The organism is Kineococcus sp. TRM81007, from assembly GCF_022669155.1.
Lineage (GTDB): Bacteria > Actinomycetota > Actinomycetes > Actinomycetales > Kineococcaceae > Kineococcus.
In genome coordinates this window covers 1-57,671 of record NZ_JALBVB010000051.1, presented here as the reverse complement: position 1 = coordinate 57,671, position 57,671 = coordinate 1, and the positions used below count along the sequence as shown (strand labels likewise).

The following is a 57,671-nucleotide window of genomic DNA, read 5'->3' as shown; positions in this document are numbered from 1 at the left end:
GCGTAGCGGACGGCCCCGGCGAGCGCGGCGGGTTCGATGACGGTGCCCATGCCGTTGCGGGGACCGTCGGGCAGCACCTCGCCCTCGGGTCCGTGCAGCACGCGCTCGTAGTTCTGCACGCCGATGAAGTCGTCCTCGCGCGCTACGTGCAGCCAGTGGTCGTACACGGCGGTGCGCTTGGCGTCGCGGTGCGCCTCGCCGCCGGGCAGCGCGACCTCGTCGGCGATGGCGATGGAGATCCCGACGGGCAGGTCCGCGCGCTGCGCCTTGATCGCTGCGCGCGCGGCGCGGTGGGCGTGCGTCATCGCCTCCTGGAAGGCGTCCTGCGCGTCGGCCGGGATGACGTTGGAGGCGAAGTACCGGTCCGTACCCGCGGCGCGGGCCGCGGCGGCGAGCATGTCGCGCTTGAGCTGTTCGGCCTGCGGGGGCAGTTTCCCGCCGGCCTGCAGCAGCTGCTCCAGGTTGGGTTCGTTCAGGGTGACGCCGGCGGTGATCCGGTCGCCGAGGCGTGCGGTGACGCGTTCGCACTGCGCGGCGAACAGCTCGGCGGCGTCGTCGGCGAGCCAGGAGCCCGCTGCGGCGAACCAGTGCGGCGCGGTGAAGTGGTTGAAGGTGACCACGGGCGCCAGCCCGCGCTCGAGGCAGCCGTCGACGAGGCGTTCGTAGTGCTCCAGCGCCGAGCGGTCCACCTGCCCGCGCTGCGGTTCCACCCGCGCCCACTCGACCGAGAAGCGGTAGGCGTTCAAACCCATCCCGGCGACGATGTCGAGGTCCTGCGGCCAGCGCTGCAGGGTGCGGCAGGCCGGGCCGCTGGGTTCGGCGAACAGGGTGGGGGTGGTGTTCTCCAGGAACCACGTGTCGCTGTGGACGTTGTCCCCCTCGCCCTGGTGCCCGGCGGTGGCCACGCCCCACAGGAAGTCCTCGGGGAACGGGTGGTTCATGTCGTTGCTCTCCTTCTGGGGGTGCCGGGTCGTGCGGTGCGATGGTGCCGCACCGGTGCGAGGGGCCGGCCCAGTGGGGACCGGACCCCTCGCCGGTCGTCAGCGGGCGCCGCGGATGAACTGGATGAGCAGGCCGCCGACGATCGCGCACAGGGCGCCGGCGATGAAGAGGGCGGAGTAGTTCTGCCCGTCCCCGATCGCCAGCAGTGCCGGCGCTGCGGCAGCGACGAGCGTGACCGGCAGGTTGTCGGCCACCTTGATGAGCGCCAGGTCCTTGGCCGGGTTCTCCGGGTCGGGCAGCACCTGCGTGGCCAGAGCGAGTTCGACGGCGAAGTAGACGCCCTGGCCGAGGGCGATGACGGCGCAGCCGACGAGGTAGGCGGGGAAGCTCGTCGCCACCGAGGCCACGACGAGTCCGGCGGCCAGGACGAGCGCGGCGACCAGGATGAACGGCCGGCGCACGCCCAGTCGGTCGCTGAGCTTGCCGATCGCCGGTGCGACCAGCAGCGAGAGCCCGCAGTTCACGACCACCGTCAGCAGGATCGCCCCGCCGAGCTGCGCCGGTTCGAGGTGGAGGTGCTGCAGGAGGTAGAGCGCCTGGAAGCCGTTGAGCGCCGCGACACCGCAGAAGACGAGCAGGCGGCTGGTGAAGACGAGCGCGAAGTCGGGGAACCGCAGCGGGTTGACCCAGAAGATCCCGACGACCTCACCCAACCGCAGCGGCGTGCGCGCCTGCGTGGAGCGCTGCTCGCGCAGGACGGCGGCCAGCGCCAGCATGGCGACGACGGCCAGGGCCGTGGGGATCCCGACGATCGGGCGCAGGTCCGCCCCGAACGGCTGCGCCACCGCCATGCCCAGCAGGGCGCCCATGGCGGTGGACAGGCTGAGGAACGCGGCGGCGGGGCCTCGGCGCTCGGCCGGCAACCGGTCAGCCAGCAGCGCCGTGGTCGTCACGCCGGCGGCGATGAACCCGAGAGTGATGAGCAGGTGCGCCAGCACGAACACCGGCACGTTCGGCGCCGTGACGAGCAGCGTGCTGCCCAAGGCGAACGAGGCCGCGCCGGCGACGAGGTAGGGGCGGCGCCGGCCGAAGCGGGAGCGGGAGCGGTCGCTCAGCGCGCCCACGGTCGGCAGGGCGACGAGCGTGAAGATGCCGGCGATCCCGCTGGACAGGGAGATGATCGTCGCCGCGCCGGCGGCGTCGAGCTCGGTGGCCTTGAGCGTCAGCGTGAGCAGGGCGGCCGACATCTGGGCCGCACCCGCGCCGACCGCGGCGAGCACGAGCAGCGGGACGAAGCCGCGCGGCAGCGGGGTGGCCGGCGCCGCGTCGAGGGGCGGTGCGTCCAGCGGCCGGGAGCCGGGAGCGCGCGACGCCGAGGTGGGGTCGGAGGAGAGGGTCATCGGGCTTCCTTGCCGGGCGGGGCCGCCTCGCGGCGGCCGGTGTCGACGTTGACGCCCCGTCTCAGGGGGTGGCGAGGACGCTAGAGGCAAAACCTGAAGGGGTCAATGTTTTCGTCGTGATCCTGCTAGCTTGGCCGCATGGCAGGACCTCGCGGCGAGTACCGCAAGAGCGCCGAGCGCCGCAGCCAGATCCTCGAGGCCGCGTTCGCCGTGTTCGCACGCAGCGGCTACACCGGCAGCTCCGTCAACGAGATCGCCCGCGCGGTGGGCATGACCCAGACCGGTGTCCTGCACCACTTCTCCGGCGGCAAGATGGCCCTGCTGCAGGCGGTCCTCCAGCAGCGCGACGTGCGCGCCGAGCTGCTGCTGGCAGGCCGGCACGGCCGGGACTTCCTCGCCGGGCTCGTCGAGATCTCCCGGCTCCAGGCCGGCCAGCGCGGCGTCGTGCAGCTCTACACGCTCCTGGCGGCGGAGGCGACCGACCCCGAGCACCCCGCCCGCGCGTACTTCACCGAGCGCTTCCGGCACATCGCCGACGCCGTGACCACGGCCTTCGCCGAGGAGGCCGCGGCGGGCGGGCTGCGCGAGGGCGTCGACCCGCGCCGCGCCGCGCTGAGCACGCTGGCCACGACGGAGGGCCTGGAGCTGCTGTGGCTCGACGGGCTCGACGTCGACATGGCCGAGGACATCCGCTGCCACATCAGCGGCTTCCTCCGCACCCCTCTCGTGGTCCCCGGCCCGGCGCCGTCGCCGGCGGGACCCGCCCCGTCGACAGCAGGAGCGTCATGAGCACCACCGAGCGGGCCGTCGTCCGGCCCGTCACCGTCGAGCACCACCGCGAGCCCCTCGGGATCGGGCAGGACCGCCCGCGCCTGTCCTGGGTCGTCGACACCGACGAGGCCGGCTGGGCCCAGCGCGCCCACGAGGTCGAGGTGAGCGACCCGGACCGCCCGGGCGAGCCGCTGCGCACCGGGCGCGTCGACGGGGCCGAGCAGGTGCTCGTCGCCTGGCCCGCCGCACCGCTGGGCAGCCGCGAGCGCCGCTCGGTGCGCGTTCGCGTGTGGGGGGAGGCGGAGCAGCCCTCGGCGTGGAGCGCGCCGACCGTGCTGGAGACCGGGCTGCTGGAGGCGGGCCTGTGGAGCGCGCGGATGGTGGCTCCCGCGCTGCCTCCGGCGGGTGAGGGCGGCGAACCCGCCGCGCTGCTGCGCGGCGAGGTGCACGTGCCCGGCGGCGTGGTGCGCGCCCGCCTGCGCGCCAGCGCCCACGGCGTCATGACGCTGCACCTCAACGGCGCCCCCGTGGGCGAGGACGTGCTGCACCCGGGCTGGACGAGCTACGCCACCCGGCTGCGCTACCGCACCTGGGACGTCACCGACCTGCTCCGCGAGGGCCGCAACGCGCTGGGCGTGCACCTGGCCGACGGCTGGTGGCGCGGCTACCTCGGCTTCGCCGGTCTGCGCGACGTCTACGGCGCGACGACGGCGGCCCTGGTCCAGCTCGAGGTCGAACACGCCGACGGCACCCGCACGGTCGTCGGCACCGACGCCTCGTGGCGCTCCACGCTCGGGCCCGTCACGCGCGCGGACCTCTACGCGGGCGAGACCTTCGACGCGCGGCGGCGTCTGGAGGGCTGGGACGCCCCCGGTTTCGACGACACCGGCTGGGACGCGGTGACGGTCGAGCCCTTCGACACCTCCACGCTCGTCGCCCCCGACGGACCGCCCGTGCGGCGGCAGGGGAGCGTTCGCCCCGTGGAGATCACCACCTCGCCCTCGGGGCGCACCCTCGTCGACTTCGGCCAGAACCTCGTCGGGCGCCTGCGCCTGCACGTGCCGGCCGGCGAACCCGGACTGGTCGTGACCCTGCGCCACGCCGAGGTGCTCGAGCACGGGGAGCTCGGCGTGCGCCCGCTGCGCGCGGCGCGGGCGACCGACGAGCTCGTCCTGGACGGGCGGGCGTTCACCTGGGAACCGGAGTTCACCTTCCACGGCTTCCGCTACGCCGAGGTGGACGGCTGGCCGGGCGAGCTCACGGCGGAGCACCTCGAGGCCGTCGTCGTGCACACGGACCTGCGCCGCACCGGCGAGTTCGAGACCTCCGACCCGCTGCTGAACCGCCTGCACGAGAACGTGGTGTGGGGCATGCGCGGGAACTTCCTCGACGTGCCCACCGACTGCCCGCAGCGCGACGAGCGCCTCGGCTGGACCGGCGACCTGCAGGTCTTCGCCCCGACGGCGGCCTACCTGTACGACACCACCGGAATGCTCACCGGCTGGCTCGCGGACCTCGCCGCCGACCAGCACCCCGACGGCAACGTCCCGGTCTACGTGCCGTGGGCCGACGTCGACCCGAACCTGCCCCCGCTGGGCGCCGAGGCCGGGTGGGGCGACGCCGCCACCGTGGTGCCCTGGACGCTGTACGAACGCTCCGGCGACGCCGGTGTCCTGCGCCGTCAGTGGGTTTCCATGACCGCCTGGGTCGACGCGTTCGCCGCCCGGGCCGGGGACGCGCTGGACTTCGCCAGCGGCGGTTTCTCCTTCGGCGACTGGCTGGACGCGGCCGCCCCCGACGACCAGCCGTGGGCCGCGCGCCTGCCGTGGCAGGCCGTCGCGACGGCCTACCTGGCCCGCTCGGCCCGGATCGTGCGCGACGCCGCGGGCGTGCTGGGCGAGGACGAGGCCCGGCAGCGCTACGGCGAGCTCGCCGAGCGCGTCGCCGAGCGGTTCCGCACCGAGTACGTCACCCCCAGCGGCCGGGCCGCCTTCCCCTCCCAGACCGCGTACGCGCTCGGGCTGGCCTTCGGCCTGCTGCGGCCCGAGCAGCGCGAACGCGCCGGGGAGCTGCTCGCCGAGCAGGTGGCCACCGACGGGTACCACGTCGGCTCGGGTTTCCTCGGCACGCCCCTGGTGTGCGACGCCCTGGCCGACACCGGCCACGGCGCCACCGCGTGGCGCCTGCTGCTGCAGACGGAGTGCCCGTCGTGGCTGTACGCGGTGACGATGGGCGCCACCACGATCTGGGAGCGCTGGAACTCCATGCTCCCGGACGGCTCCATCAACCCCGGCACCATGACGTCGTTCAACCACTACGCCTTCGGCGCCGTCGCGGACTTCCTGCACCGGCGCGTCGGGGGCCTGGCGCCCGCGGCGCCGGGGTACCGGCGCCTGCGGATCGCGCCGCTGCCGCACCCGGCGCTGACCCGGGCGCGCACCGCGCACGAGACCCCCTACGGGCGGGCCGCGGTGTCGTGGACGCTCGAGGGGGAGGCGTTCGCCCTGCAGGTCGTGGTCCCGCCGTCGACGGAGGCCGACGTGCACCTGCCGGACGGCTCCGACCCGATCACCGTGGCCGCCGGCGTGCACCGCTTCACCTGCACGGTGACGCAGGGCGTCCCCGCTCAGGCGCCCGCCGCCTTCACCGGAGCCTGACGACACCGGTGCCGCGGCGCGAGCCGCGGGATGCACCGCTCACCCGCACGAGAGGGAGATCACGTGCCGAAGACGCTCACCGTCGCCCGGCGCTCACGGGTCGTCGTCGACAACGACTGGGCGGGTGACCCCGACGGTCTCGTGGCGCTGGCCCACCACCTGCTCTCACCGGGCAACGTGGTCGAGGCCGTCACGAGCTCGCTGCTGTCCCCGCTGTTCGGCCCCCCGGCCGGCGGCAGCGCGCGGGGGGCGGCCCTGGCCGCGGAACTCGTCGACGTCGTGGGTGGCCCGGCCCCCGCCGTCCACGCGGGCTCCGACGAGCCCTTCGACCCGGCCAGGCCGCCGTCGGAGGCGGCGACGGCCATCGTCCGGGCGGCCCGCCGGCAGGACCCGCTGCCGCTGGTCGTCGTCTGCGCCGGGCCGCTGACCAACGTCGCCGAGGCCCTGCACCACGACCCGCGGATCGCCGAGCGGATGACGCTGTCCTGGGTCGGCGGCTCGTCCACGGGCCGCCCGGAGTACAACCGGGACACCGACGAGGCGGCTGCCGCGCACGTCCTCGGCGTGCCCGGGTTGCGCCGCTGGCAGTTCCCGCTGGAGACCTACCGCACCTGCGCGTGGAGCGTCGCGCAGCTCGAGGACGTGCTCGACGGCTGCGGGCCGCTGGGCGCCTGGCTGTGGCGCCGGTTCGTCGAGCTGCCGCTGCCGGACGGTTTCGAGGTCGACGCCGTGTGGCCCCTCGGCGACAGCTGCCCGCTCGTCGGGACGGCGCTGTCGCCGGAGTCCAGCACGTGGCTCGACGAGCCGGACGGGACGCGGACCTGCACCCGGCTCGACGGGCAGCTGGTCTTCGGCGACATGGTGGCGCTGTTCCGCGGGCACGCTCGCCGCGCGGCCCCGGCTCGTCCGCACTGACCGCTGCGGTTCACCCGGCCGAGCGGTCGCGGTGCTCGGAGCGGGTGAGCGGCGCGGTGCCGTCGCCGGCGCGCACGCCCAGGACCCGCCCGCTGGAGGTGGCGGCACCCCGCCGGGGAGGTGGCGCCCGTCGAGGCGGGACGACCGTGCTGCCCCCACGCCGGTGGGCGGTGCCGCAGCCCCCGCCGGATACCCTGGACCCGTGACGCCGGACGCGCCCGAGACCACCCAGACCGCCCCCGCCGAGGTGGCCGCCGAGCGCGCCCACCGCCCGGTGCTGGTCGTCGACTACGGCGCCCAGTACGCCCAGCTCATCGCCCGGCGCGTGCGCGAGGCCGACGCCTACTCCGAGATCGTGCCCAGCACGACGCCGGTGGCGGAGATCCTCGCCAAGGACCCGGCCGCGGTGATCCTCTCCGGCGGCCCGTCCAGCGTGTACGCCGAGGACGCCCCGCAGGTCGACCCGGCGCTGTTCGAGGCCGGCGTGCCGGTCCTCGGCATCTGCTACGGGTTCCAGGCGATGGCCAAGGCGCTCGGCGGCGAGGTCGAGCGCACCGGCCGCCGCGAGTACGGCGGCACGGTGGCGCAGCTGACCGACCCGGCCGCCTCCACGCTGCTGCACGACCAGCCCGCCGAGCAGTCGGTGTGGATGTCCCACGGCGACAGCGTCGCCCGCGCCCCCGAGGGTTTCCGCGTCGTCGCCTCCTCCGCCGACACCCCGGTCGCGGCGTTCGAGGACGACGAGCGCCGCCTGTACGGCGTGCAGTGGCACCCGGAGGTCAAGCACTCCACCCACGGGCAGGACGTGCTGGTGAACTTCCTGCGCGAGGGCGCGCGCGTCCCGGCGGACTGGACGACCGGCAACGTCATCGACGAGCAGGTCGCCCGCATCCGCGCCCAGGTCGGCGACGGCAAGGTGATCTGCGGCCTGTCCGGCGGCGTGGACTCCGCCGTGGCGGCTGCCCTGGTGCAGCGCGCGGTGGGCGATCAGCTCACCTGCGTGTTCGTCGACCACGGCCTGCTGCGCGCCGGGGAGGCCGAGCAGGTCGAGCAGGACTTCGTCGCCGTCACCGGTGTGAAGCTGCACGTGGTGGACGCCGCGCAGCGCTTCGCCGACGCCCTCGCCGGGATCACCGACCCCGAGGCCAAGCGCAAGACCATCGGCCGCGAGTTCATCCGCGTGTTCGAGCAGGCCGCCTCCGACGTCATCGCCGCCGAGGGCGGCAGCGGCGAGGTGCGGTTCCTCGTGCAGGGCACCCTCTACCCGGACGTCGTGGAGTCCGGCGGCGGCACCGGCGCGGCCACCATCAAGAGCCACCACAACGTCGGCGGCCTGCCCGAGGACATGAAGTTCGAGCTGGTCGAGCCGCTGCGCGCCCTGTTCAAGGACGAGGTCCGCGCGGTCGGCGAGCAGCTCGGCCTGCCCGAGGCGATGGTGTGGCGCCAGCCGTTCCCCGGCCCCGGCCTGGGCATCCGCATCGTCGGCGAGGTCACCCCGCAGCGGCTGGAGACGCTGCGGGCGGCGGACGCCATCGCCCGCGAGGAGCTGACCGCCGCCGGCCTGGACCGCGAGATCTGGCAGTGCCCGGTGGTGCTGCTGGCCGACGTTCGCTCCGTGGGCGTGCAGGGCGACGGCCGCACCTACGGGCACCCCGTCGTGCTGCGGCCGGTGAGCTCCGAGGACGCCATGACGGCGGACTGGACCCGCCTGCCGTACGAGGTGCTGGCGCGCATCTCCACCCGCATCACCAACGAGGTGCCCGAGGTGAACCGCGTGGTGCTGGACGTGACGAGCAAGCCGCCGGGCACGATCGAGTGGGAGTGAGCTCTCCCTGAGCGACGGCGAGGGCCGGGCACCCNCCCTCGCCGTCTCCCGGGTCCCGTCCCCTGCCTCCCCTCCGCCGGGGGTGCCGGTGGCCGGGTGGACACCACCTTCCTAGGAGGCCTAGGATTCTTCCTAGTAGCCCTAGGGAGAGGAGGGGGCGGTGTCCCCGAGGGCCGGCATCACCGCGGCGCGGCTCGTGGAGGCCGCGGCGGACCTGGCGGACGAGGTGGGGCTGGACAAGGTCACCGTCTCCGCCCTGGCCCGCCGGTTCGGCGTCGCCGACGCGAGCCTGTACTCGCACGTGCGCAGCGCCGCCGACCTGCGCCAGCGCGTCTCGGTGCAGGCCGCGGCGGAGTTCTCCGAGGCGCTGGCCGAAGCCATCGCCGGGGTCTCCGGCGCCGAGGCGCTGACCCGGTGCGCGCTGGCGTTCCGCCGCTACGTGCTCGAGCACCCCGGCCGCTACGCCGCCACGACGGTCCGGCTGCCACCGGAGGTCGCGGCCGCGAGCGAGGGTCACCGGCGGATCGTGCAGCTCAGCTACCGCCTGCTGGAGGGGTACGCCCTGCCGCCCGATGCGCTGACCGACGCCGTCCGCTTCTCCCGCAGCGCCCTGCACGGCTTCGTCACCCTGGAGGCGGCCGGGGGCTTCGGCTCCGAGGGGGACCGGGAGGCGTCCTGGCTGGCCACGCTGCGCGGCGTGGACCGCGCCCTGGCGTCCTGGCCGCGCGAGGACGCGCCGGGCGCCTGACGCGATCGCGGCCGGTGCGACCGCTGACGACGGACGATCGAGGAGCGGGCCGCGGGCCCGCGGAGGAGGAACCGTGACCGACGAGGTGACCGGGGTGGGCGTGCGCCCGCTGGTGCTCACCGACGACGTGGTGCGCCGCGCCCTGCGCAACTGCAGCAAGGGGGAGGCGTCGCGGCTGAACGTCCCCGCCTGGGTGCGCGAGACGGACACCGCCACCGCGCCCGTGGTGGGCTGGCGCGACCCCAAGGCGCCCGAGCGGGGCTGCCTGCTCGTCCTCGCGAGAGGTGAGGCTCGCGGGCTGCTGCTGCGCGCGCCCAGCAGCGGGGGAGCGCGCGCCGCCGCGATGTGCGACCTGTGCCGCACCACGCGCTCCGCCGGGGACGTGGCGCTGTTCGCCGCCCCCCGCGCCGGGGCCGCCGGCCGCCGCGGCGACACCGTCGGCGTGTACGCCTGCGCCGACCTGGCGTGCGCGCGGTGCGTCGAGGTCGAGAAGGGCACCTCGGCGGTGCGCCCCGACCCCGGCCGCACCGTGGAGGAGCGCCGCGCCGACCTGGCGCGGCGCGCGGGCGCCTTCGTGGACTCGGTGCTCGGCGCGTGACCCCGGTGCCGCGCGGGGGCGGCCCGGCTGCACCCGGCCCCGCCGCGGTGCAGCGCCGCCCCGCCGCCCCGCGACCGCGCCGGGTCGAGCCCTTCGTCCTCGCCGTCCTCGCAGCCATAGCGGTCGCCGCCCTGCTGCCGGCCGGTGGTGCCGTCGCGACGGGCCTGTCGCGGGGCACGACGGCCGGCGTGGCCCTGTTGTTCTTCGTCTACGGCGTCCGCACCGAACCGGCCGAGGCGCTGCGCGGTCTGCGGGACTGGCGGCTGCAGGGGACCATCGCCACCGCCACCTACGTGCTCTTCCCGCTGCTGGGGCTGCTGCTGGCGCTGGCGACCGGGTGGTTCCTCGACGACGGCCTCGTCGCCGGGTTGCTGTTCCTCGCGGCTCTGCCGTCGACCGTGCAGTCGTGCGTGGTGTTCACCGCCGTGGCTGGCGGGAACGTGCCCGGCGCCGTCGTCAGCGCCACCACCTCCAACCTCGCCGGCATCGGGCTCACCCCGCTGCTGGCCGCGCTGCTGCTGGGCTCCTCCGGAGCCGGGCCGGACGCCGCCGCGCTCGGCAGGATCGTGCTGCAGCTGCTCGTGCCGTTCCTCGCGGGCCTCGCCGCCGGCAGGTTCCTCGGTGGGTGGGTCCGCCGGCACCGCCGGTCGCTGTCCCTCCTGGACCGGTGCGTGATCGTCGCCGTGGTCTACGCGGCGTTCAGCCGCGGCGTGCGGCAGGGCGTGTGGCAGCAGGTGCACCCGGCCGAGGTCGCCGTCGTGCTCGCCTGCGCGGCCGTGCTGCTCGCGGCGGTGCTCGCCGCGGCGTGGTGGGCGCCGCGGCTGTGGGGCGCCGCCCGCCCCGAGCGCGTCACGGCGATGTTCTGCGGATCGAACAAGTCGCTGGTCACCGGGCTGCCGATGGCCACCGTGCTGTTCGACCCGCACGTCGTGGGCCTCGTCGCCCTGCCGGTCATCCTCTACCACCCGCTGCAGATCACCGTGTGCTCCGCCCTCGCCGGCCGGATGGCTCCCGGGCGCCCGTGACGGGGACCCGGCGGGGGCCCGGCGCCCGAGTGGCGGCGGCCCCACCCGCCGTCCAGGGTTGTCGTGTGCAGGGACGCAAACGCGCCCGCCGGACGGGAGGGGACCGAGGTGGCCAGGGACCCGCAGGGGGGTGATGCGCGGCGCGTCGGGCGGTGGGTCCTCGACCTCGCCCTGCTCGTCGCGGTGGGCAGCGTCGTGGTGGTGCTGGTGTCCGGCAGGTGGGAGGAGGCGGTGCGCTTCGGCCTGGTGCTGGGCGCGATCGTCACGGCACGGCTGGCCGCCGTGCCGCCCACGTTCGCGGGGGCGTTCTCCGTGCTCCTGCTGCTGGCCATGTGGGCGTCCGTGCAGCACTGGTACCGCGCCATCTCCTGGTTCGACGTCGTCGTGCACTTCCTCACCCCCGGCAGCATCGCCGCCGTGGCCTACTACGTGCTCGTGCAGTGGCGCCTGCTGCCCGGGCCCCGCGAGCTGCCCACCCACCTGCGCTCGTGGGCGCCGGTGCTGTGGACGACGCTGACGGGAGTCACCATCGCCGTGGGCTGGGAGTTCTACGAGTGGACCGTGGAGCAGTTCAGCCCCCGGGGGATGCACGTCGGGTACACGGACACGGTGGTCGACCTGTTCGCCGGCACGTGCGGCTCCCTCGTGGCCGGGCTGCTGGTCCACGCGCACAGCCGCTCCCGCCGCGGGCTCGTGCTCCCCGGTGACGGCGAGCGGCGGACCTCGCCCGCCGGCCGTGCCTGAGGACACCGCCCCCACCGGCCCCGAGGCCGGTGCGTGAGCGCCGTGCGCCGGGGGAAGCCGTTCCTCCTCCTGGCCACCCGTGAGCACGACGGCGTCGCCGACGCCGAGCACGCCGCCGTGCTGCGCCACGGCGGGCTGCGCCCCGGGGAACTGGTGCGCGTCCGCCTGGAGCGCGGGCCGATGCCGGAGGTCGACCTCGACGACTTCTCCGGCGTCGTCGTCGGCGGTAGCCCGTTCTGCACCAGCGACCCCGAAGGGTCGAAGTCGGACGTGCAGCGCCGCGTCGAGCGGGAGCTGGCCACCCTCCTGGACCGGGTCGTCGCCGCGGACGCGCCGTTCCTCGGCGCCTGCTACGGCATCGGCACGCTCGGCGTGCACCGCGGCGGCGTGGTGGACCGCACGTACGGCGAGCCCATCGGCACGGCGCCCGTCACCCTCACCGCCGCGGGGCGCGCCGACCCCGTCCTCGGCGCGCTGCCGGACACGTTCGAGGCGTTCGTCGGGCACAAGGAGGCGCTGCGCGTGCCGCCGCCGCACGCGGTGGTGCTGGCCACCTCGCCCGCCTGCCCCGTGCAGGCGTTCCGCGTGGGGGAGAACCTCTACGCCACCCAGTTCCACCCCGAGCTGGACGTGGACGGGATCGTCCAGCGCGTGGGCGCCTACCGCGACTCCGGCTACTTCCCGCCGCACGAGCACGACGAGGTCGTCGCGCGCCTGCGGCGCTCGCGCGTGCAGGTCGCCTCCCGGGTCCTGCGCCGCTTCGTGGAGCGCTACCGGCGGTCCTAGAACGCCGCGGCCAGGCGGCGCACCGCCTCCCCGACGTGGGCGGTGGGCAGCCCCGCCACGCACAGGCGCAGGTGCGCGGTGTCCTGCTCGGAGACCACGTAGTGGCGACCCGGGCCCACCGCGACGCCCTCGACGAGGGCGCGTCGGGCCAGCTCCACGTCGTCGACGCCGCGCGGCAGCCGCACCCACAGGGAGAAACCACCGCGCGGTCGCGTCCAGGAGCACTCCGGCAGCTCCCGCGCCAGCGCCGAGCACGCGGCGTCCACCCGGGCCGAGAGCGCGGCGGCCAGCGCGCGCAGGTGCGCGCCCCACCCGGCACCCGTGACGAGCTCGACCGCGGTCTCCTGCAGCGGCCGGGAGACGAAGAGGTCGTCCACCACCCGCAGCGCCGAGATGCGCTGCGCCACCGGCCCCCTGGCCACCACGCACCCCACCCGCAGGCTCGGGGCGGCGGCCTTCGTCAGGGAGTTCACGGTGATGACGCGCCCGTCGGTGTCGTCGCGCAGCAGCGACGGCGGCGGCGTGGGGCCGTGACCCAGCCAACGCGCGTAGTCGTCCTCGACGACGAAGGCGCCCGCGGCGGCCGCGGCCTCCAGCACGGGGCGGCGCCGCTCGGCGGCCAGCACCGAGCCGTCCGGGTTGGCGTAGGTGGGCTGCACGTACAGCACCCGCGCCCCGGTCGTGGCGAACGCCCGCTCCAGCAGGTCCGGGCGCACGCCGTCGGCGTCGGAGGGCACCGGCACCGGCACCAGCCCCGCGCTGCGCAGCAGCGAGATGACCCCGGGGTAGCCGGGCACCGCGACGAGCACGGGGCTGCCCGCCGGCACCAGGGAGCGCAGCACCGTGGACAGCGCCCCCTGCCCGCCGGGCGTGACGAGCACGTCCTCGCGGTCGGCGCCCAGCTGCCCGGCGAACCAGGTGCGCAGCTCCGGCAGGCCCGCCGGTGGCGGCACCGACCACGCCTGCGGGCGGCGCGCGGCGCGGGCGCTGGCGGCGGCCAGCCGCGAGGTCGGCTGCAGCGCCACGTCCAGGTAGCCGCGGGCCATGTCCAGGACGTCCTCGGGCGGGGCGCTGAGGGCGGCGACGACCCCGCCGGCCTGCACGGGGGAGGCGCCGAGGGCGACCTGCTGCCAGCCGGTGTCCGCGGTGGTGGTGGCGGTGGGCCGGGCGACGAAGGTGCCCGCGCCGGGGCGGGTGACGACGGTGCCGTCGGCGACGAGCTGGTCGATGGCGCGCTGGACCGTGACGGGGCCCACGGCGAGCTCGGCGACGAGGGCCCGGCTGCTCGGCAACCGCGCCCCCGTGGGCAGGGCGCACGCCCGCTCGCGGAGCGTGGCGGTCACGCGTTCCACGCTGCTACCCGACTGCATGGTTGCGCACAATAGTGTTACCGACCGCGCGGGCCGCAGGGCGGGGCGCCGGCCCTCGTGCGCGCTACCGCCGCCCCGCCGCCGCTACCGCCCGCCGCCGCGCGCCGCCGGTCGCCGCCCGGCCCCGGCGGCCGCTGCCGGGCGGCGGGACGCCCGCCCGCGCCGCGTACCCTTCGGGGGTGGCCCACTCCCTCCGGACAGGCACCGGCGCGCGCCGCGCCGCCACCCAGGTGGTCGTGCTCACCGCCGTGGCGTGGCTGGTCGCGGCCGTCTGCGTCGTGCTGGGCCTGTGGCAGTGGAACCGGGGCAACGTGGTGATCAGCCAGGCCCCCGCGACGCTGCCCGTCGTGGACGTGGAGCAGGTCGTCTCCGCAGCCGCCGACGGCGGCTCCGCCGCGGCGGCGCTCTCCCGCGACGAGGTGGGCCGCCGCGTCGCGGTGAGCGGCACCGTCGACCCGGCGGTGGACCTGCTCGTGCCCGGCCGCGCCCTGGACGGCCGCGCCGGCTCCTGGGCGCTGAGCCTGGTCCGCCTCGGCGACGGCACCGGGGTGCCCCTGGTGCGTGGCTGGGTCCCCGAGGGCACCGCCGCCCCCGCCGCCCCCACCGGCCCCGTCGACCTCCTCGGCGTCGTGCAGCCCCCGGAGGTCTCCGACGTCGCCCCGTCCACCGCCGCGCTGCCGGAGGGGCAGACGTGGGTCGTCAGCGCCGCCGACCTCGTCAACCGCGTGGACTACCCCGTGGCCAGCGCCTACGTCACCGCCGCCGAGCCCGTCGCCGCGGCCGGTGCGGACGCCACCGCGCTGCGCGCCGTGCCGCCGGCCGACCCCGGTGAGTCGACCCGCCACCTGGACTGGCGCAACCTCGCCTACGCCGCGCAGTGGTGGGTGTTCGCCGGCTTCGCCCTCGTGCTGTGGCGCCGCGCTCTGCGCGACCTGCGCGCCGACCGGCGGGCCGCCCTCGCGGGCGACCCCGAGCGCGTCCTCGAGGGCGACCCCGCCGGTGCCGCCGGTGCCGCGCCCCGGCAGGATCGGTCCCCACAACCCGCCGACGGTCCGGGAGGACGAGACGTGAGCAGCACCCGATGAGCACCGAGCGCACCGCCCCGGCCCTGCAGGGCACCGGCCGGGTCCGCTCGGCCCTGACCCGCTACCGCGTCATGGCGTGGATCACGGGCATCGGCCTGCTCTTCGTCGTCGCCGGCATGGTGCAGGAGTACGCCCTGGACCGCGGCGACTCCATCACCCGCGTCATGGGCCCCGTGCACGGCCTGTTCTACGTGCTGCTGCTCATCACCACGTTCGACCTCGGCACCCGCGTGCGCTGGCCGTGGTCGCGGATGCTGCTCACCGCGCTCGCCGGCACCGTGCCCTTCCTGTCCTTCTACGCCGAGCGCAAGAACCACCGCGCCGTCGAGGAGCAGCTGGCGGGCCGCCCGGCGGCGAGCTGAGGAGCCCGTGACGACGACCGGCCCGGGCACCACCGGCGAGCGCCCCGCCCTGCAGCGCGTCGCCGTGCACGTCGCGCTCCGCTCCGGCGGCCGGCTGCTCGTGCGCGACGACCCGCCCGGGGCGGTCCTGCCGTGGGCGGTCCTCGCGCACGGCGAGACCCCCGTCGCCGGCGCGCAGCGGGCGCTCGCCGCCGCCGGTGCACCGCCCGCGCGGGTGGCCGGGCCGCTGGAGGTCCGCGACGACGTGCGCCGCGCCCTCGGTGAGGAGGTGCCGGGCCACCCCGGCGGTGTGGACCTGCACACCGTGCACGTGGTGCTGGGCGCGACCGCCGCCGGACCGGGCCGGGGCGGTGCGGCCGGCCCCGCCCGGTGGGTGCCGGACCCCGGCACCCACGCCCACCCCCTGGTGGCCGACGCGCGCGTGCGCGTGGAGCCCGCCGAGCTGCGCCGGCTCCAGGCCCCCGCCGACGGGTCGGTGCCCGTGGTGCGCCAGCGGCTGGCCGCCTACGCCGTGGTCGTCAGCCCCGCCGGGGAGATCCTGCTCACCCGCCTGTCGGCGCTCACCCCCAGCCCCGGGCGCTGGACGCTGCCGGGCGGCGGCGTCGACCACGGCGAGCACCCGCTGACGGCCGCCGTGCGCGAGGTCCACGAGGAGACCGGCATGGACGTGGAGGTCGACGGCCTGGCCGACATCGGTTCGGAGCACTTCACCGGCCGGTCCCCGCGCGGGGTGCTGGAGGACTTCCACGCCGTGCGGGTGCTGGTCACCGCGACCGCCCGCCAGGTGCGCGCCCCGCGCGTGCTCGACGTCGGCGGCAGCACCGACGCCGGCTCGTGGGTCCCGCTGGCCGAGGCCGAGCGGTGCGCCCTGGTGGGCGTCGCGCACCGCGGCGTGCAGATCGCGCTGCGGCAGCGGGAGAGCGGCCCCGGCGGCTGGGCGGCCGGCGGGGCCTGAGGCTCCCGGGGCACGACGCGGGGCACGTCCGGTCCCGGGACCGTTCCCAAGGGGACCCCGCGACTGGCAGACTCCGCGCGCCTGTCCCCCTCCGTGGAAGCGAGCTCATGAGCCGTCCCCTCGTTCGACTCGTCGGTCCTGCTGCCGGTCTCGTGGCGTTCACGGGTTCGCTGGGCGTGGTGTGCGCCGGTCTGGCCCCCGCGGCCCTGGCCGCGCCCACCGCGACCGCGACGCCCACCGCCACCGCGATGCCCACCGCGACCGCGACCGCCAGCGCGACGCCCACCGCCACCGCGACGGTCGTCGCCGAGGGGACCAGCGGGTTCCGCGAGATCCTGCCCGACCCCGCCCCGGGCCAGACGCAGATCCAGATCGGCGCGTTCAACGACCTGCACGGCCGCCTGGAGGCGCCCGACGAGACCGAGGACGGCGCCCCGATCGGCGGCGTCGCCCAGCTCGCCGGGGCGCTGGACGCGCTGCGCGCGCAGCAGCCGAACACCGTCGCGGTCTCGGTCGGCGACAACATCGGCGCCTCCACGTTCACCTCGTTCATCCAGCAGGACGAACCCACGCTCGAGGCCCTGAACGCGATGGGCGTGGCCGTCTCCGCCGTCGGCAACCACGAGTTCGACAAGGGCTACGCCGACCTGACCGACCGCGTCGGCGTGGACGGCGAGAGCGGGCTGGCCGGTTTCCCGCACCTGGGGGCGAACGTGCTGGAGGCAGACGGCAGCCCCGCGATGCCCGCGTTCGCCACCACCGACGTCGGCGGTGTGCGCGTCGGTTTCGTCGGCGTCGTCACGACGGCCACGCCGAGCCTCGTGGCGCCCGACGGCATCGCCGGGTTGCGGTTCACCGACCCCGTCGAGGCCGCCAACCGCGTCGCGGCGCAGCTGTCCGACGGCGACACCGCCAACGACGAGGCCGACGTCGTGGTGCTGCTGGCCCACGAGGGTTCCGAGGGCACGGACTGCGAGGAGGTGCGCGCCACCGGCCGCTTCGGCGAGCTCGTGCGGGGCGCCTCCGCGGAGATCGACGCGATCCTCTCCGGGCACACGCACCAGCTCTACGACTGCGAGTTCCCGGTGGGGGGGAAGCAGGCTGCCCGCCCGGTGCTGTCCGCCGAGTCCTACGGCACGGCCCTCGACCGCGTCGTCCTGAACGTCGACGACGCCACCGGAGAGGTCGTCGCCCAGGCCCACGAGGTCGTCCCCGTGCAGGGCTTCACGCCCGACGCCGAGGTGCAGGGCATCGTGGACGAGGCCGTCGCGTTCGCCGCGGAGGAGGGGGCGCGCCCGGTCGGCCGCATCACCGCCGACGTCACCCGCGCGTTCACCGGGGCCGAGGACGACCGCGGCACGCAGTCGCCGCTGGCGAACCTCATCGCCGACGCCCAGCTGCAGCAGACCCGCGGCGCGGGCGCGCAGATCGCGCTGATGAACCCCGGCGGCGTGCGGGACGACCTGGAGTTCACCGCCTCCGGTTCCGAGGGCGACGGGGTCGTCACCTACGCCGAGGCCGCCGCCGTGCAGCCGTTCGCGAACTCGGTGGTCACCCTCACCCTCACCGGGGCGCAGGTGCGCCAGGTGCTGGAGGAGCAGTGGCAGCCGGAGGGTTCCTCGCGGCCGTTCCTGGCCCTCGGCGTCTCCGACGGCTTCTTCTTCACCTACGACCCGGACGCGCCCGCCGGGCAGCACGTCACCTCGGTCACCCTGGACGGGCGGGAGCTGGACCCGGCGGCGACGTACCGGGTGACGGTGAACAGCTTCCTGGCCTCCGGCGGGGACAACTTCGCCACCCTCGCCGAGGGCACCGAGCGCACCGAGCTGGGCAGGACCGACCTGGAGGCGTTCACCGCCTACCTGGGTCTGCCGGAGAACCAGCCGCTGACCGCGGACCGGGAGCCGCGCTCGGCGGTGGCCGCGGCGGCCCCGAGCCCGGCGCCGACGACGTCGGCGCCCGTCCCGGCGCCGACCGCCGCGCCGACCGCCGCGCCCGCGCCCGCGCCGACCTCCTCGGCGTCCGCGGCACCGGTGCGCACCACGCGCCCCAGCAGCCGGCCCACCCGCACGGCGGTCACCGGCACCGGGCGCCTGGCGCGCACCGGCACCGAGGTCGCCCCGTACGTGGCCGGCGGGGCGGGGCTCGTCCTCGTGGGCGGGCTGCTGATCGGCGTGAGCCGGCGGCGGGGCGCCCGCGCCTGACGTCGCCCGTCCGACGGCTCGTCCGCCGCGGGGCCACCCGGGACCTCCCTGGGTGGCCCCGCGGCGCGGCGGGGCCCGCGCGGCGGCACCTCCCGGCGCGCCGATCGCGGTGCGAGGCCCCTAGCATCACTGCAGTGAGTGACCCCCTACGGAGGGTGACGGGCGAGGGTTCCCCGTCACCCCTGCCCGACCCCGACGGGGACGCCGCGACGCACGGCGGCAAGCGCGACACCCGGGTGGCCATCGAGGCGGCCCTGCTGCCGGCCGTCTTCGAGAGCCCGGCCCTGGCGGTGATCGCGCTGGACCGGCAGGGGCTCGTCACCGCGCTCACACCCCCGGCCGAGCGGCTGCTGGGCTACGTCGAGAGCGAGCTCGTCGGCGAGCCGCTGCACGAGCGGCTGCACCACCACCGCGCCGACGGCAGCCCCCTGACCCGGCGGGACTGCCCCGTCGTGGCCGCCCTGGAGGGGGCCCGGCCCGCGTGGGGCGACGGCGACGTCCTGGTCCGCAAGGACGGGTCCCTGCTCGTCGTCGACTGGGCCTTCGCCCCCGTGGTCCTGGCCCGCACCCTCACCGGCGGCGTCCTCACCTTCCACGACCCGCGCGACCGCACCGACAGGGCGTCCCGGGAGGGGGGGCGGCTGGCCGCCGCCGAGGCCGCCAACCTGCGCCTGACCCTGCTCGCCGACGTCTCCCGCTCCCTGGCCTCCGCCACCACGGGTCTGTCCGAGGCCCTCGGGGCCATCGCGCGCAGGGTCGTGCCGGCCCTCGCCGACTGGGCGGCGGTCGACCTGCTGGACGAGCGCGACGGGCACGCGAGACGGGTGGCGCTGGTGCACCGCGACCCGGACGCGGACCCGGAGCGGCTGGCCCGCCTGGGGCAGCTGCCGCCCCTGGCGCCCGAGGCGCGCGACCCGCTGGCGCAGGTCCTGCGGGGCGCGCCGCTGCAGCACGTCCAGGACGCCGCGGTCCTCGACGAGGAGGGGGCGGGCGTCGCGGGTGCCGCCTGGTCGCAGCGCACGGCGCTGGTGCGGGCCCTCGGTGCCGTCGAGGCGATCGTCGCGCCCCTGCGCGCCCGCGGCCGCGTGCTGGGCGCGCTGACGCTGGTGCGCACCGATCCCGCCCGGCCCTTCCAGCCGGAGGACGTCGCGTTCGCCGCCGACCTGGGGGAGCGGGCCGCCACGGCGGTCGACACGACCCGGCTGCTGGAGGGCGAGCAGCGCCGCGCCGAGCAGATGCAGCGCGCGCTGCTGCCCGAGCTGCCCGGGCGGATCGGTGAGCTGGAGCTGCACGGGCTGTACCAGCCGGCCGGTGACCGCGCCCAGGTCGGCGGCGACTGGTACGACGCGTTCCCGCTGCCCGACGACGGCGTCGCCCTCGTCCTCGGCGACGTCGCCGGCCACGACCTGCACGCGGCCACCCGCATGGGGGCGATCCGGCACAAGCTGCGCGCCCTCGCCGCGGACCGCCTGGACCGCCCCTCGGCGGTCCTCGCCCGGCTGGACCGGGTGCTGCAGCGCTTCGCGCCCAGCGACGTCGCCACCCTCGTCCTGGCGCACCTGCGGCCGGGCGGCGACGGCTGGGGCGTCGAGTGGTCCTGCGCCGGGCACCCCCCGCCCCTGCTGCTGGTGCCCGGTGCCGCCCCGCGCCTGCTCGACGTCGAGGCGGACCTGCCCCTCGGGGTCGCCGACCTGCCGCGCCACGACGTCCACGACGCGCTGCCGGCCGGGGCCACCGTGGTCTTCTACAGCGACGGGCTCGTCGAGCACCCCGGCGAGTCCCTCGCCGACGGCCTGCAGCGCCTGGTGGCCGCCGGTGCCGGGCTGGAGGACGCGTCCCTGCCGCAGCTGTGCCGGGACCTCCTGGAGCGGGTGCGTCCCGCGGGGAACGACGACGTCGCCGTCCTGGCGGTGCGCCCGGGGGCCGCCGGGACCGGCGCCCGCGCGGCCGGCGGCGGGGACCTGGTGCGGGTGCGGCTGCTCGGGGTGCCGCTGCGCCTGCGCGCGGAGCACCTCCGGTGCACCGAGGCGCTCCTGCGGGAGCTGGCGCTCGTGCGCATCGGTGCCCGGCACGAGACGTCGGCGACCCTCCCGCAGCGCCTGCTCGGCCTCGCGGCGGAGCTGCAGAGCACCTACGCACCCCTGCTGACGCAGCCCGTGGCCGACCTCGACGCCGCCACCGCGGCAGGGTGCGAGCACTGCGACGTCACCTACCGCGTGCCCGCCGGCGCCGCCGACTTCGCGCGCCGCGCGCTGGGTGCGCTGGAGGAGGCCGACGAGTTCTGCCGCGCCGAGCGGCACCTGCTCACCCTGCCCGCACCCCCGGGAGTGGTGGCCTACCGCCGCTGGCTGGTCGGCGAGTTCGTGCACCAGGTCAGCGGCGGCGAGCCCCGGCCGTGGCGGCCCCCGGAGCCGCAGCAGCCCGCCGCCGCGACCGTCGGGCGGGCCGGTGCGGACGGGCGCGCCCCGGCGGGCGGGGGACCGGTCGCGCCGGAGGGCGCCGGGTGGAGCGCGGTGGGTGAGCCGCTGCGGCTGGACCCCGAACCCGGTGCCGCCGCCGCCGCCCGGCGGCACGTGCGCCGGCTCCTGCGGGACGCCGGTGCCGGGGAGGTGGAGGAGGCCGCGGAGCTGGGGGTCTCCGAGCTGGTGACCAACGCGGTGCTGCACGCCCGCACCCCCGCCAGCGTGACGGTGCGCACCGCCCCCTCCGGGGCCGTGCGCGTCGAGGTCGCCGACGCGTCCGCCGCGGCCGTGCAGGAGCGCCGGTTCGGCCCGGAGGCCGCCACCGGGCGCGGGCTGCGGCTGGTCGCCTCGATCTCCACCGCGTGGGGCGTCGACCCGCTGCCCGCGGCAGCCGGACCGGGCAAGGTGGTCTGGTTCGAGCCGTCCGCGGACACGACGGCGGCAGCGGCGGCCGGGGACGCCGGTCAGTGGGGTGCGCAGGACTGGGCGGCCGGCCTGCTCTGAGGGGCACCCGGCGGGACGCGCCGAGGGCCACCCGGGATCCCGGGTGGCCCTCGGCTCACGACTGGTGGTCGCCCCGACGGTCGCCTCGCGGCGAACGGCCGCTCGTAGCGGCTGGATGTGAGGCCCGGGGACACGTACCGGGGCGACCTCCCTGTCCAAGCACGCCGGGTGCCCCGCGATTCCGGCCGCCCGGCGTGACGCCCGTCACGCCGGGGTGGTGCGTCAGGTGCGCTGCGCCTCGCGGTGCTCCAGCGCGGCGCCCTCCACGTCCAGCGCCGGCAGCCAGCGCAGCCAGCGCGGCAGCCACCACGCCGCGCGCCCCAGCAGCGCCAGCGCGGCCGGCACCAGCACCATCCGCACCACCACCGCGTCGGCGAGGATGCCGATCGCCAGCGCGAACGCGATCGGCTTGATCGTCGCGTCGCCCTCCGGCACGAAGCCCGCGAAGACCGCGAACATGATCGCCGCGGCGGCCACGACCACCGGCGCCGCCTGCCGGAAGCCGGTGCGCACCGCCGCCACCGGGTCGGCGCCGTGCGCGTGCGCCTCGTGCATCCGCGAGACGAGGAACACCTGGTAGTCCATCGCCAGGCCGAACAGGATGCCGACCACGATGATCGGCGCCAGGCTCAGCAGCGGCCCGGTGGCCTCGGCGTTGACGACGTCCTTCAGCCAGCCCCACTGGAACACCGCGACGGTCGCGCCCAGCGACGAGCCGATCGTCAGCAGGAAGCCCAGCACGCCCACCAGCGGCACCAGCAGCGAGCGGAACACCAGCACCAGCAGCAGCAGCGCCAGCCCCACCACGAGCACCAGGTACACCGGCAGCGCCTCGTCCAGGGTCTGCGAGACGTCCACGCCCACGGCGGTGTTGCCGGTGACGTACGCCTCGGTGCCCTCGGCGGCGTCGCGGGCCAGGCGCGCGCGGACGTCCGCCACCAGGTCGCGCGTGGCCTCGTCGTCCGGCCCTGTGGTGGGGATGACGGTGACGAGCGCGGCGGTGCCGTCGGCGTTGGGCTGCGCCGGCGTCGCCAGCGCCACGCCCGGCAGCTCGGCCACCTCCGCCTGCACCTGCTGGGCGCGCTCGTACGCGCCGGAGCCGTCGACGAGGACCAGCAGCGGCCCGGTCACGCCCGGGCCGAAGCGGTCGGACAGCAGCTGCGCGGCGCGCGCCTGGGTGCTGTCCTCCGGCGGCAGCTGGTTCAGGGTGGTGCGCAGCGAGAACACCGGCACCGCGACGACCGCCAGCGCCACGGCGGCCGCCAGCAGGCTCGGCCAGCGGTGCCGGGTGACGGTGCGCGCCCACCCGCTGAAGAACCCGCGGCCGTCGGCGTCGGGGGACGGCAGCGCGACGTGCTGGCCGCCCTCGTGCGCCAGCGCCCGGCGCGCCCGCCGGGACAGGGCGCGCGTGCCGATCAGCCCCAGGGCCGCCGGCACCAGGGTCAGGGCCACGAGCACCGCGACGACGACGGTCGCGGCGGCCGCCAGGCCCATCTCGGTGAGGAACGGGATGCCCGCCACCGACAGCCCGGCCAGGGCGATGACGACGGTCAGGCCGGCGGTGAGCACCGCGGAACCCGCGGTGCCCACGGCGATCGCGGCGGCCTCGGGCACGGGTCGGCCGTCCAGCAGCTCGTGCCGGAACCGCGTGACGATGAAGAGGGCGTAGTCGATGCCGACGGCGAGGCCGAGCATGACGGCGAGGATCGGGGTGGTGGACTGCAGGTCCACGAACCCGGTGAGCACGGTGATGCCCAGCACGCCGGTGCCCACCCCGACGAGCGCGGTGAGCAGGTTCATCCCGGCGGCCACGAGGGAGCCGTACGTGATGGCCAGCACCACCAGGGCGGCGACGACGCCGACCGCCTCGGCGGCACCGCCGACCTCGGAGACCTCCTGCGTGGCCTCGCCGGTGGCCTCCGCGGTCAGCCCCGCCGCGCGCGCGTCCTCCAGGACGCCCAGCAGCTCCTCGCGCTGGGCTTCGGTGATCTCCGGCGCCTGCACCCCGTAGGTGACGGTGCTGTAGACGGCGCGCTGGTCGGGGGAGACGGTGGGCGCGGCCGGGTCCAGCGGGTTCGTGGCGCTCGCCACGCCGTCCAGCTCCTGCAGCTGCGCGACGACCTGCGCGACCGCGGCGGCGTTCTCCGGCGCGGTGACGAGCTCGTCGCCGGGCGCCTGCAGCACCACCTGGGCGCTCGCCCCGGTGGAGCGGTCCCCGAAGCGGTCGTCGATCAGGCGCAGCGCGGTCGTGGACTCCTGGCCGGGGATCTCGAAGGTGTTCACGGTGGAGCCGGCGAGGGTGGCGGCGCCGACGCCGGTGCCGAGCAGGACGAGCACCCAGACGCCCAGGACGAGCAGGCGGTGGCGCACCGCCCCCAGTCCCAGGCGGTGCAGGAAGGTGGCCATGGGGGTGTTCTCCTCGGGTCTCAGGCGCCGGTGGGGGCGCCGGTGGGGGCGTCGGCGGGGTGGCCGAGGGCGCCGACGGCCGCGGCGACGAGCAGGGGCCGCACGACGTGGGCGGGCTGGTGCTCGCGGCAGGCGAGCGCGGCGGTGGCCAGGCCCCCCAGGCAGGTGGTCAGCCGCACCGCGCGCTCCGGGCCGGTGTCGGGCGGTGCGGCGAACGCCTCGAAGAGCACCGCCGCCAGCTCCTCGAGCTGGCAGGCCTGCTCCTGCGCCCCGCCGCTGACGGAGGACAGGGCCAGGGCCGTGAAGCCGGGCCGCGCCAGGGCGAGGTCGGCCAGGGCGGCGACGACGGCGCGGTCGCGGGCGGGGCCGGGCGGTGAGGCCGCGACGCCCCCGGCGAGGCGGCGCACGTGGTCGAGGGTCATGGCCAGCGCGGCGCCGGCCAGCGCCTCCTTGGTGGGGAAGCGGTGCAGCAGCCCCGTCTTGGAGTAGCCGGTGGCGTCGGCGACGCGCTGGACGGAGGTGTGCTCGACGCCGTGCCGCGCGAAGAGGGCGGCGGCGGCGTCGAGGATCTCCTCGTCGATCTGCTGGCGGGTGGGACGCGGCACTGGACCAGAGTAGACCAGGAACGACCAATCCGGTCGGTCAGGGACCGCGGTGGTCCTCCCTGGTCCGCGCGCGGGCCCGGGTGTCGGGGCGCGGGCCTACCCTGGGGCGCGATGAGCACCTTGTTCGACGACCTCCCCCTCGGCGGCCCGGGCGAGCCCGCGGCCCGCGCCGGTGCGCCCGCGGCCCGCCGGGAGCCCGGCGCGGTCGACCTGCTGGCCGGGCTGAACCCGCAGCAGCGCGAGGCCGTCGTGCACGCGGGCTCCCCGCTGCTCATCGTCGCCGGCGCCGGCTCCGGCAAGACGCGCGTCCTCACCCACCGCATCGCCCACCTGCTCGCCGAGCGCGGCGCCACGGCGGGGCAGGTCCTCGCGATCACCTTCACCAACAAGGCCGCCGCCGAGATGCGCGAGCGCGTCGCCGCCCTCGCCGGCGACGTCGTCGGGATGGGCGCGCGCAGCATGTGGGTGTCCACGTTCCACTCCGCCTGCGTGCGCATCCTGCGCCGCGAGGCGGCCACCCTGGGGATGCGCTCGTCGTTCTCCATCTACGACTCCGCCGACTCCCAGCGCCTGATGACCATGGTCGTGCGCGAGCTGGAGCTGGACCCGAAGAAGCACGCGCCCCGCGCGCTGAGCGCGATGGTCTCCAACCTCAAGAACGAGCTCGTCGACGAGGAGGAGTACGCCGAGCGCGCCGCGGCCGAGACCGCCACGCCCGCCGAGAAGGTCCTCGCCCAGGTGTACCGCTCGTACCAGCAGCGGCTGCGCCAGGCGCACGCGATGGACTTCGACGACCTCATCATGTCGACCGTCCACCTGCTGCAGGCGTTCCCCGACGTCGCCGAGCACTACCGCCGCCGCTTCCGGCACGTCCTCGTCGACGAGTACCAGGACACCAACCACGCCCAGTACGTGCTGGTGCGCGAGCTCGTCGGCGGCTCGGTCAGCGAGGCCGCCGCCCGCGGCGGGCACGCGCTGGCGGTCCCGCCGGCGGAGCTGACCGTCGTCGGCGACGCCGACCAGTCGATCTACGCCTTCCGCGGCGCCACCATCCGCAACATCACCGAGTTCGAGCAGGACTACCCGGACGCGCGCACCGTCCTGCTGGAGCAGAACTACCGCTCCACCCAGACGATCCTCACCGCCGCCAACCAGGTCATCGCCGTCAACACCGACCGCCGTGCGAAGAACCTGTGGACCGCCTCCGGCGCGGGGGAGCGGATCGTCGGCTACGTCGCCGACGACGAGCACGGCGAGGCGCAGTTCGTCGCCGACGAGGTCGACCGCCTGCACGACGAGGCGGGCGTGCGCTACGGCGACGTCGCGGTGTTCTACCGCACCAACGCGCAGTCCCGGGCGCTGGAGGAGGTGTTCATCCGCACCGGCCTGCCCTACAAGGTCGTCGGCGGCACCCGCTTCTACGAGCGCCGCGAGGTCAAGGACGCCGTCGCGTACCTGCGGCTGCTCGACAACCCCGACGACACGGTCAACCTGCGCCGCGTCCTCAACGTCCCCAAGCGCGGCATCGGCGAGCGCGCCGAGGCCACCCTGGCGGTGTTCGCCGAGCGCGAGCGCATCCCGTTCGGGCAGGCCCTGGAGCGCGCCGACGAAGCGGTGGGCCTGGTGGCCCGCTCCCTGAACGCCGTGAAGGGCTTCGCCCAGCTGGTGGCGGACCTGCGCACCCTGGCGGAGTCCGGCGCCTCCCCGGCCACCGTGCTGCAGGCGGTCCTGGAGCAGACCGGCTACCTCGCCGAGCTGCGCGCCAGCGGCGACCCGCAGGACGAGTCCCGCGTGGAGAACCTCGCCGAGCTCGTCGCGGTGGCCGAGGAGTTCTCCGACGCCGACCCCGACGGCACCCTCTCGGACTTCCTCGAGCGCGTCTCCCTCGTGGCCGACGCCGACCAGATCCCCGAGGAGGAGGACGGCGGCGGCGTGGTCACCCTCATGACCCTGCACACCGCCAAGGGCCTGGAGTTCCCCGTCGTCTTCCTCACCGGCATGGAGGACGGCACGTTCCCGCACCAGCGCTCCCTGGGCGACCCGGACCAGCTCGCCGAGGAGCGGCGCCTGGCGTACGTGGGGCTCACCCGCGCCCGCGAGCGCCTGTACCTGTCGCGCTCGGCGGTGCGCAGCGCGTGGGGCGCGCCCCAGCAGTACCCCGCCAGCCGCTTCCTCGACGACGTCCCGGCGGACCTGCTGGACTGGCGGCGCGGGGAGGCCGCGTTCGCGACGTCCGCCGCGTCCTCGTCCGCGCCGCGCCCGCCGTCGCGGCCGGTGGCGCGCTCGGCCGGCAGCCGGCCCGTCATCAGCCTCAGCCCCGGCGACCGCGTCACCCACGACACCTTCGGCCTGGGCACGGTGGTGCGGCTGGAGGGCGAGGGCGACAAGACCGTCGCGCACGTCGACTTCCGCGGCGAGGGCACCAAGCGCCTGCTGCTGCGGTACGCGCCGGTCGTCAAGCTCTGACGCGGCGTTCCGTGTGACGTTCTCGTCACACGGACGCGGCCCGGCGTTGCAGTCCTGTGACACCGCGCATGAGCACCCGGGACCCGGGGGTACCCGTGCCGTCATGGACAACGCCGGCACGGACACCGTCCCCGACCTCCGGAGCACCACCCGCGGCGAGCTGCTCGACGCGGCACGCGAGCGCGGCGTCCCCGTGGGTCCGCGGATGACGAAGCGGGAGCTGGCCGAGCGCCTCTCCGCCGAGGCCGACGCCCCGCGCACCGATACCCACCCGGACCACCAGCCCCGGATCGCCTCGCGGGTGGAGCCGTTCCGGCGGCTCGCGCGGGCCCGTGCGGACGGCGACATGGTGCTGCTGCCGCGCACGCTCACCGGCGACGACCGGCGCATCCACGTGCGCCAGACGCTCCGGGAGGACCACCAGGTCCGCATCGCCCGCGGCGACGAGGAGTCGCGGGCGAAGTTCGACAAGCTCGCCGGTTCGCTGTTCAGCTTCTTCCGCGGCACCAGCCTGCTGTTCTACCGGGACATGGCCGGTGAGGACGCGTGGATGCCGACGGTCCTGGCCACCGGGGACGTCCACCCCGACAACTTCGGCGTGCTCCCCAACCGCGACGAGGTCCCGGTCTTCGGCATCGACGACCACGACGAGGCGTTCTTCGCCCCGTTCACCTGGGACCTCAAGCGCGGCGCCACGGGTTTCGTCCTGGCCGCGGGCGAGCTGGGCGGCAAGGGCCGCGGCAAGCAGGAGGCCATCGCCCGGGCGTTCGTGCAGGGCTACGTCGAGGCGATCGGCTCCTACGCCACCGAGGAGGGCGAGCTCGACCACGAGCTGCGCCGCGACAACTCCCCGAAGCTCATCAAGGACCTCATCGACGACTCGCTGTCCGTCAGCCGCGCCGAGTGGCTGGCCGACGACTACCTCGGCGAGCAGCTCCGCGGCTTCAAGGCCAGCAAGAAGCTCGTGCCGGTCTCCAGCCGGCGCGAGGAGTTCCAGGGGGTCGTCGACCGGTACGTCGCCGCGAACGACCTCGACGTCCCGGCGCGCGCCGCGGGGATGCGGGTCAAGGACGTCGCCGAGCGCAAGGGGCAGGGCACCGCGTCCCTGGGCCTGACCCGCTACTACGTGCTGATCGAGGGGCCCGCGGGCGACGGCACCGACGACGTGGTGCTGGAGTTCAAGCAGGCCCGCCGCTCCTCCCTGGACGGGCTGGTGCCGCCGTCCGACTTCGACTCCACCGGCCACGGCGACCGGGTCGCGAACGCCCAGCGGGCCCAGCTGGTGCGCGGGGACGCCTTCTACGGCAGCGTCGAGCACGAGGGGCTGAGCCTGCTGGTGCGCGAGCGGTCCCCGCTGCGCCGTTCCCTCGACCTGGAGGACCTGTCCGGTTCGGAGTGGGTGCAGTACGCCCGCGTCTGCGGCGGCGTCGTGGCCCACGTCCACGCCCTCTCCGACGACGGCGGCGGGCTGGACCACGACGTGGAGCCGGCGATCACCGCCGCGATCGGGCCCGAGGAGCTGTTCACCGACGACGTCGTCCGGTTCGCCGTCGGCGCCGCCGAGCGCGCCCGCGCCGACCACGAGTCGTTCCGCGCCGACCACGCCCTCGGCGCGTTCCGGCGGGTGGACGTGGTCTACCGCTGAACAGCCGATCGCGCGCGGCTGAACGGGCGTCCGCGGGCGGCTGAACGCGGCGGCCGGGCCCCTGGTGCGCAGCGGCCGCGTGCCCCAGACTCGCTGCCGTCAGGCCACGGAACCTCGGGCCCACGACTACGGCAGGAGTTCAACCATGAGCGAGCTGCGCGCTGGACCGGTCGTCTCGGGACGGGTCTACGTCGTCGACGAGGTCGCGGGCCGGGTCCCGCGGGAGCTGGAGGACTTCACCGGGGAGGCGACCTTCCGCGTCTCCCACGGCCCGGACGTGCACGAGGTCGTCGGTGTCGGCCGCGTCCTGGACGGGGCGGTGCGCTTCCACGAGAAGTCCGGCGGCCCGGGGGGCAAGGACGTGCGGGTCTGGCGGGTGCGGCGCACCGACCGGGGTTTCGAGGCCGAGCACGCCGGGTGCTGACACCCCGGGCGAGGGCCGGGCGGGTGGCACCGCCCCCGTGAGCCTCAGGTGCCGGCCCGGTGGTGCCGATGCTGCGACCCGGCGGGTGCCGGAGCCCGTGCCCTCCGGGGGCCGGGCTGGGAGGTGGGCGAGGTGGGGACGCGCGGTGCGCGGGTGGCGCTCGTCGTCGACCGGGTGGAGGACTACGCCCTGCCGGTGATCCGGGGCGTGGAGTCCGTCCTCGCCCCGGCCGGGGCCTCGCTGCTGGTCCTCGTGCACCCCCGCCCGGCTGCGCAGGCGCGCTCCTGGGTGGAGCGGCTGCGCCGCGCGGGGAGCATCGACGGGCTCGTGGTCAGCACCGTGGCGGACCCCGCCACCGGGACCTCCGCCGTCGCCGGGCTGGTCGCGCAGGCCGGCGGGCTGCCCGTCGTCACGCTCGGCGGCGGCGTGCTCGGTGTGCCCGACGTCAGCTGCGACAACGCCGCCGGCACGGCGCTGGCCGTGGACCACCTGCTCGCCGCCGGCCGGCGGCACCCGCTGCTGGTGGCCGGTCCCGCGGACTCCGCCGACTCCCTCGAGCGGGAGGCCGCCTTCGCCGCGGCCGTCGCCCGGGCCGGGTTGCCCCCGGCGCCGGTCGTGCGCGCCGGTTTCCACCGCGAGACGGCCTACCGCCGCACCGCGCAGGCCCTGGGCTCGCTGGGCGCCGTCGACGCCGTCTTCGCCGCGAACGACGAGATGGCCCTGGGCGCCCTGGACGCGCTGGCCGCGGGCGGGCGGCGCGTGCCGGAGGACGTCGTGGTCGCCGGCTTCGACGACACCAGCGCCGCGGCCACCGCCGAGGTCCCGCTGACCAGCGTGGACCCGCACCTGGCGGAGCAGGGCGAGCTGGCCGCGCGGCTGGTGCTGGACCTGCTGCGCGGCGGGGACGTGCCGGCCCGGGTGCGCACGGGGTGCGAGCTGGTGGTGCGCGCCTCGACGGCCGGGCCCGAGGGCGCCGGGCCGCCCGGCACGGGCGCCGTCGTACCCGTGGAGCTGCTGCGGGACGTGCGCTCCGGGCTCCTGGTCACGCACCACCTGCTGGGCCTGAAGCACGGCCTGTCCTCCGTGGTGAGCGAGGACGACCTCGCGCGGGAGCTGACCGCGTACCTGCCCCGCGTCGCCGTGCGCCGCGCGCACCTGGCGACCGTGCGGGACGGCCGGGCGCGCCTCGTCTACAGCACGGGCACCCCGCCCGCCGGTGCCCCCACCGGTTCGTACCCCGTGGAGGAGCTGCTGCCGGGCGCGCGGCGCGGTGAGCTCGCCCACGGCACCCTCGTCGTGCAGGTCCTGGCGCCCGGCGGTCACGAGCGCGGCCTGCTGCTGCACGAGCAGGACCGCCTGGACCGCTACACGGCCGAGGCGCTGCACCAGGACCTCACCGCCGCCCTGCAGGCCCTGCAGCGCGCCCGCCGGGCCCGCGCGCACGCGGCGGAGCTGGAGCGCCTGGTCGCCGAGCGCACCGCGCAGCTGCAGGCGGAGGTGCACAGCCGGCGCCTCGCCCAGGAGGAGCTGACCCGGGCCAACGCCCGGCTGTCCGAGGCGCTGCTCGTCGACGGGCTCACCGGTGTGCGCAACCGCCCCGCCTTCGACGACGCCCTGCGGCGCGCGTGGCGCGAGCACGAGCGCACCGGGCAGCCGCTGAGCGTCCTGCTGTGCGACGTGGACCGCTTCAAGGCGTACAACGACACCGCCGGGCACCTCGCCGGCGACGCGTGCCTGCGCGCCGTGGCCGCCTGCATCGCCGACGCGGTGCGCCGCAGCGACGACGTGGTGGCGCGCTTCGGCGGGGAGGAGTTCGCCGTCGTCCTGCCCGCCGCCGACGCCGCGGCCGCCGAGCGCGTCGCCGCCCGGGTGCTGCGGCGCGTGCGGGCGGCGGCCCTGCCGCACCCCGGCTGCGGTCCGGGCGCCACCGTGTCCGTCAGCGTGGGGGTGGCCACGAGCGCGGCGGCCGCCGGCGCCGGTCCCGAGGACCTGCTGCGCACGGCGGACGGCGCCCTGTACCGGGCGAAGGACACCGGCCGCGACCGCCTCGTCCTGGCCGGCGTGCTGTCCTGAGCGGGCCGGCGCTCAGCGCCGCGCGCGCTCCCGGCGGCGTGCCCGCGCGTCCACCGCGGCGGCCGCCGCGAGCATCCCGGCGACGTCGAGGACGACCAGCAGGGGCGGAGCACCGGTCTCGGCGATCGCCTGCGCCAGCGCCCCGGTGAGCACCGCCGGCACCATCACCACCACGTTGTTGACGGCGTGCAGCACCACGGCCGCCTCCAGGCCGCCGGTGCGGTGCACCAGCCACGACGCCACCAGCGCGAACACCAGCCGGTCGGTGAACAGCCACGGGTCCTGGGGGCCGTGCGCGGCGCCGAACAGCACCGCCGAGACCACCGCGGCGAGCACCGCGCCCACCACCGGCCGCGCGCACCACGACCCCAGGGCCTGGCTCAGCCAGCCGCGGAAGAAGTACTCCTCGCCGGCCGCCTGCAGCGGCGTGGTCAGCAGCACCACCGCCAGCAGCGCGACCGCCCGACCCGCGGCGGGCGCGGTGCCGTCCCCGAACGCCGGGCGGCCCGCCAGGACCTCGGCCACCGCCATCGCCAGCGCCGCGACCACCGCGACGGCCAGCACCGGCGGCAGCACGCGCAGCGCCCACCGCCACCGCCAGCGGCCCGCCACCGACGACACCAGGCCGGCCGAGCGCCCGTGCCCGGCGCGCACCGCCAGCCACGCCAGCGGGACCCCCGCCGCCAGCACCAGGTTCGACAGCAGCAGGCCCCACCAGGTGCTGAACAGCGCCTCGTCCAGCGCGGCGCCGTCCAGGTCCGTGACGAGCCAGGCGACCCCGTAGCCGACACCGGTGAGCAGCACGAGCACCAGCAGGCCCCCGGCCACGACGGCCGCGCCCACCAGGGGGCGCCACCAGCGGTGCCGGGGCCCGCGCAGCGCTGCGGTGTACGGGACGGGGGACGGGGCCGTCCCCGGGGCGAGGGGAGTGTCGATCACACCCCGAGGCTGCCCGCCGGGCGCACCGCGCCGCGTCCGCCGCCCGGGGTGCTCCGACCGTCGACCGAGGTCGATGCCGCGGCGGCGGGGTGCGACGTGCGGTGGTCCCGCGGGAGGCGCCGGCCCTCCTAGCCTGGCGGGGTGAACGGGGTGAGCGGGGTGAGCGGGGTGAGCGGGGTGAGCGGGGTGGTCGACGGGACGGTCGGGAGCGGGCGTGCGGGCGGGGTGCTGCCCGGCGTCCCACCGGTGCCGCCACCGGTGCCGGTGACGGCGCCCGTGGAGCGGCCGGTGCCGGCGCGCCGTCGCCGCCGGCGCACCGCGCTGCGCCTCGCCGGCGACACCGTCGTGGTGCTGGCGTGCTGGGCGACGGGGATGGTCCTCCTCGGCGTGGAGCTCGACCAGGTCACCGGGCCGCGGGTGCGCGGCGACGCGGCCCTGGTCGCCGACGTCCTGCTCGGGGTGCCGGCCACGCTCGCCCTGTACGCGCGCCGGCGCGCACCGGTGGTCGTCGCGAGCGTCCTCGTGGCCGTCTCCGCGGTGTCCGTCGTCGCGGGCGTGCCCTCCCTGGTGGCGCTGTTCGGGGTCGCCGCGCGCCGTCGCTGGCCCGTGGTGGCGGCGGTGGCGGCCGGTGTCGTGCTGGCCGGGACGGTGTACGGGCTGCTGTGGCCGGAACCGGGTTTCCCCGCGTGGGCGGTCCCGCTGGCCGGGCTCGCCCTCGTCGTCCCGGTGGCCGGGTGGGGCACGTACGTGCGCACCCGCCACCAGCTCATGGCCTCGCTGCGCGACCAGGCCGAACGGGCCCGCGCCGAGCAGGAGATGCGGGTGCGCCAGGCCCGCGCCACCGAGCGGTCCCGCATCGCGCGCGAGATGCACGACGTCCTGGCGCACCGCCTGTCGCTGGTGAGCATGCACGCCGGGGCGCTGGAGTTCCGCCCCGACGCGGACCCCGCCGACGTCGCCCGCGCCGCCGGCGTCATCCGCACCGGCACCCACGAGGCGCTGGAGGACCTGCGCGACATCCTCGGCGTGCTGCGCGCCGAGGACGTCACCGGACCCGCCGGCGAGGAGGCGCGCGGTCGCCCGCAGCCCACCCTGGACGCCCTGCCGGAACTGGCCCGCGAGGCGCGGGAGGCCGGCGGGCGGGTGCGGCTGCGGGTGGACGTGCCCGCACGCGCGCAGGTGCCGGCCCTGGCCGGCCGCACCGCCTACCGCGTCGTGCAGGAGGGGCTGACGAACGCGCGCAAGCACGCCCCGGGCCGCGAGGTGCGCGTGCACGTCCAGGGGGCTCCCGGGCACGGCCTGGAGGTGGTCGTCGACGACGCGGCGAACGCGGCGGCGCCGCCCCCGGGCGGGACGGTGCCACCCGGCGCGGTGCCGGGAGCCGGGCTCGGCCTGGTGGGGCTGGCCGAGCGGGTGGCGCTGGCCGGCGGGGAGCTGGAGCACGGCCCGGCCGGCGACGGGTTCCGGTTGCGGGCGCGGCTGCCGTGGCCGGCGTGAGCGCCGCAGCCGGCGGGCCGCTGCGGGTGCTGCTCGTCGACGACGACCCGATGGTGCGCTCGGCGTTGCGGATGGTGCTCGGCGGCCCGGGCGACATCGCGGTCGTGGGGGAGGCCGCCGACGGGGAGGAGGCCGTCGCGGTGGCCGCGGCGACCGCACCGGACGTGGCGCTGGTGGACGTGCGGATGCCGCGCCGCGACGGCATCAGCGCCGCGCGGGAGATCACCGCCGCCGGCGGGACGCGCGTGGTCGTGCTGACGACGTTCGGGGAGGACGAGGCGGTGCTCGCGGCGCTGCGCGCCGGCGCGGACGGTTTCCTGCTCAAGGACACCCCGCCCGCGGAGATCGTCGCGGCCGTGCGGCGCGCCGCGGCCGGTGAACCCGTCCTCTCGCCCGACGTCGCGCGCCGCCTCATCGGGCGCGCCGTCGGCGGCGCCGGTTCCCGGGACGTCGTCCCGGGTGCGCCCGCAGGCGACGACGAGCGCCGCCGGCGGGCGCTGCGGTCGCTGTCGCGGCTGGGGGAGAAGGAGCGCGAGGTGGCCGTGGCCGTCGGCCGCGGCCTGCCGAACGCCGACATCGGGGAACTGCTGTCGATGCGCACCGCCACCGTGAAGGCGTACGTCTCGCGCGTCATGGCGCACCTGGAGGTGGACAACCGCGTGCAGGTGGCGATCGTCGTGCACGACGCCGGGCTGGTGTGAGGGGCGCCTCAGCCGGGCAGGTGCCCCCACAGCACGTCCAGCTCGCCCTCCACCTCCACCGCGCCCAGCGCCGCCGGCAGGAGCAACGTGCTCGCGCGCGGCAGTTCCCCGGTCCAGTCCCCGGCCCGGACCACGACCGGCGCGGGACCGACGTTCGTCAGCACCTGCGCGGTGGTGAACTCCCGGCGCACCCGCACCGGGTGCCCGCACCGCCAGCGGTGCAGCACGAAGTACGGGCCCTCGCAGCACACCGCGCGGCGCACGCCGTCGTCGTCGGCGGGCACGGTGGCGTCGGTGACGGTGGGCCGGGCGCCCAGGTGCGTCTCGCGCAGCAGCGCCTCCACGTTCTCGCGCCGCTGCTCGTCCGGGACGGGAGAGCCGTCGGCCATCTCGTACGGCATGGCGTGCTGCTGGGTGTCGGAGGTCTGCTCGATCTCGTGGATGAGCGTGTCCGGGCCGAAGGAGTGGATCGTGCCGCCGGGCACGTACACGGTGTCGCCGGCGGCGACGGGGATCCGCTCCAGCACGGTGTCGAACTCCTGCGCCAGCAGCGCCTCGCGCAGGCGCTCGACACCGACACCGGGACGCACCCCCACCAGGGCGGTGGCGCCGGGCCCGGCGGCCAGCACGTGCCACGCCTCCGTCTTGCCGTTCTCCTGACCCTCGAGCTCGCGGGCGGCGGCGTCGTCGGCGTGCACGTGCACCGGCAGCGCGGAGGCCCCGTCGATGAACTTCGTCAGGATCGGGAAGCGGCTGCCGGACCAGCCCGCCCCCACGAGCCCGGCCGGGTGCTCGCGCACCAGGTCCCGCAGGGGCGTGCCGGCCAGCGGGCCGTCGGCGACGACGCCGACCTCGCCGTCCACGTCGCTGACCTCCCACGTCTCGGCGACGCGGCCGTCGGGCAACCCGCTGCGCCCCAGCACCTCGACGATCGCGCGACCGCCGAACACGTGCTGCTTCACGGGGGTGCTCAGGCGCAGCGGGTACCACTCCACGGTTCAGGCCCCTCTCAGAGGATCGGCTTGCCGCCGGTCACCGCGATGCGGGCGCCGGAGACGTAGCTGGACTCGTCGGAGGCGAGCATCACGTACACCGGGGCCAGTTCCGCCGGCTGGGCGGCGCGGCCCATCGGCACCTGCTGGCCGAACTGCGCCACCTTCTCCTCCGGCATGGTGGCCGGGATCAGCGGCGTCCACACCGGTCCGGGGGCCACGGAGTTCGCGCGGATGCCGCGCTCGGCGAGCAGCTGCGCCAGCGAGGCGGTCATGTTCGCGATGGCGGCCTTCGTCGCCGCGTACGGCAGCAGCGTCGGGCTGGGGTTGTCGGAGTTCACCGAGCTGGACCCGATGATCGACGCTCCCTGCTGCATGTGCGGCAGCGCCGCCTTCGTCAGGTGGAAGAACGCGCTGAGGTTCGTGTGGATCGTGCGGTCCCACTCCTCGTCGGGGGTCTCCTCCAGCGAGTCGCGGTTCATCTGGAACGCGGCGTTGCTCACGAGGACGTCGATGCGGCCGAACTCCTCCACGGCCTTGGCGACGACCGCGCGGCAGTGCGCGGCCTCGGAGAGGTCGCCGGGCACCAGCACGGCCTTGCGGCCGGCCCGCTCCACCCAGTGCGCGGTCTCGCGGGCGTCCTCGTCCTCGTTCAGGTAGCTGATGAGGACGTCGGCGCCCTCGCGGGCGTAGGCGATCGCGACGGCGCGCCCGATGCCGGAGTCGCCGCCGGTGATGACGGCCTTCTTGCCCTCCAGGCGCCCGGTGCCCCGGTAGCTCTCCTCGCCGTGGTCGGGCTTCGGGTCCATCGCCCCGGTGGTGCCGGGGACGTCCTGCGACTGCTCAGGCTGCTGACCGGACTCCGTCACGGTTCCTCCTCCATCGTGCGACCTGCTGGGGCTCGCCCGGGTGGGGGTGCCACACGGGCCTGCTCTCCGCCTACCCGTTCGGCCGCTCCTCAACCGCACCGGCGCCCGGTGCGCCGGCCGGGGGACGCCCGGCGCGTCGATGGCGCGCCGGCGCCGGTGGCCGTAGCGTGAACGGTCAACAAGGGCCACCGCACGCGAAGGAGCACCCCGTGGTGTCCGTCCTCGACCGCCGGCGCAGCATCGCGCCCCCCGGTTTCAACCGCTGGCTCGTGCCGCCCGCCGCCCTGGCGGTGCACCTGTGCATCGGGCAGGTCTACGCCACCAGCGTCTACAAGAACGCTCTCGTGCAGCACTTCGGCGTCGGGAACACCGAGATCGGCGTGGTGTTCTCCATCGCCATCGTCATGCTCGGGTTGTCCGCCGCCGTCGCCGGCACCTGGGTGGACCGCAACGGCCCGCGCAAGGCCATGGCCACCTCCGCCCTGTTCTGGGTCACCGGTTTCCTCGTCGGTGCTCTCGGCATCGCCACCTCGCAGCTGTGGCTGCTGTACCTCGGGTACGGCGTCATCGGCGGCATCGGCCTGGGGATCGGGTACATCTCGCCGGTCTCCACGCTCATCAAGTGGTTCCCCGACCGCCCCGGCCTGGCCACCGGCATGGCCATCATGGGTTTCGGCGGTGGCGCGCTCGTGGCGAGCCCGCTGTCGACGCGGCTCCTGGGCGCCTACGACGACGCCTACGACCCCACCGTGGCCGGCAGCGTGCCCAGCGGTGAGGCCGTGGCGATGCTGTTCGTCACCTTCGCCGTCGTCTACGCCCTGTTCATGTCGTTCGGCGCCGCGACGGTGCGCGTGCCGCCCGACGGGTGGCGCCCGGCCGGCTTCGACCCCGCGGCGGTGCGTTCCCGCTCGCTCGTGACGACCGCGAGCGTCTCGGCCCGCAACGCCGTGCGCACCCCGCAGTTCTGGCTGCTGTGGGTGGTGCTGTTCTGCAACGTCACCGCCGGCATCGGCATCCTCGAGCAGGCCTCGCCGATGATCCAGGACTTCTTCCGCGGCGGCGGCGGGGCCTCCACCGTGGCGGTCGCCGCCGCGGGCGGTTTCGTCGGCCTGCTGTCCATGGCGAACATGGCCGGCCGCTTCGTGTGGTCGTCCACGTCCGACGTCATCGGTCGCAAGCCGATCTACACGGTGTACCTGGGCGTCGGGCTCGTGGCCTACGTGCTGCTGGCCCTGTTCGGGCAGACCAGCACGGCGCTGTTCGTGCTGCTGGCCGCGATCATCCTGTCGTTCTACGGCGGTGGTTTCGCGACGGTCCCGGCGTACCTGCGGGACCTGTTCGGCACCTTCCAGGTGGGAGCGATCCACGGCCGCCTGCTGACCGCGTGGTCGACGGCCGGTGTCGTCGGCCCCCTCATCGTCAACGGGTTCCTCGACGCGCAGGGCGAGCCGGGCACGCTGACGGCCGCCGCGTACCGCCCGGCGCTGCTGACGATGGTGGCCCTGCTGGCCGTCGGGTTCGTCGCGAACCTGCTGGTGCGGCCGGTGGCCGAGCGCTTCCACGAACCCGGGACGTCCGGCGCCGGCGCGCAGCCGCCGCAGGGCGGTCCCCGCGACGAGCAGCAGGAGAGGAGCGCCTCGTGAGCGCGAGCGAGGGCACGGGTGCGACGGCCGCCGACGGCGTCGGCGGAGGCGGTGGAGGCGGTGGTGGCTCCGGGGCGCGCGTGGCGGCCGCGTGGGCGCTGGTGGGTGTGCCGCTGGTCTACGGGGTGGTGGAGACGCTCATGCGCGCTTCCCGCCTGTTCAGCGGCTGATCGCCCCCGCGGTGGCCGGGACGTCCCGGCCACCGCGGGTCGCGGCCGTCAGCGGAACCGCTCGGGGTCCCCGGCGCCCTCACGCACCACCTCGGGTGCGCCCTCCGACAGGTCCACGACGGTGGTCGGGGTGGTTCCCACCTCGCCGGCGTCCACGACCGCGTCCACGACGTGGTCCAGCTCCTCCTTGATGCTCCACGAGTCCGTGGGCGGGTCCTCGTGGCCGGGCAGCAGCAGGGTGCTCGACAGCAGCGGCTCGCCCAGTTCGCGCAGCAGGGCCCGCACGAACGGGTGGTCGGGGATGCGCACGCCCACGGTCTTCTTGCTGGGGTGCGCGAACCGCTTCGGCACCTCCTTCGTGGCGGGCAGGATGAACGTGTACGGCGCCGGGGTGGCCGCCTTCACCGCCCGGAACGCCGTGTTGTCCAGGTGCACGAACTGCCCCAGCTGGGCGAAGTCCGAGCACACCAGCGTGAAGTGGTGGCGCTCGCCGAGGTGCCGGATCCGGCGGATGCGGTCCGCACCGGTGCGGCTGTCCAGCCGGCAGCCCAGCGCGTAGCAGGAGTCGGTGGGGTAGGCGACGAGGGCGTCGTCGCGCAGCATCGCCACCAGTTGCGCCACCGCCCGCGGTTGCGGGTCGCGCGGGTGCACCTCCACGAAGCGGGCCATGCCGGGGACGCTACGCCCACCCCGCCGTTCACCGCAGTTCGACGAGGGGGAACAGGACGGTGCGCCGCAGCCGGAACCCCAGCGCCCCGTACAGCCGCAGCGCACCCGCGTTGTCCGCCAGCGCGTGCAGGAACGGCGTCTCTCCGCGCGCGACGACGCCCGCCGCCACGGCCCGCACCAGCCGGCTCGCCAGGCCCCGCCCCCGCGCGGCGGGGTCGGTGCACACGGCGCTGATCTCCGTGAACCCCGGCGGCCGCATCCGCTCACCGGCCATCGCCACCAGCCGGCCGTCGTCGTCGCGCACGCCCAGGTAGGTGCCCAGCAGCGGGGTGCGGGGACCGAACGGGCCCGGCTGCGTGCGCTCCACCAGGTCCAGCACCTCCGGCACGTCCTGCTCGCCGAGCACGACGACCCCGGGGTCCGCGCCCGCGGCCGGGGCACCGGCCGCCGCGGGGGTCGCCACGAGCTGCACCCCCGGCAGTTCCCGCACCAGCCGCGCGCCCGCCGGCAGCGGTGCGTCCAGGACCGCCCCGTCCAGGCCCGGCAGCAGCACCTGCGCACCGGCACCGGCCACCTCGCGCAGCTGCTCCCACGCCCCCTCGTCGCGCGGGTCGGCCAGCGCGTGGAACGGCGAGACGTCCGGCGGGTAGCGCCGGGCCAGGTCACCCCCCTCGGCGAGGTGGCGGTGCGCGCCGGTCAGGGACGCCCAGACGGGCTCGTCGAGGGGGTGCTGCGTCACGCCGGCACGTTCCCACGCGGGCGCGCCGACCGCCGCGGCGACTACCTTGCCCCGTGTGCGCCACGACGCGGACGGGCACCTGAACGGCGGGGTCCTCGCCGACCTCGCCCCCGTCATGCTCTGGTCCACCGACGCCACCGGCGCGTGCACCTCCGTGAACCGGCGCGTCCTGGAGTTCTTCGGCTGCACCGAGCAGGACGTGCTCGGCGGCCGGTGGCGCTCGGTCCTGCACCCCGACGACGCCGGCGGCTACCTGCGCGAGTTCGAGGCCGCCACCGCCGAGGGGCGCGGCTTCCGCGCCCGCACCCGGGTGCTCCGCGCCGACGGCGAGCACCGGTGGATCGAGACGACCGCAGCCCCGCTGCGCACCGCCGACGGGCGCTTCGCCGGCCTGGCCGGCAGCAACCCCGACGTCACCGACGACCGCCGCCGCGTCGAGGCCGCCGCGTTCGCCGCCGAGCTCGGTGACGTGCTCGCCCGTGCCGACGACCCCGCCCAGGTCACCGCGGACGCCGGCCGGCACCTGGCCGCGCACCTGGCGCTGGCGCACCTGGTCCTCACCGTCACCGACGGCGGGGACGGCGGGGACGGCGGGGACGGCGGGGACGGCGGGGAGGGGCCCGAGGTCGTCTGGCGGCACGCCGGCGGCGGCCCGGCGGGGGAGGAGCGCGTCGCCGGCGTCGACGGCGGCGGGCGGCGGCTGTTCACCGTCGCCGCCGCCAAGCGGCCGGGCGCCGAGTGGCACGAGGAGGACGCCCGGCTCCTGCGCGAGGCCGCCCCGCGCCTCTACCTGCACCTGGTCCGCGCCCGCGAGGCGCAGGCGGTGCGCCGCGGCTACGACGAGGCCCGCGCGGTCGTGGCCCGCCTGCAGGCCGCGCTGCTGCCCGCCGCCCTGCCCGTGCTGCCGTGCGTGGACGTGGCCGCCCGGTACGCGGTGGCCGGGGCCGGGCAGGCCGCCGGCGGCGACTGGTTCGACGCCGTGGTCCTCGACGGCGGCCGCGTCGCGCTCGTCGTCGGCGACGTCGTCGGGCACGGCGTGCTCGCCAGCGCCGCCATGAGCCAGCTGCGGGCCGTCCTCGCCCAGCGCCTCGGCGCCGGAGCGGACCTGCCGGAGGCGCTCGCCGACCTCGACGCCGTCGCCCGCCGGCTGCCCGGGGCGGCGGCCGCCACCCTGTGCGCCGCGGTGCTCGACCCGGCCGGTGGCGAGCTGCGGTACGTCACCGCCGGGCACCCCGCCCCGGTCCTCGTGCGCGCCGACGGCACCGCCGGGCACCTGGAGCAGGCCGGTGGCGGCCCGCTCGCCGTCCCCGGTGAGCGGGCCGTGCGCACCGTGCGCACCGCGCGCCTGGCCCCGGGCGAGCACGTCCTGCTCTACACCGACGGGCTGGTGGAACGACCCGGCCGCTCCCGCGCCGCCGAGCGCGAACTGGTCGCGGACGCCGCCGGGCACGCGCTGCGCACCGCGCTCACCCGCGGGCCCGACGCGGCAGGCTCACCCGCCGACGCGGTGTGCCGGGCCCTCATCGCCCGGCTCGCCGGGCCCGGGGCCCGCGACGACGTCACCGTCCTCGTGGCCGCCCGGCGCACCCCGCCGGGACCGCTGGCGGTGGACCTGCCCGCGGAACCGCGCTCGCTGGCCGTGCTGCGCGCGCGGCTGCGGGCGTGGGCCGCGCCGCTGCACCTGCACCCCGCGGAGGCGCGCACCGTGGACCTGCTGGCGGGGGAGGCCGCGGCCAACGCCGTCGAGCACGCCCACGACGGGCGCGACGGGCGCCGCCGGGTGCGCGTCACCGCCGGGGTGGACGCCGCCGGGGTGCTGGGGCTGACCGTCGCCGACGACGGGCGCTGGCGGGAGCCCCAGGAGGAACCCGGCGACCGCGGCCGCGGCCTGGCCCTGCTGGGGGCGCTGGGCCGCCTGCGCGTGGAGCCCTCGGCCACCGGCACGGTCGTGTCCGTGGAGCGCACGCTGCAGCGCCCCGTGGAGGTGGACGTGCCCGGCCCCGCCGACACCGCCGGGACCGGCGCCGGGGCCGTGGAGGAACCGCCGTTCTCCGTGGAGCCGGCCGGCGGCCCCGCGCTGCGGGTGCGGGGCGCGGTGGACCTGGCCAGCGCCCCGGACCTCCTCGACGAGCTGCGCCGCGCCGTCCGGGGCGGTGCGGTCCGCCTCACCGTCGACCTGTCCGGCGTCACCCACCTCGCCAGCGCGGGGGTGCAGGCCCTGGCCGAGGCGGCGCGCGGCGCGGGGGGCTGGGACCGCCTGGACCTGCTGGCGCCGGCGGACGGCGCCGCGGCCGCGGTGCTGGACCTCGTGGAGGTGCCCCACCGCACGAGCTGAGCGGGCGGGCCGGGTCAGCGCCGCCCGCGCACCGCCGCCCGCTCGCGCAGGTCCACGCCCCCGGACGCACCCTCGGGCGCGTCCCCGGGCGCCCCTGGCGCCGCGCCCCCCGGCGCCAGCGCCGAGGTCAGGTCGGCGTGCAGGCTCAGCCGGCGCAGACCGGGGAAGTCCAGGACGTCGGTGCGCGCCCCGACCACCACCCGCAGCGGCGTGCCGGCGCGCTCGCAGCGGCGGTGGGCGCCCGTGAGCACCGAGACGCCCACCGACCCCAGGTAGCCGACGCCGGACAGGTCCACCACCACCGGCCGCGGGGCCCGGGCGTGCTCGACGGCGTCCACGACGGCCGCGGAGAACGCCGCCGCCGACGCCAGGTCGACGTCACCGCCGATCCGCACCACCGGCGTCCCCCCGGCGCTCGTGCGCGAGGCCACCACCCCCGGCTGCGGCCCACCGGCCTCCTCCGCCCCGGCGGGCGCGTCCCCGGCGGGCTCGGTGTCGCCGGCCTCGCGCGCGAAGGTCGTCTGCAGCACGTCGTCGAGGCGACCGCGCACGGTCGCCGGCAGGTCCGCGCCGGCCCGGCACAGCGCCGTGACGCGCTCGGCGAGGGCGGCCAGCTTCACGTTGCGGTGCTGAGAGCTCCACCGCAGCAGCTCGAACGCCTCGTCGGCGCCGATCCCGTACACGAGCATCAGCGCGCCCTTGGCCTGGTCGATCACCTGCCGCGACTCCAGCGCCGTGCGCAGGTGCACCGCGGTCACCTCGCTGACGTCCCGCAGCAGGGGGCCGGTCACGTCGGCGACCTGGCCGGCGAGGGCCCGCACCGGCCCGCCCGGCTCGACCGGCCCGCCCGTCACCGTCGCCCAGCGCCTGCCGCCCCGGCCGTCGTCGAAGGACACCAGCACGCCGAACGGGACGCCCTCGCGCGCGGCTGCGCCGACCTCGTCGCGCAGCCGCAGCGCGTCCCGCGGCTCGACGTGCTCGCACAGACGCGCGGTGGTGGTGACGTCCTCCTCCGGCGGCAGGTGCAGGACCTCGCGCGCGGCGGGGCAGAAGCGCCACAGGTCCCCGGCCACGTCGAGGGTGAAACCCCCCGCGGCCCCGTGGGTCGGCTGCTCGTGCGGCTGCGCCATGCGACCTCCAGCGTCCACCGGCCCCTCGGGGCCGTTCCCGCGCGGGTCCTGCTGGTTCGATCCCCGCCCGCGACCGGTCGTCCGCCCGGCCGGGCGCCCCCATGCTCGCACGCGGGCCGCCGGCGCGGCGAGGCCGAGCGCGCCGGCGGCGACGCCGGTCGCCGCGGGTGGTGTGATCCGCGTCATCCCCGCCGACGGGTCTCCCGCGGCGGGGGAGCACTAGGGTGCTGAACGCCCGGTGCCGGCCGACGCGGGCCCTGCGCGGGGCGCTCGTCGGCAGCGACACGACGAACTTCCGACGACGAAGACGAGGAAGAACTGGTGGACCTCTTCGAGTACCAGGCGCGCGACCTGTTCGCGGCGCACGGCGTACCCGTCCTGGACGGCAAGGTCGCGACGACGCCGGAGGAGGCGCAGGCCGCGGCCGAGAGCATGGGCGGCGGCACCGTGGTCGTCAAGGCGCAGGTGAAGACCGGTGGCCGCGGCAAGGCCGGCGGCGTCAAGCTGGCCCACTCCCCGGCCGAGGCCGCCGAGCGCGCCCGCGAGATCCTCGGCATGGACATCAAGGGCCACACCGTGCACCAGGTGATGATCGCCCAGGGCGCGAAGATCGCCGAGGAGTTCTACTTCTCCGTCCTGCTCGACCGCTCCAACCGCACCTACCTGGCGATGGCCAGCGTCGAGGGCGGCGTGGAGATCGAGCAGCTGGCCGTGGAGCGCCCCGAGGCGCTGGCCCGCGTGCCCGTGGACGCCCGCACCGGCATCGACGCCGCCAAGGCCGCCGAGATCGTGGAGAAGGCCGGCTTCGCGCCCGAGCTGCGCGAGGCCGTCGCCGACGTCGTGCAGAAGCTGTGGGGCGTGTTCACCGCCGAGGACGCCACCCTCGTCGAGGTCAACCCGCTGGTGCGCACCGAGGACGGGCAGGTCATCGCCCTGGACGGCAAGGTCACGCTCGACGAGAACGCCGACTTCCGCCACCCCGCCCACGCCGAGCTCGTCGACGCCGCCGCGGCCGACCCGCTGGAGGCCAAGGCGAAGGAGATGAACCTCAACTACGTCAAGCTCGACGGCGAGGTCGGGATCATCGGCAACGGCGCCGGGCTCGTCATGAGCACCCTGGACGTCGTCGCCTACGCCGGTGAGGGGTTCGGCGGGGTCAAGCCCGCGAACTTCCTCGACATCGGCGGCGGCGCCTCCGCGCAGGTCATGGCCAACGGCCTGGACGTCATCCTGGGCGACGCGCAGGTCAAGAGCGTGTTCGTCAACGTCTTCGGCGGCATCACCGCGTGCGACGAGGTCGCCAAGGGCATCGTGTCCGCGCTCGGCATCCTCGGCGACGAGGCCACCAAGCCGCTGGTCGTGCGCCTGGACGGCAACAACGTCGAGGAGGGCCGGCGCATCCTCGCCGAGGCGGACCACCCGCTGGTGACCGTCGTCGACACCATGGACGGCGCGGCCGCCAAGGCCGCCGAACTCGCGAGCACCGGAAAGGCCTGATCCGTGGCGATCTTCCTGAACTCCGACAGCAAGGTCCTCGTGCAGGGGATGACCGGCTCCGAGGGGCGCAAGCACACCCAGCGGATGCTCGCCTCCGGCACGAACGTCGTCGGCGGCGTCAACCCCAGCAAGGCCGGCCAGAGCGTCGACTTCACCGGCGCGGACGGCTCGCCCGTGCAGGTGCCCGTCTTCGGCACCGTCGCCGAGGCCCGCGAGGCCACCGGCGCCGACGTCAGCGTGATCTTCGTCCCGGCGAAGTTCACCAAGGCCGCCGCGGTGGAGGCCATCGAGGCCGAGACCCCCCTCGTGGTCGTCATCACCGAGGGCGTGCCGGTGCACGACAGCGCCGAGTTCTACGCGCTGGCCGCCGCCGGCGGCAAGACGCGCCTCATCGGCCCGAACTGCCCCGGCCTCATCAGCCCCGGCAAGTCGAACGTCGGCATCATCCCCGCCGACATCACCCCGCCCGGCCGCATCGGCCTCGTCTCCAAGTCCGGCACGCTGACGTACCAGATGATGTACGAGCTGCGCGACATCGGCTTCTCGTCCGCCGTGGGCATCGGCGGCGACCCCGTCATCGGCACCACGCACATCGACGCGCTCCAGGCGTTCCAGGACGACCCGGAGACCGACGTCATCGTGATGATCGGCGAGATCGGCGGCGACGCCGAGGAGCGCGCGGCCAAGTTCATCGAGGCCAACGTCACCAAGCCCGTCGTCGGCTACGTCGCCGGGTTCACCGCGCCCGAGGGCAAGACGATGGGCCACGCCGGCGCCATCGTGTCCGGCTCCGCCGGCACCGCGCAGGCCAAGCAGGAGGCCCTCGAGGCCGCCGGCGTCAAGGTCGGCAAGACGCCCAGCGAGACCGCGAAGCTGGCCCGGGAGATCTTCCAGAACCTGGGGAAGTGACCCCCGCGGCGCCCCGCGCCGCCTGATCGAGGGCCCCCGCCGGTCACCACCGGCGGGGGCCCTCGCGCGCACCGGGCGCGTCGTGGGCCGGTCGGCCGCCCGCCGGGGGAGCATGGGGACGATGTCCACGCTCGTCGACCGCCCCGCCGGTACCCCGCCGCCCCCCACCAGCCCCGCCGACCTGCTGCCGCTGCTCACCGCGGCCGTGCGCGCCGTGCTGACCCTGCTCCTGCCGGTCGCCGTGCTCACGCTCGTGGCGTGGCTCGGCGCGGTGCGCTCCACCTCCTCCCTGGCGGCCGTGGTGCGCGTCGGCGCCGACGTGTGGCTGCTCGGGCACGGCGCCCCCGTGGCCGTCGTCGGCGGCGCCCTCTCCGTCGCCCCGCTGGGCGTGACGCTGCTCGCCGTCGCCTCGGCGGCGCGGGCGGTGCGGATGTGGGTGCGCGACCAGGCCGACGCCGAGCGCGACGTGCCGTTCTGGCCCGGCGCGGCCGTGTTCGCCGGCGGCTACGGCGTCCTCGCGCTGCTGCTCGCCCTGGTCACCCGCAGCGGCGTGGCCGCCGCCGGCCCCCTGCACGCCCTCCTCGGCGGCCTCGCCGTCGGGGCGGTCGGCTTCGCCGTCGGGGCGCGCGCCCACCGGCCGGCCCTGCCGGCGCGGGTGCCGGCCGTCGTGGCCGCTGCGCTGCGCCCGGCGCTGGCGTGCACGGCGGCGCTGCTGGCCCTGGGCTCGCTGGTGGTGGCCGTCGCGCTCGTGCACGGCCGCGCCGACGTGCTGCTGCTGCACCGCTCGCTGGAACCCGGCTGGCTGGGCGGCACGCTGCTGACCCTGGCGCAGCTGCTGCTGCTGCCCACCCTGGCGGTGTGGGCGCTCGCCTGGGTCGCCGGCCCGGGCTTCGCCGTCGGCACCGCCACCTCCGTCGCGCCCGGCGGCACGACCCTGGAGACGCTGCCCGCGGTGCCCGTGCTCGGCGCCCTGCCCCCGCCGGGGGCCACCCCGGCCGCGACGTGGCTCGTGGTGGTGCTGCCGGTGCTCGCCGGGGCGGCCGCCGCGCTGCTGCTGCGGCGCCCGCGCACCGGCGCCGGGCCGGGGCGCCGCCTCGCCGTGGCCGGCGCGACCGGCGCGCTGACCGGCCTCGCCGTCGCGGTGCTCGCCGCCCTGGCGTCCGGGGCGCTGGGCCGTGACCGGATGAGCGAACTCGGCCCGGACCCGCTGCTGACGGGCCTGGCCGTGGCCGGGGAGGTCGCCGCCGGCGGCGCGCTCGCGGTGCTGCTGCAGCGCGCCTGGACCGCGCGGCGCGGCACCCGCGTCCCCGCGGACCTGCCCGCCGGTCTCGCCGCCCCCGCCGGCGGGTTCCTGAACCCCGCCGCCCAGCGGGGCGGCAGCGGCTCGCGGCGGCGCTCCGGCGAGAGCCCCCGCGAGGGCGCCGCCGGGGAGCCCACCGGGAACCCGGGCGGGAGCCCCGGCGACGAGCCCGGCACCGGGCGCCGGGGCCGCCGGAAGCGCTCCGAGCGCCGCTCCCGCCCCTGACCCCTCCCCGCCCCACCGGCCCGCGCGCGGGCCCCACCCACCGGTCCGCGCGCGGGCGGGCGTCCGGCCCGCACCGCCGCGACGGCTATCGTCTGCGCACGTGCCAGCGCGCGTCGTCGTCCTCGCCTCCGGATCCGGGTCCACCCTCCAGGCGCTCCTCGACGCCCGCGGGGACGCCTTCACCGTCGTCGCCGTCGGCTCCGACAAGCCCGGCGCCGCCGCGCTGGAGCGCGCCCGCACCGCCGGGGCCGCGACGTTCACCGTCCCGCCCGCCGAGCACCCCGACCGCGCCGCCTGGGACGAGGCGCTGGCCGCCGCCGTCGCCGCCCACGCACCGGACCTCGTGGTGCTCGCCGGGTTCATGCGCATCGTCGGCGCCCCGCTGCTGGACGCCTTCGGCGGCCGCCTCGTCAACACCCACCCCGCGCTGCTGCCGTCGTTCCCCGGCGCCCACGGCGTGCGCGACGCCCTCGCCCACGGCGTCAAGGTGACCGGCTGCACCGTGCACCTCGTCGACGCCGGCGTGGACACCGGCCCGATCCTCGACCAGGCCGCCGTGCGCGTCCTCGACGACGACGACGAGACGAGCCTGCACGAGCGCATCAAGGACGCCGAGCGGGCCCTGCTCGTCGACGTCGTCGCCCGGCTCGCCCGCGGCGAGCTGCCCACCACCCGCCCGAGCTGACCCGCCCCACCCCGAGAGGACGACCCGAGCCGATGGCCGAGAACCCGACCGCCGAGCGCCGCAGCGTGAAGCGCGCCCTCGTCAGCGTCTACGACAAGACGGGCCTGGAGGAGCTCGCCACCGGCCTGCACGCCGCCGGCGTGGCGATCGTCTCCACCGGCTCCACCGCCTCGCGCATCGCCGCCGCCGGCGTGCCGGTGACGCCCGTGGAGGAGCTGACCGGCTTCCCCGAGTGCCTGGACGGGCGGGTCAAGACGCTGCACCCGCGCGTGCACGCCGGGATCCTCGCCGACCGCCGCCTGCCCGAGCACGTGCGCCAGCTCGCCGACCTCGGGGTGGAACCGTTCGACCTCGTCGTGGTGAACCTCTACCCGTTCCGCCAGACCGTCGCCTCCGGCGCCGGGTTCGACGACGTCGTCGAGCAGATCGACATCGGCGGCCCCTCGATGGTGCGGGCCGCCGCGAAGAACCACCCCAGCGTCGCCGTCGTCACCGACCCCGCCCGCTACGGCGCGGTGCTCGAGGCCGTGAGCGCCGGCGGGTTCACGCTCACCCAGCGCCGCCGCCTGGCCGCGGAGGCGTTCGCCCACACCGCCTCCTACGACACCGCGGTCGCCGGCTGGTTCGCGCAGCAGACCCTGGACGAGGGCGACGAGGGCGACGAGGGCTGGCCCGCCGTCACCGGCACCGCGCTGGAGCGCACCTCGGTGCTGCGCTACGGCGAGAACCCGCACCAGCGCGCCGCCGTCTACGCCGACCCCGCCGCCCGCCCCGGCATCGCCCAGGCCGTCCAGCTGCACGGCAAGGCCATGTCCTACAACAACTACGTCGACGCCGACGCCGCCCTGCGCGCCGCGTTCGACTTCACCGCCCCGGCCGTGGCCGTCATCAAGCACGCCAACCCGTGCGGCATCGCCACCGGCACCGACGTGGCCGACGCCCACGCCAAGGCCCACGCGTGCGACCCGGTGTCCGCCTACGGCGGCGTCATCGCCGCCAACCGCGTCGTCACCGCCGCGATGGCGTCGCAGGTCGCCGACGTGTTCACCGAGGTCGTCGTCGCGCCCGGTTTCGAGCCGGAGGCCCTGGAGGTGCTGCAACGCAAGAAGAACGTGCGCCTGCTGCAGCTGCCCGAGGGGTACGCGCGCGCCGACGCCGAGGCCCGCCCCGTCTCCGGCGGTGTCCTCGTGCAGGACCTCGACCGCATCGACGCCGACGGCGACTCCCCGGCGGGCTGGGCGCTGGCCGCCGGCGAGGCCGCCGACGAGGCGACCCTGGCGGACCTGGAGTTCGCCTGGCGCGCGGTGCGCTCCGTGCGCTCCAACGCGATCCTGCTCGCGAAGGACGGCGCCTCCGTCGGCGTCGGCATGGGCCAGGTCAACCGGGTGGACTCGTGCCGGCTGGCCGTCGAGCGCGCCGGCGCGGAGCGCACCCGCGGCGCGGTGGCCGCCTCCGACGCGTTCTTCCCCTTCGCCGACGGCGCGCGGATCCTCCTCGACGCCGGGGTGCGCGCGATCGTGCAGCCGGGCGGTTCCATCCGCGACGAGGAGGTCGTCGCCGCCGCCCGCGAGGCCGGCGTGACGATGTACTTCACCGGCGCGCGCCACTTCGCGCACTGACGTCCACCCCGCCGCGGGTCCCGGTCGGTAGCGTGCGCCCCGTGCCGACCGGGACCCCAGGACACCCGCCCGCCCCCGGTGGTGCGGTGCTCGGCGCCCTCGTGGCCGGGGCGGGGCTGGCGCTGCTCCTCACCGTCGTCGCCGGGCCCGTCGCCGGTGGCCTGCTGCTCGGCGCCGACCTGGCGGTGGCCGCGGTCCTGCGGCTGGTGCTGCCCGTGCGGGTCGCCGGTGCGCTCGCGGTGCGCTCGCGGGCGGTGGACACCACCGTGCTGCTCGTGCTGGCGGCCGCGTGCACCGCGCTCACCTGGACGTTGCCGACCACTTGAGCGCGCCGCGCCCGCCGCAGTGCGAGGCGCCGTCTGGTAGAGCTGTCGGGCGTGCCCGCTCACCCGCCCCGGACCGCTGCGGCCCGGACCGACCAGGCCCCCGCCGACCCCGTCCGCGCAGCGCGCCGGCAGGCGCTGTCCGTGGGGGTGGCGACCGCCCTGTACGGCGTCAGCCTGGGGGCGCTGGCGGTCGCGAACGGCCTCAGCGTCCTGCAGGCGTGCGCCACGTCCCTGCTGATCTTCAGCGGGGGTTCGCAGTTCGCCCTCGTCGGCGTCCTCGGCGGCGGCGGCAGCGTGGCCGCCGCGGTGGCCGCCTCCTCGCTGCTGGGGGTGCGCAACGCCCTCTACGGGCTGCAGGTCGGCCCGTTCCTGCGGGTGCGCGGCGCGCGCCGGCTGCTCGCGGCACACCTGACCATCGACGAGTCCACCGCCGTCGGTGCGGCCCAGCCCACGGACACCGCCCGCCGCACCGGGTTCTGGGTGACCGGGGTGACGGTCTTCACCGGCTGGAACCTCGCCACCCTCGCGGGGGCGCTGCTCGGCGACGCGCTGGGCGACCCGCGCCGGTGGGGCCTGGACGCGGCCGCCGCGGCGGCGTTCCTGGCGCTGCTGTGGCCGCGGCTGCGCCAGCGGCAGGCGGCGGCCGTCGCGGTGGTGGCCGCCCTGGTGGCGCTGCTGCTCGTGCCGGTGGTGCCGGTGGGGCTGCCGGTCGTCGCCGCCGCCCTGGTGGCGGTCGTCGCCGGGTTACGCGGGGAGCGGTCCGGGGCTCCGGCCGGCGGGCGGGCCGACGAGCGGGCCGGCGAGGGGACGGGGGAGGGCGCGTGAGCACCTGGGTGGCGGTCCTGGTCGCCGGGGCGATCGCCTACGCGCTCAAGCTCGCCGGGCACCTCGTGCCGGCCCGCCTGCTGGAGCACCCCCGCGCCCGCCGCGCCGGCGCCCTGCTGCCGGCGGCCCTGCTGGCGGCGCTCGTCGTGGTGCAGACCGCCAGCGACGGCGACCGCCTCGCGGTGGACGCGCGGCTGGTGGGCCTGGGGGTCGCCGCGGTGGCGCTGGCGCTGCGGGCGCCCTTCCTCGTGGTGATCGTCGCCGCCGCCGCGTCGGCCGCGGGCGTGCGGGCCCTCACCGGCTGGGGGTGACGCGCGCGCGGTCGCAGGCCGGGCACGCCGGGGGCCTGGCGCGTACGGTGCTCCGGTGACCGCCCCCACCACCTGCGCCACCGCCGGGAGCACCGAGCTCGTCGTCCTGCTCAGCGAGGACGGCGTCCCGTGCGGCACCGCCCCCAAGGCGAGCGTGCACCACTCCGCCACGCCCCTGCACCTGGCGTTCTCCTGCTGGGTCGTGGACGGCGCCGGGCGCACCCTGCTGACCCGCCGCGCCGAGGTCAAGCGCACGTGGCCGGGGGTGTGGACGAACTCCTTCTGCGGCCACCCCGGCCCGGGGGAGGAGCCCGCCGACGCCGTGCACCGCCGCGCCGCCGACGAGCTGGGCACCTCGGTGGCGGGCGTGGAACCGGTGCTGCCGCGGTTCCGCTACCGCGCCGAGATGGCCGACGGCACGGTGGAGAACGAGGTGTGCCCGGTGTTCACCGCGCACCTGGCCGCCGACCTGGCGCCCGACCCCGCCGAGGTGGGGGACTGGCGCTGGGTCGACCTGGACGAGCTGCGCGCCGAGGTGCAGCGGGACCCGTCCCCGTTCAGCCCGTGGATGCTGCTGCAGCTCGCCCAGCTCCCCACCGCCCTGGGGTGACCCTCCTCCCCCCGACCCCCGGGCGGGAGCCCTCGCTTCCGTCCGGGGCCGGGGCCGGGGCCGGGGCCGGGGCCGGGGAGTCAGGGAGCGGGCAGCGGCAGCGGTGGGTTGAACGGCGTGACGACCTGCACCGACGACGGCCACGAGTGCGGGGCGCCGGGCAGCTCCCCGCGCGCCTGCAGCAGCGCGTGGCAGGCCCGGCGCAGGTCACCGGGCAGGTCGTGGTGCAGCACCACGTCCATCTCCCCGGTGCGCAGCAGGTGCTCGTGCTCGGGGTGCAGGTCGTGCCCGACGAACAACCGGCACGTGCGCCCCGCCGCCGCGAACGCCGCCCGCACGCCCGCCGAGCTGCCCGAGGCGTACATCGAGTAGACGGAGTCCACGCCCGGGTCCTCGCGCAGCGCCGCGCGCACCAGCTCCGCCAGCGGTGCCCCGCCGGTGGCCTCGCGCACGGCGGCCCGCGGGGAGTGCTCGGCCAGGGTGCGGCGGAACCCCTCGAACCGGGCGTCCTCCCCCTCGAACGTGGAGCGGCCCCGGGCCACCAGCACCGTGCCCCCGCCCGGTCCGCCCCAGCGGCCCACCAGGTAGGCCGCGGTCGCGCCGGCCGCCCGGTTGTCGATGCCCACGTAGGCGACGCGCGCGCTGCCCGGCAGGTCGGTGACCAGGGTGACCACCGGCACCCCGCGCTCGCGCAGGCGGTCCACCGCCGCGACCACGTCCGGGTGCTCCGGGGCCTTGAGCACCACGCCGTGCGAGCCGCGCCGCGTCGCGCGCAGCAGGCGCTGCGCGACCTGCACGGCGGGCGCCTCGTCGGAGAAGTCGAACCGGCAGCGCAGCACCGCCGGGCGCAGCACCGGCAGGGTGCGCTCCAGCGCCTCCCGCACCGCGGAGGTGAAGCGCTCCGGGGCGTCCACGACGACGTCCACGACGAAGGTGCGCCCCGTCAGACGCAGCTGGGTGCGCTGCCGCTCGAGGTCCGCGATCGCCCGGTGCACCTCGTCGACGGTGGTGGCGCGCACCCCCGGGCGGCCGTTGAGGACGCGGTCGACGGTGGTCTCCGACACCCCCGCCTGCCAGGCGATGTCGCGGACGCGGAAGGTGCGGGGCACGGCGCGAGGATGGTGGGGAAATGACGGATCGGCAAGGCCCGCGGCACCGGCGCGCGCCGTAGCGTCGCAGTCGTGGCCCTCACCGGCGAGAGGTCACCGGCCGCACCGGCCGTCGAGCCGAGGAGGTTCCCCGTGACCGCACCAACGACCCGCCGTCCCACCACCTGGCTGACCCGCGAGTACTGCGACCTGGACGAGTTCCGCCGCCTCGTCGAGGTCGGTACCGACCCGGACGAGGTCCCCCTGGCCGACCGCGTCGAGCACGGCGTGCCCGTCTACGGCGAGCGGTTGCGCGCCCACCTCGCCGGCGGCGGCGAGAGCGTCCGCCGCGAGGCGCAGGACGAGATCGCCCGCGTCCTCGCCGACGGCGCCGGCATCGCGGTGTTCGCGGGCGCGTTCGAGGACGCCGTGATCGACCGCGCCACCGCCGCCTACCAGCGGATGATCGACGAGCAGCACGCCTCCGGCGTCACCGGCGGCGACCACTTCGCCAAGCCCGGCGCGAACGACCGCGTGTGGGGTGCGCTGGAGAAGCTCGCCCGCCGGGACCCGGAGGTGTTCTGCGACTACTTCGCCACCGACGTCGTCGACCTCGTCTCCACGGCCTGGCTGGGCCCGCAGTACCAGGTCATCTCCGACCTCAACGTCGTCAACCCCGGCGGGACCGCGCAGACCCCGCACCGCGACTACCACCTGGGGTTCATGCCCCTTCAGACTGCTGAGCGGTTCCCCGCGCACGTGCACCGCCTCTCGCCGGTGATGACGCTGCAGGGCGCGGTGGCGCACGTGGACATGCCCGTGGAGTCCGGGCCGACGATGTACCTGCCGCACTCGCAGAAGTACGAACCCGGTTACCTCGCCGTGGTGCTGCCGGAGTTCCGCGCGTACTTCGACGAGCACTACGTGCAGCTGCCGCTGCGCAAGGGCGACGCGGTGTTCTTCAACCCGGCCCTGTTCCACTGCGCCGGTTCCAACGTGTCCGCGGACGTCAAGCGCATGGCGAACCTGCTGCAGGTCTCCTCCGCGTTCGGCCGCTCCCTGGAGGTCGTGGACCGCCTCGCGGTGTGCGAGGCGCTGTACCCGCAGCTGCGCGCCCGCCGCGCCGCGGGACTCCCCGACGTCGTGCTGGACAACGTGATCGCCGCCTCCGCCGAGGGGTACCCGTTCCCCACCGACCTGGACCTGGACCAGCCCGTCGGGCGGATCAACCCGCCCTCGCAGGCAGAGGTGCTGCGGGACTGCCTGCGCGAGGACGCCGACACCGCCGACGCCGTCGCGCGGCTGCGCGAGCACGCCGCCCGCCGCCGCGAGGCGCGCGCGTGACGCAGCACGTCCTGCGGGTGGGCGTGGCCGGTGCCGGGGTCATGGGCGCCGACCACGCCCGCACGCTGCACCGCTTCGTCAGCGGCGCCGTCGTCACGGCCGTCGCCGACCCCGACACCGCGCGCGCCGCCGCCGCGGCCGCCGACGCCGGGGGAGCACGCGTGCTCGCCGACCCGCTGGAGCTGGTCGGCGCCGCGGACGTGGACGCCGTCGTCATCGCCTCGCCCGACGCCACCCACCCCGCCCTGGCCGCCGCGGCGCTGGCCGCGGGGAAACCGGTGCTGTGCGAGAAACCCCTCGCGCCCACGCTGGACGGCGCCCTGGAGGTGGCCGCCGCCGCGGCGGCGCCGGGTGCACCGCTGTTCGCGGTCGGGTTCATGCGCCGCTTCGACCCCGGGTACGTCGCGCTGGCGCGGGCCCTGCGTACCGGGGAGCTGGGCCGGCCCGTGCTCGTGCACCACGTCAGCCGCGGCGTCGCCCCCGGGCCGGGCGCCACGTCGGAGTCCTCGGTGACGGGCTCGGCGATCCACGACCTCGACGTCGTGCCGTGGCTGCTGGGCAGCGAGGCCGCGGAGGTGTCCTGGCACGCGCCCGCCGCCGCGACGGCGGGGGAGCCGGCGCTCGTGGACCCGCAGGTGCTGCTGCTGCGCACCGCCGACGGCGCCCTGACCACCGTCGAGGTGTTCCTCGCCGCCCGCTACGGCTACGACGTGCGCTGCGAGGTCGTCGGTTCCGAGGGCGCCGCCACCCTGCCGGTGCCCGCCCGCTTGCAGGTGGACCGCGACCTGCGGCACGGGCGCGGCCACGACCCCGACTGGCGCCCCAGGTTCGCCGACGCCTACCGCCTGCAGCTGCAGGCGTGGGTGGACGCCGCCCGCGGCGGGCCGGTGGACCCCGCGCTGGCGAGCGCCGCCGACGGCGTGGCCGCCCAGCGGGTCGCCGCCGCCGCGATCGCCTCGATGCGCTCCGGCCGCCCCGAGGCGGTGCAGCGGTGAGCGCCGCGGAGCTGCGCCTGCCCGCCCCGCGCCGCCGCTGGGAGGCCGTGCCGGCGCTGCGGTGGGGCGTGCTGGGCACCGGGTGGATCGCGCAGCGCTTCACCGCCGCGCTGGCCGCTTCCACCGACCAGCGCGTCGTGGCGGTCGGCTCGCGCGGGCGGGCCTCGGCGCAGCGGTTCGCCGGTGCCGCCGGCGTCGAGGTCGCCCACGACTCGTACGAGGCGCTGCTGGCGGACCCGTCCGTGGACGTCGCGTACGTCGCCACCCCGCACCACACGCACCGCGACCTGGCGCTGCTGGCGGTGGAGGCCGGCAAGCACGTCCTGGTGGAGAAGCCCCTCGGCCTGGACGCCGCCCAGGCGCAGGAGGTCGCCGAGGCGGCCGCCACCCGCGGGGTGTTCTGCGCCGAGGCGATGTGGACGCTGTTCCTGCCGCGCCTCGACGTCGTGCGCCAGGTCCTCGAGCGCGGGCTGCTGGGCGACGTGCGCACCGTGCTCGCCGACCACGGCGAGCACTTCGAGCCTGGCCACCGCATCCTCGACCCGGCCCTGGCCGGCGGCACCCTGCTGGACCTCGGCAGCTACCTCACCGCGCTGGCGACGTGGGTGCTGGGACCGGCCGAGGCGGTGCACGCCTCCGGCCAGGACGCTCCTGCCGGCGTCAACGGCCAGGCCTCCGCACTGCTCGCGCACGTCGGCGGGCGGCGGTCGGTGCTGCACACCACGCTGTTCAGCGTCACCCCCTGCACGGCCGTGATCGCCGGGACGGAGGCGACGCTGGTGCTGCCCCGCCGGTTCTTCACCCCCGGCGACGTCGAGCTGCTCGCCGCCGACGGCCGCCTGCTGGACCGCTGGAGCGACCCCGAGCCCGGTGACCACGGGGGGCTGCACCACCAGGCCACGGAGGTCGCCGCGTGCATCGGCGCCGGGCGCACCACCACGCCGCTGCGGCCCGCCGCCGACGTCGAGGCCGGGATGCGCGCCCTCGACGAGGTCGCCGCCCGGCTCGGGGTCTCGTACGCGGCAGCCGGGACGGGCTGAGCGCTCAGGACAGGTCGTGGGCGGCGAGGTAGTCCAGCACCAGCTGCTCGCTGACCCGGCCCCGGTCGGCGACCGGCAGCCCCTGCTCGCGCGCCCACGCCCGCACCAGCTGCGGGTCCGCGCCGGCGCCGCGGGACGGCTTCCCCGGGCGGGCCGGCGCCGTGGCACCGACGGCGAGGTCGCCGGCCGCCGGGGGAGCGGGCAACCGCGTCACCGTGACGTCGTGGCCGTTGCCCGCCAGGCCCGCCGCCCGCTCGGCGACGTCCGCGTGGTGGGTCAGCAGCACCACCTGCACGTCGCGGGCCAGCTCCGCCAGCGCCGCCAGCGCCGCGCCCGTGCGGGGCTCGTCGAACGTCATGAGCACGTCGTCGAGCACCACCGGCAGCGGGCCGCGCCCGGCCCGCACGAGGAGGCGGTGCTCGGCGGCGATCGCTGCCAGCCGCAGCGCCAGGAACACCTGGTCCGCGGTGCCCTCGGACAGCCCGTCCACGCCCTCCAGGACCTCCCCGTCGCCGCGGCGCACCGCCAGGCGGCGGCTGCCGCCGTCGTCGACGGCGCTCAGGCCCGTCCAGCGCCCCGCCGTCAGCACCGACAGCACGCGCCCGGCCTCGGTCAGCAGCGGGTTCTCGCGCGCGGTGGAGAACTCCTCCAGCTGTCGGCGCAGCACCGTGCGCTGCAGGTCCACCTGCACGTACCGCTCGGTGTCGGCGTGCAGCCCCGCCAGCGCCTCCGCGCGGCGCGCCGCCAGCACGTTCGCGTCGGCGCCGCTGGTCAGGCGCTCCAGCTCCGTCTGCGCCCGGCCCACCGCCTGCTGCGCCTGCGCCGACGCCTCGTGCGCCGCCTCCGCGGCCGCGGCGAGCTGCTCGGCGTCGGTGCGCAGGTCCGCGTCGGTGCGCTCGCCCACCTCCCGCACCAGCGCCTCCGCCGCGGCCGCCGAGCCCGCGTCGGCCGCCAGCACCGCCAGCTCGGCCTCCTCGACGGCGCGCTCACCCAGCAGCTCGCGGCTGCGCGCGGCCCGCTCCGCCAGGGCGGCCGGCTCCTCACCCGGGCCGCGCAGCGCGGCGAGCTCCGCCTCGGCGGCCTCCCGGCGGGCCTCCTGCCCGGCGCGCTCAGCGGCCAGCTCGGCCAGCTGCTGCTCCAGGGCGGCGGCGGTGCCCTCGTCGGCGCGGCTGGTGCGCAGCCGCTCCGCCAGCTCCGCCAGCACCCCGGCCACGGACCCCGGCTCGTCGGCGTCGCACGAGACGCCCAGGCGGGCGGCCACGGCGGCGACCCGGCGGGCGTGCGCGGCGACGTGCTCCTCGCGCGCCGCAGCGCGGGCCAGCGCGGCGGCCGCGGCCTCCGCGCGCTCCGCCGCCACCCGCAGGCTCTGCGCGCGCGCCGCCCAGCCGGCCGGTCCCAGCCCGTCCGGCAGGCCGGCGGCGACGGCGGCGTCGCGGAACGCCCCCGCCGCCCGCGCGGCCCGCTCCGCGCACCGCCCGTGCCGCTGCTCGGCGCCCTCCGCGGCGCGCTGCCGCTCGGCCGCCAGCGCCCGCTCCACCTGAGCCTCGTCCGCGGCGGCCAGCACCGCGCGGGCCGCCTCCAGCGCCGGCTCCAGCCCGGCGTCCGCGGTGCCGCCGCGACCGCACCGCTCCAGGACCGCCCCGAGCTGCGCCAGGTGCGCGTCGGCGTCGGCGCGCAGCTCCTGCGCCCGCGCGTCGGCGGCCGCCGCCGCGGCCCGCTCGGCACCCAGCAGCTCCAGGGCCGCCAGCGCCGACGCGGGCCCCTCCGGCCCGGGCACCCGCACCCCGGCGTCCGTGAACAGCTGCGCGAGAGCGGTGCGCGCCTGCCCGGTGGCGCGGCGGGCGGCCTCCTCCACGGCGGCCGCGGCCCGCTCCGACTCCTCGGCGCGCTCGGCGTCGCGGCGCAGCTGGCGCAACCGGGCGGCCGCCTCGGCGTGCTCCAGCAGGGCGTCCGCGGCGGTGTCGGCGCGCGCGACCGCCGCCAGCAGCTCTGCGGCGGCGGCGGTGTCCAGCGCGCCCCCGTCGCGCAGCGGTGCCAGGACCGCGTCGCGGTCGGCGCGCGCGGCGCGCAGCTCCTCCTCGCCGGCACCCCCGGCGCCGGCGGCGGCCTCCGCGAGCTCGGCCGCGCACCGCGCGCGCTCGGCCGTGCACCGCGCGCGCTCGCCGGCGGCCCGTTCCAGCTCCGCCTCGGCCGCGGCCAGCGCGGCGTGCCGCGCACGGGCGTCGGCCGCGTCCAGCGCGG

The 57,671-nt window shown here is 77.0% G+C and carries 47 protein-coding genes and 1 pseudogene (1 of these 48 running past the window's edge); 35 read left to right on the top strand and 13 right to left on the bottom strand.

Annotation, left to right across the window (positions count from 1 at the left end; all coding sequences use genetic code 11):
- A protein-coding gene (locus tag MN205_RS09595; protein ID WP_242126658.1) for a family 1 glycosylhydrolase crosses the window boundary here: on the bottom strand, positions 1-941 show its 5' portion. Its footprint begins 304 nt before the window's first position; only the first 941 of its 1,245 coding nucleotides appear in the window; the start codon lies at positions 939-941; the stop codon falls past the left edge of the window.
- A 99-nt stretch (positions 942-1,040) separates the two neighbouring features.
- Positions 1,041-2,342, bottom strand: a complete 1,302-nt coding sequence (locus MN205_RS09590) for an MFS transporter (protein WP_242126656.1) — start codon at positions 2,340-2,342, stop codon at positions 1,041-1,043.
- 138 nt (positions 2,343-2,480) lie between these two features.
- Here MN205_RS09590 and MN205_RS09585 point away from each other — a divergent pair, with 138 nt between their 5' ends.
- The 9 genes from MN205_RS09585 to MN205_RS09545 all read left to right on the top strand — a co-directional run bounded on the left by MN205_RS09585 (position 2,481) and on the right by MN205_RS09545 (position 12,411).
- On the top strand, positions 2,481-3,131 hold the full coding sequence (locus MN205_RS09585; RefSeq protein ID WP_242126654.1) for a TetR/AcrR family transcriptional regulator: 651 nt from the start codon (positions 2,481-2,483) through the stop codon (positions 3,129-3,131).
- The gene (locus MN205_RS09580) at positions 3,128-5,770 is read left to right on the top strand and encodes an alpha-L-rhamnosidase (protein WP_242126653.1); all 2,643 of its coding nucleotides are present in this window, start codon (positions 3,128-3,130) and stop codon (positions 5,768-5,770) included. The genes MN205_RS09585 and MN205_RS09580 overlap by 4 nt, the downstream gene beginning before the upstream one ends.
- Before the next feature lie 63 nt (positions 5,771-5,833).
- Entirely contained in the window at positions 5,834-6,685 is an 852-nt protein-coding gene (locus tag MN205_RS09575) for a nucleoside hydrolase (protein WP_242126650.1), read from the top strand.
- A 247-nt stretch (positions 6,686-6,932) separates the two neighbouring features.
- Complete coding sequence (gene guaA / locus MN205_RS09570; RefSeq protein WP_242126978.1) at positions 6,933-8,510, top strand: glutamine-hydrolyzing GMP synthase; 1,578 nt, start codon at positions 6,933-6,935, stop codon at positions 8,508-8,510.
- 160 nt (positions 8,511-8,670) lie between these two features.
- Positions 8,671-9,258, top strand: coding sequence for a TetR/AcrR family transcriptional regulator (locus MN205_RS21805; RefSeq protein ID WP_242126649.1), 588 nt, complete (start codon positions 8,671-8,673; stop codon positions 9,256-9,258).
- Positions 9,259-9,331: 73 nt separating this feature from the next.
- Positions 9,332-9,856, top strand: a complete 525-nt coding sequence (locus MN205_RS09560) for an FBP domain-containing protein (protein WP_242126647.1) — start codon at positions 9,332-9,334, stop codon at positions 9,854-9,856.
- Positions 9,853-10,881, top strand: coding sequence for a bile acid:sodium symporter family protein (locus MN205_RS09555; RefSeq protein WP_242126646.1), 1,029 nt, complete (start codon positions 9,853-9,855; stop codon positions 10,879-10,881). Before MN205_RS09560 ends, MN205_RS09555 begins: the two co-directional genes overlap by 4 nt.
- Positions 10,882-10,989: 108 nt before the next feature.
- Entirely contained in the window at positions 10,990-11,625 is a 636-nt protein-coding gene (locus MN205_RS09550) for a hypothetical protein (RefSeq protein ID WP_242126644.1), read from the top strand.
- 33 nt (positions 11,626-11,658) lie between these two features.
- On the top strand, positions 11,659-12,411 hold the full coding sequence (locus MN205_RS09545; protein ID WP_242126642.1) for a glutamine amidotransferase: 753 nt from the start codon (positions 11,659-11,661) through the stop codon (positions 12,409-12,411).
- On the opposite strand, the gene MN205_RS09540 is transcribed toward MN205_RS09545, so the two are convergent.
- Complete coding sequence (locus MN205_RS09540; protein WP_242126640.1) at positions 12,408-13,754, bottom strand: PLP-dependent aminotransferase family protein; 1,347 nt, start codon at positions 13,752-13,754, stop codon at positions 12,408-12,410. The two genes, MN205_RS09545 and MN205_RS09540, sit on opposite strands and share 4 nt — an antisense overlap.
- A gap of 206 nt (positions 13,755-13,960) precedes the next feature.
- Here MN205_RS09540 and MN205_RS09535 point away from each other — a divergent pair, with 206 nt between their 5' ends.
- From MN205_RS09535 to MN205_RS09515, 5 genes are all read left to right on the top strand, one after another.
- Positions 13,961-14,866, top strand: a complete 906-nt coding sequence (locus tag MN205_RS09535) for an SURF1 family protein (protein ID WP_242126638.1) — start codon at positions 13,961-13,963, stop codon at positions 14,864-14,866.
- Entirely contained in the window at positions 14,863-15,228 is a 366-nt protein-coding gene (locus MN205_RS09530) for a DUF3817 domain-containing protein (protein ID WP_242126636.1), read from the top strand. Before MN205_RS09535 ends, MN205_RS09530 begins: the two co-directional genes overlap by 4 nt.
- 7 nt (positions 15,229-15,235) lie before the next feature.
- The gene (locus MN205_RS21800; RefSeq protein ID WP_242126634.1) at positions 15,236-16,183 is read left to right on the top strand and encodes an NUDIX hydrolase; all 948 of its coding nucleotides are present in this window, start codon (positions 15,236-15,238) and stop codon (positions 16,181-16,183) included.
- Positions 16,184-16,290: 107 nt separating this feature from the next.
- On the top strand, positions 16,291-18,387 hold the full coding sequence (locus MN205_RS09520; RefSeq protein ID WP_242126632.1) for a bifunctional UDP-sugar hydrolase/5'-nucleotidase: 2,097 nt from the start codon (positions 16,291-16,293) through the stop codon (positions 18,385-18,387).
- A 134-nt stretch (positions 18,388-18,521) separates the two neighbouring features.
- On the top strand, positions 18,522-21,353 hold the full coding sequence (locus tag MN205_RS09515) for a SpoIIE family protein phosphatase (RefSeq protein WP_242126630.1): 2,832 nt from the start codon (positions 18,522-18,524) through the stop codon (positions 21,351-21,353).
- Between the two features lie 222 nt (positions 21,354-21,575).
- On the opposite strand, the gene MN205_RS09510 is transcribed toward MN205_RS09515, so the two are convergent.
- Positions 21,576-23,759 (bottom strand): MMPL family transporter, encoded by a 2,184-nt coding sequence (locus MN205_RS09510; protein WP_242126628.1) that lies wholly within the window; start codon positions 23,757-23,759, stop codon positions 21,576-21,578.
- Positions 23,760-23,779: 20 nt separating this feature from the next.
- Positions 23,780-24,364: a TetR/AcrR family transcriptional regulator gene (locus tag MN205_RS09505; RefSeq protein WP_242126626.1), complete on the bottom strand. Its 585-nt coding sequence runs from the start codon at positions 24,362-24,364 to the stop codon at positions 23,780-23,782.
- 111 nt (positions 24,365-24,475) lie between these two features.
- Between MN205_RS09505 and pcrA the strand changes: the two genes are divergently transcribed.
- The 4 genes from pcrA to MN205_RS09485 all read left to right on the top strand — a co-directional run bounded on the left by pcrA (position 24,476) and on the right by MN205_RS09485 (position 30,972).
- Positions 24,476-26,830, top strand: coding sequence for a DNA helicase PcrA (gene pcrA, locus MN205_RS09500; RefSeq protein ID WP_242126624.1), 2,355 nt, complete (start codon positions 24,476-24,478; stop codon positions 26,828-26,830).
- 103 nt (positions 26,831-26,933) lie between these two features.
- Complete coding sequence (locus MN205_RS09495; protein ID WP_242126622.1) at positions 26,934-28,475, top strand: DUF2252 domain-containing protein; 1,542 nt, start codon at positions 26,934-26,936, stop codon at positions 28,473-28,475.
- Positions 28,476-28,620: 145 nt separating this feature from the next.
- Complete coding sequence (locus tag MN205_RS09490; protein WP_242126621.1) at positions 28,621-28,899, top strand: hypothetical protein; 279 nt, start codon at positions 28,621-28,623, stop codon at positions 28,897-28,899.
- A gap of 132 nt (positions 28,900-29,031) precedes the next feature.
- Entirely contained in the window at positions 29,032-30,972 is a 1,941-nt protein-coding gene (locus MN205_RS09485) for a diguanylate cyclase domain-containing protein (RefSeq protein ID WP_242126619.1), read from the top strand.
- A gap of 12 nt (positions 30,973-30,984) precedes the next feature.
- Here MN205_RS09485 and MN205_RS21795 read toward each other — a convergent pair whose 3' ends face one another.
- Complete coding sequence (locus MN205_RS21795; protein ID WP_242126617.1) at positions 30,985-31,911, bottom strand: CPBP family intramembrane glutamic endopeptidase; 927 nt, start codon at positions 31,909-31,911, stop codon at positions 30,985-30,987.
- A 141-nt stretch (positions 31,912-32,052) separates the two neighbouring features.
- On the opposite strand from MN205_RS21795, the gene MN205_RS21790 reads away from it, so the two are divergent.
- Both MN205_RS21790 and MN205_RS09470 read left to right on the top strand, forming a co-directional pair.
- On the top strand, positions 32,053-33,408 hold the full coding sequence (locus tag MN205_RS21790) for a histidine kinase (RefSeq protein WP_308220259.1): 1,356 nt from the start codon (positions 32,053-32,055) through the stop codon (positions 33,406-33,408).
- Positions 33,405-34,109 carry a response regulator transcription factor gene (locus MN205_RS09470; protein WP_242126615.1) on the top strand — a complete coding sequence of 235 codons (705 nt, stop codon included), beginning with the start codon at positions 33,405-33,407 and terminating at the stop codon, positions 34,107-34,109. The genes MN205_RS21790 and MN205_RS09470 overlap by 4 nt, the downstream gene beginning before the upstream one ends.
- Positions 34,110-34,117: 8 nt before the next feature.
- Here the strand turns inward: MN205_RS09470 and MN205_RS09465 are convergent, their stop codons facing one another.
- Together MN205_RS09465 and MN205_RS09460 are read right to left on the bottom strand one after the other, a co-directional pair.
- Positions 34,118-35,104 (bottom strand): class I mannose-6-phosphate isomerase, encoded by a 987-nt coding sequence (locus tag MN205_RS09465; protein ID WP_242126613.1) that lies wholly within the window; start codon positions 35,102-35,104, stop codon positions 34,118-34,120.
- Positions 35,105-35,118: 14 nt separating this feature from the next.
- On the bottom strand, positions 35,119-35,910 hold the full coding sequence (locus tag MN205_RS09460) for an SDR family oxidoreductase (RefSeq protein WP_255818777.1): 792 nt from the start codon (positions 35,908-35,910) through the stop codon (positions 35,119-35,121).
- A gap of 269 nt (positions 35,911-36,179) precedes the next feature.
- Between MN205_RS09460 and MN205_RS09455 the strand changes: the two genes are divergently transcribed.
- The gene (locus MN205_RS09455) at positions 36,180-37,613 is read left to right on the top strand and encodes an OFA family MFS transporter (RefSeq protein ID WP_242126609.1); all 1,434 of its coding nucleotides are present in this window, start codon (positions 36,180-36,182) and stop codon (positions 37,611-37,613) included.
- On the top strand, positions 37,610-37,783 hold the full coding sequence (locus tag MN205_RS09450) for a hypothetical protein (protein ID WP_242126607.1): 174 nt from the start codon (positions 37,610-37,612) through the stop codon (positions 37,781-37,783). The genes MN205_RS09455 and MN205_RS09450 overlap by 4 nt, the downstream gene beginning before the upstream one ends.
- A 48-nt stretch (positions 37,784-37,831) precedes the next feature.
- Here the strand turns inward: MN205_RS09450 and MN205_RS09445 are convergent, their stop codons facing one another.
- Both MN205_RS09445 and MN205_RS09440 read right to left on the bottom strand, forming a co-directional pair.
- A complete protein-coding gene (locus MN205_RS09445) occupies positions 37,832-38,452 on the bottom strand; it encodes an L-threonylcarbamoyladenylate synthase (protein WP_242126605.1) in 621 nt (206 codons plus the stop codon).
- A gap of 28 nt (positions 38,453-38,480) precedes the next feature.
- The gene (locus tag MN205_RS09440) at positions 38,481-39,191 is read right to left on the bottom strand and encodes a GNAT family N-acetyltransferase (protein ID WP_242126603.1); all 711 of its coding nucleotides are present in this window, start codon (positions 39,189-39,191) and stop codon (positions 38,481-38,483) included.
- 55 nt (positions 39,192-39,246) lie between these two features.
- Here MN205_RS09440 and MN205_RS09435 point away from each other — a divergent pair, with 55 nt between their 5' ends.
- Positions 39,247-41,526: a SpoIIE family protein phosphatase gene (locus tag MN205_RS09435; protein ID WP_242126601.1), complete on the top strand. Its 2,280-nt coding sequence runs from the start codon at positions 39,247-39,249 to the stop codon at positions 41,524-41,526.
- 14 nt (positions 41,527-41,540) lie between these two features.
- Here the strand turns inward: MN205_RS09435 and MN205_RS09430 are convergent, their stop codons facing one another.
- Positions 41,541-42,656 (bottom strand): ANTAR domain-containing protein, encoded by a 1,116-nt coding sequence (locus MN205_RS09430; RefSeq protein ID WP_242126599.1) that lies wholly within the window; start codon positions 42,654-42,656, stop codon positions 41,541-41,543.
- Between the two features lie 321 nt (positions 42,657-42,977).
- Here MN205_RS09430 and sucC point away from each other — a divergent pair, with 321 nt between their 5' ends.
- The 9 genes from sucC to idi all read left to right on the top strand — a co-directional run bounded on the left by sucC (position 42,978) and on the right by idi (position 50,963).
- Positions 42,978-44,153, top strand: a complete 1,176-nt coding sequence (sucC, locus tag MN205_RS09425; protein WP_242126597.1) for an ADP-forming succinate--CoA ligase subunit beta — start codon at positions 42,978-42,980, stop codon at positions 44,151-44,153.
- 3 nt (positions 44,154-44,156) lie between these two features.
- Positions 44,157-45,062 (top strand): succinate--CoA ligase subunit alpha, encoded by a 906-nt coding sequence (gene sucD, locus MN205_RS09420; RefSeq protein ID WP_242126595.1) that lies wholly within the window; start codon positions 44,157-44,159, stop codon positions 45,060-45,062.
- 121 nt (positions 45,063-45,183) lie between these two features.
- Positions 45,184-46,587 carry a DUF6350 family protein gene (locus MN205_RS09415; protein WP_242126593.1) on the top strand — a complete coding sequence of 468 codons (1,404 nt, stop codon included), beginning with the start codon at positions 45,184-45,186 and terminating at the stop codon, positions 46,585-46,587.
- Positions 46,588-46,687: 100 nt separating this feature from the next.
- Positions 46,688-47,272 (top strand): phosphoribosylglycinamide formyltransferase, encoded by a 585-nt coding sequence (purN, locus tag MN205_RS09410; protein ID WP_242126591.1) that lies wholly within the window; start codon positions 46,688-46,690, stop codon positions 47,270-47,272.
- Between the two features lie 32 nt (positions 47,273-47,304).
- Positions 47,305-48,891 (top strand): bifunctional phosphoribosylaminoimidazolecarboxamide formyltransferase/IMP cyclohydrolase, encoded by a 1,587-nt coding sequence (purH, locus tag MN205_RS09405; RefSeq protein ID WP_242126576.1) that lies wholly within the window; start codon positions 47,305-47,307, stop codon positions 48,889-48,891.
- Positions 48,892-48,932: 41 nt separating this feature from the next.
- On the top strand, positions 48,933-49,217 hold the full coding sequence (locus tag MN205_RS09400; RefSeq protein WP_242126574.1) for a DUF3017 domain-containing protein: 285 nt from the start codon (positions 48,933-48,935) through the stop codon (positions 49,215-49,217).
- A 51-nt stretch (positions 49,218-49,268) separates the two neighbouring features.
- Positions 49,269-50,042 (top strand): AzlC family ABC transporter permease, encoded by a 774-nt coding sequence (locus MN205_RS21785; RefSeq protein ID WP_242126572.1) that lies wholly within the window; start codon positions 49,269-49,271, stop codon positions 50,040-50,042.
- Positions 50,039-50,353, top strand: coding sequence for an AzlD domain-containing protein (locus tag MN205_RS21780; protein ID WP_242126570.1), 315 nt, complete (start codon positions 50,039-50,041; stop codon positions 50,351-50,353). The genes MN205_RS21785 and MN205_RS21780 overlap by 4 nt, the downstream gene beginning before the upstream one ends.
- 55 nt (positions 50,354-50,408) lie before the next feature.
- Entirely contained in the window at positions 50,409-50,963 is a 555-nt protein-coding gene (idi, locus tag MN205_RS09385) for an isopentenyl-diphosphate Delta-isomerase (RefSeq protein WP_242126568.1), read from the top strand.
- 80 nt (positions 50,964-51,043) lie between these two features.
- On the opposite strand, the gene MN205_RS09380 is transcribed toward idi, so the two are convergent.
- Positions 51,044-52,072: a LacI family DNA-binding transcriptional regulator gene (locus MN205_RS09380; RefSeq protein WP_242126567.1), complete on the bottom strand. Its 1,029-nt coding sequence runs from the start codon at positions 52,070-52,072 to the stop codon at positions 51,044-51,046.
- Positions 52,073-52,204: 132 nt separating this feature from the next.
- Here MN205_RS09380 and MN205_RS09375 point away from each other — a divergent pair, with 132 nt between their 5' ends.
- The 3 genes from MN205_RS09375 to MN205_RS09365 are packed head-to-tail and all read left to right on the top strand — an operon-like array spanning position 52,205 to position 55,430.
- The gene (locus tag MN205_RS09375) at positions 52,205-53,395 is read left to right on the top strand and encodes a phytanoyl-CoA dioxygenase family protein (RefSeq protein ID WP_242126565.1); all 1,191 of its coding nucleotides are present in this window, start codon (positions 52,205-52,207) and stop codon (positions 53,393-53,395) included.
- Positions 53,392-54,390: a Gfo/Idh/MocA family protein gene (locus MN205_RS09370; RefSeq protein WP_242126562.1), complete on the top strand. Its 999-nt coding sequence runs from the start codon at positions 53,392-53,394 to the stop codon at positions 54,388-54,390. The genes MN205_RS09375 and MN205_RS09370 overlap by 4 nt, the downstream gene beginning before the upstream one ends.
- Positions 54,387-55,430: a Gfo/Idh/MocA family protein gene (locus tag MN205_RS09365; RefSeq protein ID WP_242126560.1), complete on the top strand. Its 1,044-nt coding sequence runs from the start codon at positions 54,387-54,389 to the stop codon at positions 55,428-55,430. The genes MN205_RS09370 and MN205_RS09365 overlap by 4 nt, the downstream gene beginning before the upstream one ends.
- A 4-nt stretch (positions 55,431-55,434) precedes the next feature.
- Here the strand turns inward: MN205_RS09365 and MN205_RS09360 are convergent.
- Positions 55,435-57,671: pseudogene (locus MN205_RS09360) on the bottom strand (hypothetical protein); the annotation flags it as partial.

Coding starts and splice junctions, on each gene's coding strand:
- MN205_RS09445 (WP_242126605.1), bottom strand. CDS start 38,452: ATGGCCCGCTTCGTGGAGGTGCACCCGCGCGACCCGCAACCGCGGGCG.
- pcrA (WP_242126624.1), top strand. CDS start 24,476: ATGAGCACCTTGTTCGACGACCTCCCCCTCGGCGGCCCGGGCGAGCCC.
- MN205_RS09510 (WP_242126628.1), bottom strand. CDS start 23,759: ATGGCCACCTTCCTGCACCGCCTGGGACTGGGGGCGGTGCGCCACCGC.
- MN205_RS09580 (WP_242126653.1), top strand. CDS start 3,128: ATGAGCACCACCGAGCGGGCCGTCGTCCGGCCCGTCACCGTCGAGCAC.
- MN205_RS09520 (WP_242126632.1), top strand. CDS start 16,291: ATGAGCCGTCCCCTCGTTCGACTCGTCGGTCCTGCTGCCGGTCTCGTG.
- MN205_RS09490 (WP_242126621.1), top strand. CDS start 28,621: ATGAGCGAGCTGCGCGCTGGACCGGTCGTCTCGGGACGGGTCTACGTC.
- purH (WP_242126576.1), top strand. CDS start 47,305: ATGGCCGAGAACCCGACCGCCGAGCGCCGCAGCGTGAAGCGCGCCCTC.
- MN205_RS09460 (WP_255818777.1), bottom strand. CDS start 35,910: ATGGACCCGAAGCCCGACCACGGCGAGGAGAGCTACCGGGGCACCGGG.
- MN205_RS09530 (WP_242126636.1), top strand. CDS start 14,863: ATGAGCACCGAGCGCACCGCCCCGGCCCTGCAGGGCACCGGCCGGGTC.
- MN205_RS09495 (WP_242126622.1), top strand. CDS start 26,934: ATGGACAACGCCGGCACGGACACCGTCCCCGACCTCCGGAGCACCACC.
- MN205_RS09415 (WP_242126593.1), top strand. CDS start 45,184: ATGTCCACGCTCGTCGACCGCCCCGCCGGTACCCCGCCGCCCCCCACC.
- MN205_RS09590 (WP_242126656.1), bottom strand. CDS start 2,342: ATGACCCTCTCCTCCGACCCCACCTCGGCGTCGCGCGCTCCCGGCTCC.
- MN205_RS09430 (WP_242126599.1), bottom strand. CDS start 42,656: ATGGCGCAGCCGCACGAGCAGCCGACCCACGGGGCCGCGGGGGGTTTC.
- MN205_RS09585 (WP_242126654.1), top strand. CDS start 2,481: ATGGCAGGACCTCGCGGCGAGTACCGCAAGAGCGCCGAGCGCCGCAGC.